General features: G+C 50.5%; 48 protein-coding genes and 2 pseudogenes (1 of these 50 cut by a window edge). 15 read left to right on the top strand and 35 right to left on the bottom strand.

Going from position 1 to position 57,671, the window contains the following annotated elements; all coding sequences use genetic code 11:
- Positions 1-45 precede the first annotated feature (45 nt).
- Positions 46-669 carry a copper amine oxidase N-terminal domain-containing protein gene (locus BJP58_RS28550; protein ID WP_194541561.1) on the bottom strand — a complete coding sequence of 208 codons (624 nt, stop codon included), beginning with the start codon at positions 667-669 and terminating at the stop codon, positions 46-48.
- 214 nt (positions 670-883) lie between these two features.
- On the opposite strand from BJP58_RS28550, the gene BJP58_RS28545 reads away from it, so the two are divergent.
- The 6 genes and pseudogenes from BJP58_RS28545 (at position 884) to BJP58_RS28520 (ending at position 5,847) form a co-directional block, all read left to right on the top strand.
- A complete protein-coding gene (locus tag BJP58_RS28545) occupies positions 884-1,075 on the top strand; it encodes a hypothetical protein (RefSeq protein WP_071222831.1) in 192 nt (63 codons plus the stop codon).
- A 141-nt stretch (positions 1,076-1,216) separates the two neighbouring features.
- The gene (locus BJP58_RS28540) at positions 1,217-1,561 is read left to right on the top strand and encodes a hypothetical protein (protein ID WP_194541560.1); all 345 of its coding nucleotides are present in this window, start codon (positions 1,217-1,219) and stop codon (positions 1,559-1,561) included.
- A gap of 234 nt (positions 1,562-1,795) precedes the next feature.
- The gene (locus tag BJP58_RS28535; RefSeq protein WP_071222829.1) at positions 1,796-2,287 is read left to right on the top strand and encodes a cation:proton antiporter regulatory subunit; all 492 of its coding nucleotides are present in this window, start codon (positions 1,796-1,798) and stop codon (positions 2,285-2,287) included.
- A gap of 3 nt (positions 2,288-2,290) precedes the next feature.
- Positions 2,291-3,535 (top strand): cation:proton antiporter, encoded by a 1,245-nt coding sequence (locus BJP58_RS28530; RefSeq protein WP_194541559.1) that lies wholly within the window; start codon positions 2,291-2,293, stop codon positions 3,533-3,535.
- 17 nt (positions 3,536-3,552) lie between these two features.
- Positions 3,553-4,422 carry a YitT family protein gene (locus BJP58_RS28525; protein ID WP_194545093.1) on the top strand — a complete coding sequence of 290 codons (870 nt, stop codon included), beginning with the start codon at positions 3,553-3,555 and terminating at the stop codon, positions 4,420-4,422.
- A gap of 74 nt (positions 4,423-4,496) precedes the next feature.
- A pseudogene (locus BJP58_RS28520) lies at positions 4,497-5,847 on the top strand (IS3 family transposase).
- A 137-nt stretch (positions 5,848-5,984) separates the two neighbouring features.
- Here the strand turns inward: BJP58_RS28520 and BJP58_RS28515 are convergent.
- The 5 genes from BJP58_RS28515 to arfA all read right to left on the bottom strand — a co-directional run bounded on the left by BJP58_RS28515 (position 5,985) and on the right by arfA (position 11,097).
- Positions 5,985-6,200, bottom strand: a complete 216-nt coding sequence (locus tag BJP58_RS28515; RefSeq protein ID WP_071223055.1) for a DUF2905 domain-containing protein — start codon at positions 6,198-6,200, stop codon at positions 5,985-5,987.
- 113 nt (positions 6,201-6,313) lie between these two features.
- On the bottom strand, positions 6,314-7,147 hold the full coding sequence (locus BJP58_RS28510; protein WP_071222826.1) for a carbohydrate ABC transporter permease: 834 nt from the start codon (positions 7,145-7,147) through the stop codon (positions 6,314-6,316).
- A 2-nt stretch (positions 7,148-7,149) separates the two neighbouring features.
- The gene (locus tag BJP58_RS28505) at positions 7,150-8,043 is read right to left on the bottom strand and encodes a carbohydrate ABC transporter permease (RefSeq protein ID WP_194541558.1); all 894 of its coding nucleotides are present in this window, start codon (positions 8,041-8,043) and stop codon (positions 7,150-7,152) included.
- A gap of 78 nt (positions 8,044-8,121) precedes the next feature.
- The gene (locus BJP58_RS28500; RefSeq protein ID WP_194541557.1) at positions 8,122-9,450 is read right to left on the bottom strand and encodes an ABC transporter substrate-binding protein; all 1,329 of its coding nucleotides are present in this window, start codon (positions 9,448-9,450) and stop codon (positions 8,122-8,124) included.
- A gap of 159 nt (positions 9,451-9,609) precedes the next feature.
- Complete coding sequence (arfA, locus tag BJP58_RS28495; RefSeq protein WP_194545092.1) at positions 9,610-11,097, bottom strand: arabinosylfuranosidase ArfA; 1,488 nt, start codon at positions 11,095-11,097, stop codon at positions 9,610-9,612.
- A 423-nt stretch (positions 11,098-11,520) separates the two neighbouring features.
- Here arfA and BJP58_RS28490 point away from each other — a divergent pair, with 423 nt between their 5' ends.
- Positions 11,521-12,438, top strand: a complete 918-nt coding sequence (locus BJP58_RS28490; protein WP_194541556.1) for an ArsR/SmtB family transcription factor — start codon at positions 11,521-11,523, stop codon at positions 12,436-12,438.
- Positions 12,439-12,648: 210 nt separating this feature from the next.
- Here BJP58_RS28490 and BJP58_RS28485 read toward each other — a convergent pair whose 3' ends face one another.
- The 11 genes from BJP58_RS28485 to BJP58_RS28435 all read right to left on the bottom strand — a co-directional run bounded on the left by BJP58_RS28485 (position 12,649) and on the right by BJP58_RS28435 (position 25,348).
- The gene (locus tag BJP58_RS28485; RefSeq protein WP_194541555.1) at positions 12,649-13,830 is read right to left on the bottom strand and encodes a sn-glycerol-1-phosphate dehydrogenase; all 1,182 of its coding nucleotides are present in this window, start codon (positions 13,828-13,830) and stop codon (positions 12,649-12,651) included.
- Positions 13,831-13,891: 61 nt separating this feature from the next.
- Entirely contained in the window at positions 13,892-15,562 is a 1,671-nt protein-coding gene (locus BJP58_RS28480) for a ribulokinase (RefSeq protein ID WP_194541554.1), read from the bottom strand.
- 43 nt (positions 15,563-15,605) lie between these two features.
- Positions 15,606-16,295 (bottom strand): L-ribulose-5-phosphate 4-epimerase, encoded by a 690-nt coding sequence (gene araD, locus BJP58_RS28475; RefSeq protein WP_071222819.1) that lies wholly within the window; start codon positions 16,293-16,295, stop codon positions 15,606-15,608.
- Positions 16,296-16,388: 93 nt separating this feature from the next.
- Positions 16,389-17,477: a GntR family transcriptional regulator gene (locus BJP58_RS28470; RefSeq protein ID WP_267907914.1), complete on the bottom strand. Its 1,089-nt coding sequence runs from the start codon at positions 17,475-17,477 to the stop codon at positions 16,389-16,391.
- Positions 17,478-17,578: 101 nt separating this feature from the next.
- Positions 17,579-19,066, bottom strand: a complete 1,488-nt coding sequence (gene araA / locus BJP58_RS28465) for an L-arabinose isomerase (protein ID WP_194541552.1) — start codon at positions 19,064-19,066, stop codon at positions 17,579-17,581.
- A 262-nt stretch (positions 19,067-19,328) separates the two neighbouring features.
- Complete coding sequence (urtE, locus tag BJP58_RS28460; protein ID WP_194541551.1) at positions 19,329-20,024, bottom strand: urea ABC transporter ATP-binding subunit UrtE; 696 nt, start codon at positions 20,022-20,024, stop codon at positions 19,329-19,331.
- Positions 20,002-20,841 carry an urea ABC transporter ATP-binding protein UrtD gene (urtD, locus tag BJP58_RS28455; protein WP_233354793.1) on the bottom strand — a complete coding sequence of 280 codons (840 nt, stop codon included), beginning with the start codon at positions 20,839-20,841 and terminating at the stop codon, positions 20,002-20,004. The genes urtE and urtD overlap by 23 nt, the downstream gene beginning before the upstream one ends.
- Positions 20,816-21,904: an urea ABC transporter permease subunit UrtC gene (gene urtC, locus BJP58_RS28450; RefSeq protein WP_194541550.1), complete on the bottom strand. Its 1,089-nt coding sequence runs from the start codon at positions 21,902-21,904 to the stop codon at positions 20,816-20,818. Before urtC ends, urtD begins: the two co-directional genes overlap by 26 nt.
- Positions 21,905-21,919: 15 nt before the next feature.
- Positions 21,920-22,825 carry an urea ABC transporter permease subunit UrtB gene (urtB, locus tag BJP58_RS28445; protein WP_194541549.1) on the bottom strand — a complete coding sequence of 302 codons (906 nt, stop codon included), beginning with the start codon at positions 22,823-22,825 and terminating at the stop codon, positions 21,920-21,922.
- 58 nt (positions 22,826-22,883) lie between these two features.
- Entirely contained in the window at positions 22,884-24,143 is a 1,260-nt protein-coding gene (gene urtA / locus BJP58_RS28440) for an urea ABC transporter substrate-binding protein (protein ID WP_194541548.1), read from the bottom strand.
- 305 nt (positions 24,144-24,448) lie between these two features.
- Positions 24,449-25,348, bottom strand: coding sequence for a glycerophosphodiester phosphodiesterase (locus BJP58_RS28435; protein ID WP_194541547.1), 900 nt, complete (start codon positions 25,346-25,348; stop codon positions 24,449-24,451).
- A gap of 274 nt (positions 25,349-25,622) precedes the next feature.
- Here BJP58_RS28435 and kduI point away from each other — a divergent pair, with 274 nt between their 5' ends.
- The 4 genes from kduI to BJP58_RS28415 all read left to right on the top strand — a co-directional run bounded on the left by kduI (position 25,623) and on the right by BJP58_RS28415 (position 29,219).
- Positions 25,623-26,456 (top strand): 5-dehydro-4-deoxy-D-glucuronate isomerase, encoded by an 834-nt coding sequence (gene kduI / locus BJP58_RS28430; RefSeq protein ID WP_194541546.1) that lies wholly within the window; start codon positions 25,623-25,625, stop codon positions 26,454-26,456.
- Positions 26,457-26,496: 40 nt separating this feature from the next.
- The gene (locus BJP58_RS28425) at positions 26,497-27,246 is read left to right on the top strand and encodes a DeoR/GlpR family DNA-binding transcription regulator (RefSeq protein WP_194541545.1); all 750 of its coding nucleotides are present in this window, start codon (positions 26,497-26,499) and stop codon (positions 27,244-27,246) included.
- Positions 27,247-27,322: 76 nt separating this feature from the next.
- Positions 27,323-28,075, top strand: coding sequence for a 2-dehydro-3-deoxy-D-gluconate 5-dehydrogenase KduD (gene kduD / locus BJP58_RS28420; protein ID WP_194541544.1), 753 nt, complete (start codon positions 27,323-27,325; stop codon positions 28,073-28,075).
- Between the two features lie 259 nt (positions 28,076-28,334).
- Positions 28,335-29,219 (top strand): transporter substrate-binding domain-containing protein, encoded by an 885-nt coding sequence (locus BJP58_RS28415; protein WP_194541543.1) that lies wholly within the window; start codon positions 28,335-28,337, stop codon positions 29,217-29,219.
- 77 nt (positions 29,220-29,296) lie between these two features.
- Here BJP58_RS28415 and BJP58_RS28410 read toward each other — a convergent pair whose 3' ends face one another.
- From BJP58_RS28410 to BJP58_RS28355, 12 genes are all read right to left on the bottom strand, one after another.
- Entirely contained in the window at positions 29,297-29,926 is a 630-nt protein-coding gene (locus tag BJP58_RS28410) for a 50S ribosomal protein L25 (RefSeq protein WP_194541542.1), read from the bottom strand.
- 207 nt (positions 29,927-30,133) lie between these two features.
- Positions 30,134-32,485 (bottom strand): type I pullulanase, encoded by a 2,352-nt coding sequence (pulA, locus tag BJP58_RS28405; protein ID WP_194545090.1) that lies wholly within the window; start codon positions 32,483-32,485, stop codon positions 30,134-30,136.
- Between the two features lie 343 nt (positions 32,486-32,828).
- On the bottom strand, positions 32,829-34,550 hold the full coding sequence (gene ptsP / locus BJP58_RS28400; RefSeq protein WP_194541541.1) for a phosphoenolpyruvate--protein phosphotransferase: 1,722 nt from the start codon (positions 34,548-34,550) through the stop codon (positions 32,829-32,831).
- Complete coding sequence (locus tag BJP58_RS28395) at positions 34,543-34,818, bottom strand: HPr family phosphocarrier protein (RefSeq protein ID WP_071222804.1); 276 nt, start codon at positions 34,816-34,818, stop codon at positions 34,543-34,545. Before BJP58_RS28395 ends, ptsP begins: the two co-directional genes overlap by 8 nt.
- A 60-nt stretch (positions 34,819-34,878) precedes the next feature.
- Positions 34,879-36,960 carry a glucose-specific PTS transporter subunit IIBC gene (ptsG, locus tag BJP58_RS28390; RefSeq protein ID WP_194541540.1) on the bottom strand — a complete coding sequence of 694 codons (2,082 nt, stop codon included), beginning with the start codon at positions 36,958-36,960 and terminating at the stop codon, positions 34,879-34,881.
- A gap of 281 nt (positions 36,961-37,241) precedes the next feature.
- Complete coding sequence (gene glcT / locus BJP58_RS28385) at positions 37,242-38,099, bottom strand: glucose PTS transporter transcription antiterminator GlcT (protein WP_194541539.1); 858 nt, start codon at positions 38,097-38,099, stop codon at positions 37,242-37,244.
- 148 nt (positions 38,100-38,247) lie between these two features.
- Positions 38,248-39,774 carry a flotillin lipid rafts scaffold protein FloT gene (locus BJP58_RS28380; RefSeq protein WP_194541538.1) on the bottom strand — a complete coding sequence of 509 codons (1,527 nt, stop codon included), beginning with the start codon at positions 39,772-39,774 and terminating at the stop codon, positions 38,248-38,250.
- A 4-nt stretch (positions 39,775-39,778) separates the two neighbouring features.
- A complete protein-coding gene (locus tag BJP58_RS28375) occupies positions 39,779-40,312 on the bottom strand; it encodes an NfeD family membrane protein (RefSeq protein ID WP_194541537.1) in 534 nt (177 codons plus the stop codon).
- A gap of 202 nt (positions 40,313-40,514) precedes the next feature.
- Positions 40,515-41,678 (bottom strand): iron-containing alcohol dehydrogenase, encoded by a 1,164-nt coding sequence (locus BJP58_RS28370; protein ID WP_194541536.1) that lies wholly within the window; start codon positions 41,676-41,678, stop codon positions 40,515-40,517.
- Positions 41,679-41,855: 177 nt separating this feature from the next.
- Entirely contained in the window at positions 41,856-43,445 is a 1,590-nt protein-coding gene (locus tag BJP58_RS28365) for a UDP-glucose--hexose-1-phosphate uridylyltransferase (RefSeq protein ID WP_194541535.1), read from the bottom strand.
- A 19-nt stretch (positions 43,446-43,464) separates the two neighbouring features.
- Positions 43,465-44,454: a UDP-glucose 4-epimerase GalE gene (galE, locus tag BJP58_RS28360; RefSeq protein ID WP_194541534.1), complete on the bottom strand. Its 990-nt coding sequence runs from the start codon at positions 44,452-44,454 to the stop codon at positions 43,465-43,467.
- A 1-nt stretch (position 44,455) separates the two neighbouring features.
- Positions 44,456-45,634 (bottom strand): galactokinase, encoded by a 1,179-nt coding sequence (locus BJP58_RS28355; protein ID WP_194541533.1) that lies wholly within the window; start codon positions 45,632-45,634, stop codon positions 44,456-44,458.
- Positions 45,635-45,827: 193 nt separating this feature from the next.
- Here BJP58_RS28355 and BJP58_RS28350 point away from each other — a divergent pair, with 193 nt between their 5' ends.
- The gene (locus tag BJP58_RS28350) at positions 45,828-46,688 is read left to right on the top strand and encodes an AraC family transcriptional regulator (RefSeq protein ID WP_194541532.1); all 861 of its coding nucleotides are present in this window, start codon (positions 45,828-45,830) and stop codon (positions 46,686-46,688) included.
- A gap of 133 nt (positions 46,689-46,821) precedes the next feature.
- On the opposite strand, the gene mgrA is transcribed toward BJP58_RS28350, so the two are convergent.
- From mgrA to BJP58_RS28335, 3 genes are all read right to left on the bottom strand, one after another.
- On the bottom strand, positions 46,822-47,838 hold the full coding sequence (mgrA, locus tag BJP58_RS28345) for an L-glyceraldehyde 3-phosphate reductase (RefSeq protein ID WP_194545089.1): 1,017 nt from the start codon (positions 47,836-47,838) through the stop codon (positions 46,822-46,824).
- Between the two features lie 124 nt (positions 47,839-47,962).
- Positions 47,963-48,715 (bottom strand): NAD-dependent protein deacylase, encoded by a 753-nt coding sequence (locus tag BJP58_RS28340; RefSeq protein WP_194541531.1) that lies wholly within the window; start codon positions 48,713-48,715, stop codon positions 47,963-47,965.
- A gap of 37 nt (positions 48,716-48,752) precedes the next feature.
- Entirely contained in the window at positions 48,753-49,520 is a 768-nt protein-coding gene (locus tag BJP58_RS28335; RefSeq protein WP_194541530.1) for an HAD family hydrolase, read from the bottom strand.
- A 209-nt stretch (positions 49,521-49,729) separates the two neighbouring features.
- On the opposite strand from BJP58_RS28335, the pseudogene BJP58_RS28330 reads away from it, so the two are divergent.
- Positions 49,730-49,969: pseudogene (locus tag BJP58_RS28330) on the top strand (KGG domain-containing protein); the annotation flags it as partial.
- Between the two features lie 237 nt (positions 49,970-50,206).
- A complete protein-coding gene (ilvD, locus tag BJP58_RS28325; RefSeq protein ID WP_194541529.1) occupies positions 50,207-51,895 on the top strand; it encodes a dihydroxy-acid dehydratase in 1,689 nt (562 codons plus the stop codon).
- A 136-nt stretch (positions 51,896-52,031) separates the two neighbouring features.
- Here ilvD and BJP58_RS28320 read toward each other — a convergent pair whose 3' ends face one another.
- A complete protein-coding gene (locus BJP58_RS28320; protein WP_194541528.1) occupies positions 52,032-53,414 on the bottom strand; it encodes a polysaccharide deacetylase family protein in 1,383 nt (460 codons plus the stop codon).
- Between the two features lie 142 nt (positions 53,415-53,556).
- On the opposite strand from BJP58_RS28320, the gene BJP58_RS28315 reads away from it, so the two are divergent.
- Positions 53,557-54,720 carry an AI-2E family transporter gene (locus BJP58_RS28315; RefSeq protein ID WP_194541527.1) on the top strand — a complete coding sequence of 388 codons (1,164 nt, stop codon included), beginning with the start codon at positions 53,557-53,559 and terminating at the stop codon, positions 54,718-54,720.
- On the opposite strand, the gene BJP58_RS28310 is transcribed toward BJP58_RS28315, so the two are convergent.
- A complete protein-coding gene (locus BJP58_RS28310) occupies positions 54,669-56,459 on the bottom strand; it encodes a peptidoglycan D,D-transpeptidase FtsI family protein (protein ID WP_194541526.1) in 1,791 nt (596 codons plus the stop codon). The genes BJP58_RS28315 and BJP58_RS28310 overlap by 52 nt on opposite strands.
- A gap of 292 nt (positions 56,460-56,751) precedes the next feature.
- Positions 56,752-57,671, bottom strand: the 3' portion of a protein-coding gene (locus BJP58_RS28305; protein ID WP_194541525.1) for a Ger(x)C family spore germination protein. It continues 232 nt past the right edge of the window; the window shows 920 of its 1,152 coding nt (coding positions 233-1,152); its start codon lies off the right edge, out of view; its stop codon occupies positions 56,752-56,754.

Raw genomic sequence — 57,671 nt, 5'->3', positions numbered from 1 at the left:
TCTCCCCTCTCTATTCACCCTTTGAAGCAGAATTTATTTTTATTCCTACAAGGAGATTCTCAGAATTTTATCATGATCGGTATAGTTCACGCCAGCACCAAGGCCTCTTGCAAACACCTGAATCGGAACGTACGTCACGCCGTCGATCACTTTTGGAGCGACCGTAACGGATTCCGATTTGCCGTTGTAAAAGACGGTTTTGCTGCCAATCGTAAGTGTTATTTTATGTTTGCCTCTTTGCACGCCAATGCTGGCCGCTTCGCGATTCCAGGTAACCTCAGCTCCCATTCCTTCAGCGATTTCCCGCAGCGGCACCAAATTGACGTTGTTATACACCAACGGCTCACTGCCAAACTTCACCACGCTGCCGTTCACGAAAACTTTAAGACCCGACTTGGCATAAGCAGGCGCTGCCGGCTTCGGCGCAGCGGATTTTGTCGTACTGTTCTTCGATGATTTGGCTTTAGGCGTCGATGAAGGCGATGTGCTGCCTGAAGAGCTCCTTCCGCCGTTATGATAATGATACTCGCCATAAGACAGACCCCAGCGTTCGCAATTGGTACGGCAGGTATGCCCGCCATTGGCATCCGTTCTTCCCGGATGAGCAGAAACAACCGAACCGGACACAAGCAATAAAGCGATGGTGCAGCACAGCATTTTTTTCTTCATAACTAACATTACCCCCTGGTATAATATTCCTCCACTACATTCTAGCATATTTCTTATATAGCAGATGGATATATAGAGGGCTACATAATATAAAAGAAAGACTATTGCATGCTGATGATCGCTTGCCTTGTTTCATTCTCAACCCCCGCGTTTATTCGTTACATATAACAGATCCTTTTGTGCCAAAATATTGCCAGAAAGGAATGAGACCCTGATGAATAAAAAGAAACCTGAATATGATGGACAGTTCCCCGGCGTTGACCCTATTCCCGAGCCCGATCGTCCGGATCAAGCCGCAACCGACAAACTCGACGATCTGGTCCTTGGCGTTTTGGAAGACAAAGATGAATCGAAAATCGATATCGATCCCGATACGGAAAATTACGATAAACTTCGTAAAAAGTAAGACAAGTCCCGTTTCAATATAATGTAAAAAATATAATCAATCTGTTAAAGTGTTCAAAAATAATTTATCGTTCTCGTTTTGAGAACGATTATTTTTATGTTATGATTAACATAGAAGCTTGGGACGAAGGGAGGAGTAACCGTGAACTGTTTCTTAAAAACAGCAAGAATTCTTTGGATGCTGGTACTTGTTCTGGTTACGGCATTTGCCCTTTACATTCCCGTCCAGGAGTACTACAGCAGCGAAGCCCATGATGAGCGGTATGTATACAAGCACGACCATCATCTCAAAGCGGCTGTTCTGAAACACTCTCACATTCTCTCCAAACTTAAGGCAGCCGGCAATGCCTTGCCGCTGTTCTTATTGATGTCGGCCGTTCTCATGCTGCAGGCTCCCAAAACACGTCTGCCTTATCGGCCGATCATTCCGCTTCGACTCCGGCTTTTATTATTATTCCCCATTAAATACACATCGAAGTTCGTTTAGTATCCTCCCCTTTTTCGCTTTCAAACTGACTGCGGTTTCTTAAATTCGCCCAATTTCTCATTTCTCAGGCAACCCTACGATCAACCTGTGATGATTTACGTATGCACATAGGTTTATTAAAGACTGTACAATTTCATCCTGAATGGATTGTTGTATTTGGCTGCGTATATTTTGAGATCCGTGTGACCGGTCTGCAAAAAACTAAAAAGTGTATTTTTAGGAGGATTTTAACCTATGCATGTTCGCGAAACAGATTTGCCCGGAATTGGTAAGAAGTTCGTAATTGATACCCGCGGTGGTGATAAACTGGTCATTATCATCCACGATGACGGCCGCCGTGAAATGTACCATTATGAGCATGACGATCCGGACGAAAGCATCTCCATGATTTCCCTGGATGATGATGAGGCTCGCCAAATTGCCGCCATCGTTGGCGGTCTCACTTATAAACCTAAAGCGCTGGAAACGATCGACATCGCGCTGGACGAATTGATTATCGAATGGTATCGCATCGAGCCCCATTATTACGGGGCAGGCAAATCGATTGGTGATTTGGGCGTACGTCAAGCCTCTGGTGCAACCATCATTGCCACAGTTGATAAAAACAGTAAACAAATCAATCCCGGACCTGACGTTATTATTACGCCGGACTCGACTCTCGTTGTCGTCGGTGAACGTCAACAACAGCGGCTATTTAAACAAATCTTGATGAACGGACGTGGTTGATGAATGGATCATTTGGTTTTAGAAGTTGGACTGGCGATTTTCCTGATCGCCCTGGCGGGGTTGTTATCAGCTAAACTCCGGTTTTCCGTCGTCCCTTTCTACATTCTGGTAGGGATGGCGGTAGGGCCTCATGCTTTTCATTTTGGATCATTCGATTTTCGTTTTATAGAAAGCGCCCCGTTCATCGACTTTATGGGTCGCATCGGCGTACTGTTCCTTCTGTTCTATCTTGGCCTTGAATTCTCGGTCGGCCGGTTAATCAAATCAGGGAAGTCCATCGTTGTCGGCGGCAGCATCTATATTGCCATTAACTTTACGCTTGGACTGATGATCGGGATCTTTTCCGGATTCCCCGTGGCGGAGACACTCATTGTAGCGGGAATAACCACCATCTCCTCAAGCGCGATCGTAGCGAAGGTGCTGGTTGACCTGAAAAGAACGGCGAATCCCGAAACCGAGATGATTCTTGGTATTATCATGTTCGAGGATGTTTTCCTGGCTGTCTATATCTCTATTCTTTCCGGACTCGTATTGAGCGGATCATCATCGCTGGGCGGAGTACTGATATCTGCGGTGATCGCCCTCGGATTTATGCTGCTTGTCCTTATTCTTGGCCGTAAAGCCGTACCACTTCTGAATAAAGCATTAAATATACGGTCGAACGAATTGTTTGCCTTGGTTGTTTTTGGCGCGTTGTTCCTGCTCGCAGGATTCGCCGAGACGATTCATGTCGCCGAGGCCATCGGCGCTCTTCTCGTCGGGCTTGTCCTGGCTGAGACAGAGCATCGTGAACGCATTGAGCATTTGATATTACCATTCCGTGATTTCTTTGGAGCCATATTCTTCTTTAGCTTCGGTTTAACGATTGTACCTTCCGAGCTTGGCGGAGCTGTGTGGTTATCGCTGATCGCCGTGATCATCACGCTCCTTGGAAACTTTATTGCAGGCATGCTTGCAGGACGCAGTGCGGGATTGTCCTCCAAAGCATCCTCCAATATCGGTCTGACCATCGTATCTCGCGGAGAATTCTCCATTATTCTCGCGAATATGGGTAAAGCGGGCGGACTTGCAACCTTCATTCAGCCGTTTGCAGCCCTGTATGTGCTGATACTGGCGATACTCGGACCGCTGCTCACCAAGGAGTCCAAGCATGTGTATAACTTCTTGAACAAAATCATTAAATTTAAAGACTATAAGGAGAAGAAACCGGTTAAACCGAAGCTAAAGGATGAAAGTGCTAGCGGATAAAGGAGGGTACATTGCCTATGGTTCAAGCCCCGGTTCGGGTAACGAACGGTCCGCAAAAGGCCGTAAAAAAGGCAAGTACACGAAGAAGAATGAGCATGGCTGCCATCGGAGGACTGATAGCGGCATTCGGTTTAGATTTATTTCTTGTTCCCAGCGGCATCATCGCGGGCGGCGTAACGGGAATTTCTGCGCTCGCTTCGCATCTGACGGGACTTCATACCGGCATGTTTCTGTTTGCATTAAACCTGCCTCTGCTCCTGCTGGTCTACCATAGGTCCAACCGGGAAAAAGCCGTCATTGCCACCGTCGGGCTGCTTACTTTTTCCGTATGCTCGATCCTGTTTTTTCCGGTTCCCGCTCTCATTGACAGCAAGATCGGGAGCGCAGGCATCGGCGGCATTATCCTTGGGCTGGGCATCGGTCTCGGCCTTCGTTACGGCGTCGTCCTGGACACACTCCAAATGCCCAAGATGCCGCAGCAGATATCACATCTGCTGACCCGTTTAAAGCTGCCGTACGTCCATATCATGGTCAATACACTCGTGCTGTCATTGGCCGGACTGCTGCTCGGCTGGGAACGAGCGATGTACTCTGCGATCGCCTGCCTGATGGCGCTGGAGACCGGACGTATTACGACTTCAAGCCTTCCGCTTAAACGCGAGGTCCGGATTCGAAGCGTGAGCGAAGCGGAAATCAGACACAGCATAAAATCCATCATGGGATATGATTCCCAAGCTGCTAACACGAAAGATGACGCTATGCATGATGGCAACACCATCGGTTCGACGCAGCTGGTCTATCGGGTTCACATTCTGGAGATGCCCAGGTTCAAATCCATTGTGAGAAGCCTGGATCCGAATGCCGAGATTACCATCATCCAGAAGTAAGTTTCTCTCTAACATGTAAATGAACTGCACCCCAATTGTTAGACACATCTAACAGTTGGAGGTGCAGTTTTTTTATGACTAAATTTACGAAGGATAGCAAATTGGCATTAATTCAAGGGTATGACTCCGATCTTCTATCTCAGACCGAATACGCAAATCAAATGGGCGTTACCAAGTCTCAATTCAATATTGGTTGAAGCTCTATGAGATGCATGGTGAGCCTGCCTTTACTAACGGCTATACAAATTATCCGGTAAGCTTTAAACTGGACGTACTCAATCATATGGCTCAATCAGACGCTTCTCTCATGGATACCGCTGCTTTGTTTAAGTTTCCGGACTTCTCCATGGTATTCCTGGCAGAGAAAGATGGAGTCAGGCGGTTTAGAAGCCTTGAGCCAAAAAAGAAAGGGCGTCCATCCATGAAGAAAAATTCCAATTCGTCTACCGAACGATCCGTAGTTCAAGGGTCTGTCGAAGCACTCGAAGAACGTATCAAACAGCTTGAAATGGAAAATGAGTATCTAAAAAAGTTGAATGCCTTAGTTCGAAACAAGGAAAAATCACCAAACAAGACAAAGCACAAACCGTCTGGCAACTAAGGCATAAATATCCGGTGAAGGCACTCGTACAGCTGGCTGGTATCCCGCGCAGCACCTATTACAACCTTATAAAGCGTATGAACCAACCAGATCCGAATGCCGAGTTGGGGGCTGAAATCCAGTCCATTTACGTGGAACATGATGGACGTTACGGATATCGCCGTATTCGTGATGAACTGGCAGTCTGTGGGTGGAAAGTTAACCACAAAAAGGTTCAGAGACTCATGAAGAAGATGGGCCTTCAATGCCTGGTTCGCATGAAAAAGTATAAGTCATATAAAGGGACCGTCGGCAAGATTGCACCGAATCATCTGGACCGCCAGTTCACGGCTGGGGCGCCAAATGAGAAATGGGTGACGGACATTACGGAGTTTAAGTTATTTGGAGAAAAGCTGTATCTATCGCCCATTTTGGACTTATTCAACGGGGAAATTATCACCTATACCCTGGGTTCACGACCAACCTATTCTCTGGTATCCGAGATGCTGGATGCAGGACTGAAGCGTCTGCCAGAAGAACACCAACTTCTCCTTCATTCAGATCAAGGATGGCATTACCAAATGAAGCCGTATCGCCATGCGCTTAAGTCGAGTGGCATTCTCCAAAGCATGTCACGAAAAGAGAATTGTTACGACAATGCCGTCATAGAGAATTTCTTCGGCATTCTCAAGTCGGAATTTCTGTACTACAAAGAGTTTGAAAGTGTGGAACATTTTAAGGAAGAACTGAAAAAGTATGTTGAATACTACAATACCAAACGGTTAAAGGCAAAATTAAAAATGAGTCCGGTACAGTACCGAACTCATTTTGAGAAAGCTGCCTAATGAAATAACCGCGTCTAACTTTTGGGGGTCACTTCAGCCTGTTTTTTTAAGATATCAGGAGTATAAACTCCGAAGCTTAGGCCTTCCTGATATCACAAGAAAAACATCCCTAAGACGTTTTTCTTATGATATCCCTGCTATTTACGAAACTGCTGGATCAGAAACAGAATCAACGAGCCCACCACGCTGATGACGAGGCAGGTTACAATCGGGAAATAAATTTTGACATGGGGTTTATCCACCACGATGTCACCTGGCAGCCGGCCGACAAATCGTCCAATGACAGGCCACAGCAGCCCGATCACAATTAGAGCGCCACCTATCCATAATAGAGCCCGAGTTACAGGATGCAAGGGTACGGTCACCTCATTCATCAAATCAAACACATAAGCACGCAGGTTTCCTTGTATCATAACGGATTTGGGGTGCCGCCTGCAAGGTCGGGTCCTTCCTGTCAATCAAGCGATCATCCTTTCACTGCCCCAGCCGTCATTCCGTCGATAAAATACTTCTGGAAGGCCATGAATAAAATAAAGATCGGGATGATCGAGAAAAAGGAGCCGACAATTAATAAATCATAGTTGTTCCCGTAAGGGGTCAAGAGCGTCTTCAATCCGATCGGAAGGGTATACTTGCTATCGTCGCTGAGCACCATGAACGGCCATAGAAAGTTGTTCCAGCTGTTCATGCCGTTCAGAATCGCCATAGCAGCGAAGGATGGCTTCATCACAGGCAGGATCAGCCGCATATAGATTCCGTATTCGGTCGCGCCGTCCACCCGCCCTGCCGCAATCATTTCTTTTGGAACCCCTCTTAAATACTGCCTGAAGAAGAAAATCGTGGCCGCGCTCGCGATCCCCGGCAGGACTATCGCCGAATATGAATTCATTAGGCCCAGGTTGTACGTCAGGGAGTATAGCGGAAGAAGAAGAATTTCAAAAGGAACCATCATAATCAGAAGCACGCAGATAAACAAGAAGTTCTTGCCGATGAAATCGTAGGCTGCAAACCCGTAGGCAACGGTTGCACTGACCAGCAGGGTTAACGTAACCTGCACCACCGTAAGGAGCAAGGAGTTAAAAAACCACATGAAGTAGGAGTGATCCCCTGTAAACAGGTAGGTGAAATTGTCCAGGCTCATCACCGACAGGTCAAATTTCAGATTCAGTCCATACCGGATCAAATCCTCGCCGGGTTTAAACGAGGCAATGGTGACGGCATAGAAAGGGACCAGGATTAGAAAGCACAGTATGGAGAACAAAATGAAGAGGATTATTTTGACCAGCGTTTCTCTTCTCATCCTCAATCCTCCTTCTTGAACATGCCGGAGAGCTTCAGTTGCGTCAGGTTAATGAGCATGGTGATTGCCAGCAGCACAATCCCTACAGCGGCCGCATAACCCAGATTGTTCTTCTCAATGCCTTGACGGTACAGATAACCGACGATCGTGAGACCGATATTTTTCGGGGAGTTGTTGCCGTTCCAGAGCATCATGCTCTCGATAAACATGGCAAGCCCCGCATAAATGCTGATCGTTAACACATAAATCGTGGTCGGCTTCAACAAAGGCATCGTGATTTTGGTAAACTTCTGAAAGGCCGAAGCCCCATCGATGGATGCCGCCTCGTAATATTCGCCCGGGATGTTTTTGAGCCCAGATAAAAAATAGAGCATATTCACTCCCGTCCACCGCCATGTGGCAAGAGCCACCAGAGCAATAAAACCGGTAACCTGTCCCTTCAGAAACTTCACCGGGTCGATCCCGAACCACCCCAGTATACTGTTAATGAGCGACCCTTCCATCTCGCCGAACATCAGCCGAAAAATGGTGCCTGCTACAACAACCGACGTCAGTGCCGGGAAGAAAAAGGATGACTTAAAAAACTCTCTTCCCCACATAAACTTATTGTTGATCAGCACAGCAAACAGCATGGGGAACGGAATCAGGATAAGGAGCGTCAGGATCATGTATATCGCGCTGTTCGTCACCGCCTTCAGAAAGACGCCGTCCCCCATCAGCTTCCCGTAGTTAGCCAAGCCGATCCAATCCGCCTCCTGCCCGAGCTGCGTCTTCTGAAAGCTCATGCTAAACGAGCTGCCCAGCGGAAACACCCAGAATATGAGGAATACCAGAATAAAGGGCAGGACAAACACGTAAGGAGCAACCTTTTGCGAGTACAGAAATTTTTTAATCATGATTCTACTCCTTTAATGAGAGCCGCTCACCGACGAATCCATGAGCAGCTCTTCGTTTTAGTACCGTATGAGCGAGTGTCATTTCAATTCCTGTTCAATTTGCTTTTGGGCATCATTCAGTGCTTCGGTAATGTCCTTGCCATCCTCAAAAATCTCGTTGAAGGTCGTGGTGCACAGGACGTTGTTGATGGTAGGCGATGCGGAGGTCGATTTGATTAACCGGATTTCATCCCGGATCTCATTCAACACATCAAACGGGTTATTGACAAAATATTTCACGAACTGATTCTCGGCATTGTGCGTAACATCCTTCATGTCCCAAACGTCCATATTAACCGGATCGAATCCAAGCGTGTTCCAGATCTCTTTATTGGCATCCAGGGACAGCTTGGCGAATGCCAGAAAGTCTTTCGCCAGCTGTACGTCTTTTGCGGTCTTGGTAACGACCGTGCCGGTGCCGCCGCCGCCAACCGATCTTGGCATTCCTTCTTCAATGACCGGAATCGGCGCGATGGCTATTTTCCCGGACAAGTCGGACATGTAGTTGGTGTATCTGGACATTTGCCACAGCGGCATAAAGGCCGTAGCGTAATTTCCTGCATTAAACTCCCCATAGGCTTCCTCGGTATCGGGCTGGCCGCCGGCAATGGTCGCTATGACATTGTTATCCTGCAAGTCCTTGAGCAGCGTCATGGCCTTCACCATCGCTTCCGAGTTCACGATCGGATTGCCGGAATCGTCCGTCAGATCCGCGCCTTGCTGCGCCAATAGCATGGAAGCTTGCCAGGCTGCGCTTGTATCGGCTGTTCCCATGTACTTGCCCGTTTTTTCATACACCTGGATACCCGCCTGCTTGAAATCCTCCCAAGTTACGATATCCTCAAAGTTGACCCCGGCCTCCTCCAAAATCTCGGTATTATAGAAGGCTACGGATGCGCCAACATGGGTCGGGATGCCGTAGTTAACATCTTCCTTGCTGTATAAGTCAATTCGGGATTTGACGATGGTATCCCGGTATGGATCAATCACGTCATTGAGCGGTTCCAGCTGCGGCGTACCGGACAGGAAATCTGGAAACTTCCCAAGCTCGATATCCGCAATGTCGGGTGCCCCTGTCCCCGATTGAACCGCAATAGACAATTTGTTATGCATGTCGTCATACGGCATGACCGTCACGTTCAGCTTGATTTGGCGTTCGGGATTCTCAGCGTTCCATTTACCCAGCATTTTCTCGAAATGCTGTCCATGCAGCTCAACAAACGTCCAATAAGACAACTCCGTAGCGCTTTCCCCTGCCCCGCCATCCAGAACCGAGGTTTCGCCGCCGGCATTGTTCGATTTACCGCACCCCCACAGAAACAGCGTCAAACATAACACCATGAATACAACCATCCATTTTTTCATCATCCTACTGGACCTCCCTTAATGTTCGTTCATACAAACCTACACTTCAAAAATCGTACTTCTGCTCTCCTCCAGAAATAAAGCGCTTTCATAATGTGTGTAATTTGATATGAGTAGTTGGGAGATGGGGCAGCCCATGATTCAACTGCCCCGTGAATTTCCTTAAGCTTTTTTCAAGCGAATAACGTTCCATGATGCTTTGCCAAGCCTTGTGGTAACCATGCCATTATCAAGCTTAGCTCCACCCTGGTGATGAGGCTTGACTCTTTCCTCGGATGCGGTATTCACCGCTTTCAGATCCTCATGCTCCATCACGATATGCTCCAACAGCCTGTAGCCTTCAAAGCTGCGCACATCACATTCGAGCTCCAATGCTTCCTCCAGATGACGATTCACGGCAAAGATCGTAATTTCTTCATCCTCTTCGTTATGAACAACCGCGCTGTCCAAATACGGAACATCGGTAAAATCCTTGGAATCATACTTCGGTGACTCAACGATCGGCAGCAGCGATACGCCCCGGCCAAATCTGGAAGCATGCAGATACGGATAAAAAATCGTCTGCTTCCAAGAACGGCCACCGTTCTCGGTCATAATCGGCGCGATTACGTTGACGAGCTGTGCCAGGCAAGCCATCTTCACCCGGTCTGCGTGGCGCAGGAAGGTGATCAGCATGCTGCCGACAAGAATGGCATCTTCGAAATTATACACATCCTCCAGCTGCGGCGGAGCAATGCTCCATGGATCAATCTGCCTGTCGGCGTCATTGGAATGGTACCAGACATTCCACTCGTCGAAGCTGAGATACATTGTCTTTTTGCTGCGTTTCTTAGCCTTGATGTAATCGCAGGTGGATTTGACCGTATGAATAAAGTGATCCATATCCAGGGAAAGGGCCAGATAGTTGGCGGTATCGTTATCGCGGTTACCGTAATATTGATGCAGCGATATGTAATCAACCGCCTCGTACGTATGATCCAGCGTCACGGCTTCCCATTCAGGGAATGTCGGCATCCCCGTGCTCGAGCTTCCGCATGAAACCAGTTCAATGGTCGGGTCGACAAGCCGCATGGCTTTTGCCGTCTCCAGCGCAAGCCGGCCGTATTCCGTCGAGGTCTTATGTCCGATCTGCCAAGGTCCATCCATCTCGTTGCCAAGACACCAGGTCTTGATCTTGTGCGGCTGTTCATAACCATGACTGCGTCTTAGATCACTCCAATATGTGCCTCCGGGATGGTTGGTGTATTCCAGCAGATTTCTGGCGGCATCGATCCCCCGAGTACCCAGGTTCACGGCCATCATGACATCCGAACCCACTTCCTTGGCCCAGGATATAAACTCGTTCGTGCCGACATCGTTCGGCTCCAGCGTTCTCCAGGCCAGCTCCAGCCGCTTTGGCCGTTCGGCAACAGGACCTACGCCATCTTCCCAGTTATAGCCCGATACAAAATTCCCGCCGGGATATCTTATAATCGGGACATCCAGTTCCTTGATCAGTTCCTTTACGTCGTTACGAAAACCTCCTGCATCCGCGGTTTCATGGCCGGGTTCGTAAATCCCACCATATACAGCGCGGCCTAGATGTTCAATGAACGAACCATAAATACGGTTATCAACTTGCGCGATCCGAAACGACTTATCCACGATCATACGTGCTTTCAATTTCTCAGCTGCCAAGTCCTTCACCTTCCGTTAATATAATTATGAAACAATTCAAATAATATTGAATGAATTCGTTTTCAAGTATAAAATATCATATGAGAGGTCGGCTGTAAATATAGAAATATAAAATGATTTATAAAAATTAGAAATGAATTACTTTTATCCCTAAAAGATCGTTTAATCCTGCTCAAAATCACCATTTTCCCGTGTATTTCGAGTTATTATTTTCATAATAATTTCAAACAAAGTGAGTTTTAACTATTCGAATTGTTATTTTTCAATAAAAATCACGCAGAATCAGATGGCATCTTTATTTAGCGCACATATTGATTTATAATTATTTGAAATAAACAACTTTACCTATTTACCATCGTTATATAATCCTTTAATCGGAAGAAGGTTTGAGATAAGATGATCTACATTAAAGATTTAATGAGCGGGCTTGACATCTTTAAAGCGCTCAGCTCGGAAATTCGCATTCAAATTTTGGAACTGCTGGCCAAGAACCAAAGCTTGAACCTGAACGATCTCGCGAACAAGCTGAATCTCAGCAATGGCGCTATTACTATGCATATCAAGAAATTGGAAGATAGCGGCCTGATCGAAATCAATACGACTGGCGGGAAGCATGGCATTCAGAAAATCTGCTACCTGAACAAAGATACCCTCATGGTTGATCTTCGCAGCAAGGACATTGATAACTTGTACGAGGTGGAGATTCAGGTTGGCCATTACAGCGATTATCAAGCTATCCCGACCTGCGGGCTTGCGACCAAGGACAGCATTATCGGAGATTTTGACGATCCGCGTTATTTCGCCGATCCGGAGCGGATCAACTCGGAGATCATCTGGCTTACCGAAGGTTTCCTGGAATACCGGATTCCGAATTATTTGAAGTCCAACCAATCGTTCCGCGAGATCCAATTCTCTCTAGAGCTTGGCTCCGAGGCGCCGGGATATTGCGACAATTATCCGTCGGACATTTTCTTTTACGTTAACGGGATCGAGATTGGCAGCTGGACAAGTCCGGGAGATTTCGGGGACAAACGGGGTACCTTCAACCCTGAATGGTGGCCGCCGCATTTGAACCAATACGGCATGTTGAAGCTGATCCGGATTAACAAGGAAGGCAGCTTTATCGATGGATGCCGCATTTCGGATGTCGGTCTGAACCAGATTCAGCTTGATTACAAGAGCGAGCTCACCTTCAGGATCGCCGTTAACGAGCGATCTGTTAATAAACGCGGTTTAACGATTTACGGCAAGCATTTCGGCAACTACAGCCAGGACCTGTTGGCCCGCGTGCTGTATGATGTGAAGGAAGATTAAGAGGAAATACAGATACTTCGTTATTTGAATGCTTTGAGACACAAAGGATTTCAACAAAAAGGGGCTCTCCATGATCATTCGATCATAAAGAGCCTCTTTTTCATAGATATCATCATAAGCCTGTGTTAAGAACACGAATGATAACTTCACTGTTTTATTGAACGATTACAGTTCATGATTCATCCACTTCCATGGACTGCTCCGTCTTTTCTAACCAACCTTGCCCTCGTTCAATGCCCTCAAAATGGTATGGCGGTCGCGCAGCGTGTGCGCTTCCTGAAGACTCTCCCGGAACAGCTCGTCATCAATGCCAAGCTCCTGCAGGGTTGACGGACCTCCGGCTTGCCGCAGCAGCTCGGCGATCTCCTCCTTCGAAGGGACCTTATGCAGCCACTCCCGAACCTGCTCTCTATATGTCGCCCAGTGTGTAGGCTCGGCATGAGGATACATGCCCTTATCGGCCGCGTCGTGATAAAGGCTCGATATTTCGCTGCAGGCCACCCCCACTTTGGCACCATGCAGCAGGGCCCGGTTGCCGCGGCGCAAGTACTCCATCTCCCAATAATGCGACAGATGATGTTCCGCCCCGGAGGCAGGGTGGGACTGACCGAACAGCAGCATCGCGATACCCGACTCGATCAAAGCCGTCATCAGAATGCGGATCCCTTCCTCCGTGCGCTGGCCAATCGCCTCCACATGCTGAATGCAAGCCTCAAGCGCCTTCTCCGTAATGGCCGCCACCTGTTCATCATAGGGCTCGCCGGCCGTGGTCGAAGAGAATTTCCAATCCAGCAGCGATGTATATTTGCCTAGCATATCGCCAAAGCCTGCCGCTACCAGCGGCTGCGGTGCCTTCACAAGAATGTCCGGATCGGCGAATATCGCGATCGGAGCCGTGGCCGCAAAGGTTTGCTTGACTCCCCGGACCACGATCGGCGCTCCCGCCGAAGTAAAGCCGTCGACCGAAGGTGCCGTAGGCACCGAGATGAAGGGTTTGCCGCTCCGATGACTCACAAAGCGCGTAATGTCATGAATGGTCCCGGACCCCACAGCGATCAGGCATCCTGTCTCTTCAGGCTCCAATTCGATAAACAGCTGCATCAAGGAGCGTTCATCCGCGACAACGTCGCCTTGCTCATCTGGCTGAATCAGACACAGCCGGGGCTTCTGACCATCGGCTTCCAGGCTCTGCACCAGCTTTTTACCCGCCGCTTCATACGTATTCGCATCTGCAACAACGATTGGTGAACTGAGGCCCTGCCGTTTAAGATACGAAGGCACGTCTTGCACAGCGCCGGGCTCAAGCACCATGGTTTCTAGCCCGCGGAACGTCGGCTGCTGCTCCCTAATCCGGTTCATTAAACCTTTTGATTCGTTCAAGTAATCCGTCACGTTCGTTCCTCTCCTTCATCCCATCCTGCCGTATTTATTCAGGCTTCTAGTCTGACAGGGCCTATTCAGCCGTTTGCTTAATTCGTTTCAGCCGCTTCATCACGTCGTTTTCGCCCCGGCCAAAATAGTCATGCAGCTTGCTGTATTCCTGATACAACTGCTCATACACTTCCACATGCTCCGGAATCGGCTTGAAGGTCTCTTCCTTCACCCGTGCCATCTTCTCGGCGGCATCGATAATCGAATCATACCCGCCCTGCGCCTCGCCCGCAGCGACTGCAGCGAACATCGCGGCGCCAAGCGCCGGCGTCTGTTTGGAATCAGCCACCATAATTTCGCGATTCGTCACATCCGCATAAATCTGCATCAAGAGACGGTTCTTTTGAGGCAGTCCGCCGCAAGCATACAGGACGTCCACCGCGACACCGTTCTCGTGAAAAGCGTCCACGATTTTGCGCGTACCGAATGCGGTCGCCTCAAGCAAGGCGCGGTAGATTTCCTGCGGCTTCGTCAACAGGGTCATCCCTAAGATCAGCCCGGTCAGATCCGTATCCACCAGCACGGAACGGTTGCCGTTCCACCAATCCAGTGCAAGCAATCCGGTTTGACCCGGCTTATAGGCAGCCGCTTCTCGCTCAAGCCATTGATGCACGCCGATTCCTTCCTCGGACGCAGCTTCTTTTACATACGCGGGAAGCGCTTCCTCGACGTACCATTCAAAAATATCGCCTACTGCCGATTGCCCGGCTTCATAACCGTATAATCCGGGAATGATGCCATCCTCGACGACACCGCACATCCCTTCAACCTGCTTCTCTTCGGTACCGAGCAGCATATGGCAGATCGATGTGCCCATCGCCATTACCAGCTTGCCCGGTGTGACGACACCGACCGCAGGCACCGCGGCATGAGCGTCAACGTTGCCGACGGCCACGGCAATCCCTGGAGTTAAGCCCATCATCTCCGCCATCTTCTCAGTAAGACCGCCTGCGCTGCTGCCGAGGGGACGGACCTCTCCGCGCAGCTTCGTATCGGTCAGATCCTCCAACCGGGGGTCCAGCGCCTTAAAATATTCCTTGCTTGGATATCCGTCTTGTTTATGCCATATCGCCTTGTAACCAGCCGTACAGCTGTTGCGGACAATCTGGCCGGTCATTTGGGAAATGACCCAATCGGTCGCTTCCAGGAATCGGTCCGCACGTTCATAGATCGCCGGTGCCTCATCAAGAATTTGCCAGACCTTGGCAATCATCCATTCGGAAGAAATCTTCCCGCCATAGCGGGGCAAGAAGGCTTCTCCGCGCTCAGCGGCAATCGCGTTGATCTTGTCTGCTTCAGGCTGGGCGGCATGATGCTTCCACAGCTTAACCCAGCTGTGCGGCTGGTCGGCCAGCTCCGGTTGGAAGCAGAGCGGCTCCCCAAGCTCGTCAACGGGCAGCATGGTGCAAGCCGTAAAATCAATGCCGATGCCGATCACATCCGCCGGATCAATGCCGGATTGCTGAATAACGGCAGGCACGGATACCTTCAGAACCTCCAGATAATCCCCCGGATGCTGCAGCGCCCAATCGTGCTCCAGCTTCTTACCGGAACCTGGCAAAAATTCATCGATGACATGATGCCGGTAAGGCGTAACATGATCCGCTACTTCCTGCCCGTCAGCCAAATTAACCAACACCGCTCGCCCGGACTGTGTTCCGTAATCAACACCAATGGTGTATTTATTCCCCATCTTATTTCCTCCTACAGATGAAATCATGAATGATGAATACAAGTTACTTTTGACCGTAATAGGCATTAACTCCATGCTTCCGCAAAAAATGGCGATCCAGCAGCGTCTGATCCATCGGTTCGGTTTCCGGATTAATTTGCTGCATCCGGGCTGCAATTTTAGCGCATTCCTCTAACACTACCGCGTTATGCACCGCATTATGCGGATCCTTGCCCCACACGAATGGCGCATGCGAATGGACAAGCACCCCGGGCACCATGTTCGGATCCAGGTCCGCGAATCGCTCGACAATAACGTTGCCCGTCTCCAGCTCATAGGCTCCCTCAATTTCTTCGCGGGTCATGGGCCGCGTAACCGGAATCTCTCCGTAAAAATAGTCGGCGTGCGTCGTTCCGTATGCAGGAAGCGCACGTCCGGCTTGAGCCCAACTCGTTCCCCACGGAGAGTGGGTATGCACAATTCCGCCAATCTCTTTAAAGTTCTGATATAGGACCAGATGAGTCGGGGTATCGGAGGAGGGGCGCATATCCCCTTCAACGACATTTCCCTTCAAATCCAGAACGACCATGTCGGCCGCTTTCAAATCCTCATAAGGCACACCGCTTGGCTTAATGACAAACAGTCCACGTTCACGGTCGATGCCGCTGACATTTCCCCATGTAAAGGTAACGAGTCCGTGCTTCGGAAGCTCCAGATTCGCCTCCAGCACCTGCTGCTTTAAATCCTCCAACATGAACAACCGCTCCTCTCTATATTTGAAAAATATAGTTGTACGTACAAGTTGGCAAACAAGAGTCCGAAACTCGGACCTTGCACTCCCTTATCTCTACCGTTTCTTCACCGATTCTCTCTCCACCAGCTCCGGCTGAAACACCGTATCCTCTATAACGGTATGAAACTCAATCATACTAATTAATTGTCTGGCCGCCATGATTCCCATCTCTGTCTTCGGGTGGGTCATCGTCGTCAGCTTCACGCCGGAAGCAACGGCAAGCGTCGAATCATCGAAGCCGACCATGGACACATCCTGCGGAATATGCAGCCCGCATTGCCCGGCAGCCTCCGCTAAAGATACAGCCAGCTCGTCGTTATAACATACAAACCCCGTCGGTCGCTGCTCCTCCGGCTGCTTCAGCAACTGGATGGCCTGATCATACGGAAGACTTCCCTTCTGTTCCGTTGTATACGTAACCACCCGCTCCGGTGAAACGGGAATTCCAGCCTCGCGATGCGCACGTAAGAAGCCTTTCAGCCGGTTCACGCCTTGAAGATCATCCCGCTTGAAGAATCCGGCTATCGCCTGGTGTCCGTTCTCGATCAAATGACGTGCCGCCTTGTAACCGCCAAGCTCATCATCGAGCTTCAGACAAGGACATTCCAGCTCCCGATACTTCTCATTGATCATCAAAAACGGAATTCCCTTCTCCTGCAGGGACAGGAAATACGTCAAATTCGGGTTGCCCTCCGCACTCTTGGTCGGCTCGATAATGAGCCCGCTGAGCGGCTGACTGGTCATGAGCTGAAGACTCTCCATCTCCTTCACCTTGTTGTTATCGGTACTGGAGAGCAGCAGGCGATATCCCTTGCTGCGCAGCTCCGCCTCCGCTCCCCGAACGATATGCGGGAAGATATAATCCGAGATGTAGGTTGTAATGATGCCGATCGTCTTAACCTGCTCACTCTCCCGCCGGTCGGGATTTCTGGCGAACGTCCCTTTTCCCTGAATCCGTTCCAGCCAGCCCTCCTTCTCCAGCTCGCCGAAGGTTTGGCGGACCGTCTGGCGGCTTACGCCGAACTGGTCGGCGATTTCATGCTCCGAAGGAACCTGTTTGCCTGCTTGAAGCCTTCCGGATTCAAACCAGGAGAGCAGTTCGTTTTTTAATACAATATATTTGGGTATCCGTCTATTATTCATCATTCACCTCTAGCCTCACGCACTCATTATGTTAGGATCACCTGCAATCCTAAGTTATCTCGCTATTGTAACACAGGCCAGGGGAATGCCGACAGAACCAGTTACCGCAGACGGTATGCGGCTTCACTCCAACGGAGCTCGTTCTTGAAGCGCGGTATCGTTGTATCCTTATCAATAATGACCGCTTCAATGCCGACCATCTCTGCCCAATCGCTCAAATGCTCTGCCGTCATGGCATAAGATAGAACGGTATGGTGCGCTCCGCCAGCCAAAATCCACGCTTCCGCAGACTCGCGAAGGGATGGCTGCGGTTTCCACAGCACACGGGCAACCGGCAGCTTCGGCATCGGCTGTTCAACCTTGACGCCATCCACCACATTCACCAGCAGTCTGAAACGGTGTCCGAGATCAACCAGGGAAGCATTCACAGCTGGGCCGTCCTGGCCGTTAAACACGAGACGTGCCGGATCTCCCTTGCCCCCGATCCCGAGCGGATGAACCTCCAGCGTCGGTTTATCCAATGCGATGGTCGGACATACCTCCAGCATGTGCGATCCAAGAATCATATGATTCCCCGGCTCGAAGTGATAGGTGTAGTCCTCCATGAAGGAAGTGCTTTTATTGCCGGCAAGCACCTTCAATACACGGGTCAAGGCAGCTGTTTTCCAATCCCCTTCCCCGCCGAAGCCGTAACCCGACTCCATCAGACGCTGTACGGCGAGTCCCGGAAGCTGCTTCATTCCATGCAGATCCTCAAAGGTCGTCGTGAATGCGCCAAAGCCGCCTTCCTCGAGGAAACGACGAAGCGCAATCTCGATCCGGGCTTGGTACGCAATGGAATCGCGTACAGGGCCATCGCTAAGCCCTTCCTTGGTTATCGAATACAAGTCGGCATATTCATTCAAGAGGGCTTTTACCTCATCATCGCCGACTTCATTCATGGACTGCACAAGATCGCCGATGCCATAACCGTTCACGGACCAGCCAAGCTTGATTTGCGCTTCTACTTTATCTCCTTCGGTTACTGCCACCTGGCGCATATTATCGCCGAAGCGGGCCACCTTCAGCCTGCGGCTCTCGGCATAGGCCGCGGCGGTCCGCATCCAGCCGGCAATGCTGTCACGAACCTCCCCGTCTTCCCAATGGCCCACAACCACCTTGCGGGCAATGCCGAGACGGGCACCGATATGACCATACTCGCGATCACCGTGAGCGGATTGGTTCAAATTCATAAAGTCCATATCAATCGTTTCCCAAGGGATATCCCGGTTGAATTGGGTATGGAAATGAAGAAGCGGCTTCTGCAATTGGGCTAGCCCCGCAATCCACATTTTGGCCGGGGAGAAGGTATGCATCCAGGTCATAATCCCTGCGCAGGACTCATCGTTGTTAGCCTCAAGAATCAGGTTGTATATTTCATCGGGTGTCGTTACGATCGGCTTGAACACAATGGGGTAGGAAAATACAGGATCTTTATCAAACTCCGTTGCCACGATGCGGGAATGCTCAGCTACCTGCTCCAGCGTTTCGGGACCATACAAGTGCTGGCTTCCGGTGACGAACCAAAAAGAATGCGGTTTCAATTTCATAATAATAACGCCTCCTGTATGAATGCTTGCTCACTAACTTGTACATACCTATATACAATAATTATCGATCTACTTATAAATGTACGTACAAGTTGAATCACTCACATTCTAACCCCGCATCTCAAAAATAGCAAGATCTAAATAAAAAAAAGAGCTGCCCCTGCAGGTGGAAAAAACGAACCCTTACAGAGACAACCTTCTATTTATTCAGATGATGATAATTTACCTCCAAACGCCAATGAACTCGAATGAGTACTCTTCCTTAGACCGTCAAATAATGCTCGAACTGCTCCATATCGATAGCATCCTGTACCCCTTCGGCAACAATTGTGCCTTTATCCATGACATAGATATAGTCGGCTACGCTCCGGACAAACTCGATGCTCTGCTCCACCAGAATGACCGACGTTTCCCCTTTTGCTTTGATCCCCCGGATCACGTCTTGAATTTCCTCCACGATGGAAGGCTGGATTCCCTCGGTCGGCTCGTCGAGCAGCAGCACCTTGGGTCTGGAGGCGAGCGCCCTCGCAAAGGCTAGCTGCTGCTGCTGACCACCGCTTAAATCACCGCCTTGACGGTGGTACATTTGGGGCAGCACTGGGAACAGGGCTAACACATCCTCCGGGAATGCCTTCCTCCTCGGCACGATTGGCTCAAGTCCGAGCAGCAGATTTTCCTTCACGGTAAGCTGGGGAAAAATCTCGCGCCCTTGCGGAACATACCCGATGCCGCCTCTCGCTCTTTTTACGGAATCCCAGCCGGTAACCTCCTGCTCGCCAAGAGTCATCCGTCCCTGCCGGATTTTCAGCTGCCCGATCAGGGTCCGCATGAGCGTGGTTTTGCCGACGCCGTTGCGCCCTACCAGACACACGACCTTCGCCGGGTCGACAACCATAGATACGCCGCGGAGGACGGGGCTCTCCCCGTAGCCCGATTCAATGCCCTGCAGCTTGAGCATTCGCCTCCCTCCTTTTTCCCAGATAAACCTCGGCTACCAGCGGATCGTGTTGAATCTCCTGCATGGAGCCTTCCTTCAGCAGTTTCCCTTCATGCATCACGGTAACCTTAGCGGCAAAAGAGCGCACAAACTCCATGTCATGCTCAACGACAACGACGGAGCATTCCATGGCGATGCGCTGGAGGAGCGCGCCGGTCTTCATCGTCTCCTCGTCCGTCATCCCCGCTACCGGCTCATCGAGCAGCAGAAGCCGCGGCTTCTGAAGCAGCAGCATGCCGATCTCCAGCCATTGCTTCTCTCCATGCGACAGAGAGCCTGCCCGAACGTGTATCCGATCGGGCAGCCCGATCAACTCCAGAACCTTCTTCATTTCGAACGTGGTGCATCGATTTCTCCTGGCCTTCAGCGCACGGAACACGCTTCGATCGGGATCGACTGTCAGCTCCAGGTTTTCTTTGACGCTCAGGTTAGGAAATACCGACGGCGCTTGAAATTTTCGCCCCACGCCGAGACGGGCGATTTCATACTCCCGCTTTCTGGTGATTTCCAGTCCGTCCCCCAGCAGCACCTTTCCTGCGGCAGGCTTTGTTTTCCCGCAGATCACGTCCAGCATCGTGGTTTTTCCCGCGCCGTTCGGGCCGATCAGAAAATGCAGCTCATGCTGACGCAGTGCCAGATTCATGCCGTTTACCGCCACAAACCCGCCAAAAGTGACCGTAATGTTCTCCGCGGACAACACGATGGGGGAAATACCGATATCCCTGACTTCTCCATGGACAGCTAGCGGCAAATCAACTCTCTTCGCGTACGGCTGCATGCACAGTCCCTCCTCTTCGAGATAATGACGAAGCCACCTTGCTCCACAATCCGGTCAATCCTTTTGGCATCAACACAACAACGATGACAAATAATGCACCCAATACAAGCAGCCATCCTTCCGGATAAGCCTCGCTGATCCCGGTCTTGGCTGCGTTCAGCAGCACGGCGCCAATAATAGCGCCGATCAGCGTTCCCCTGCCGCCGAGAGCGACCCAGAGCACCATTTCAATGGATGGAACGATGCCCATCATTGACGGCGAAATAATGCCGACCTGAAGGACAAACAGCATGCCTGCAAGCCCGGCCAGACCGCCCGATACGGCAAAGGCAAAGGTCTTGTAACGGGAAGGGTCAAAACCCAGAAACCGCACCCGGTTCTCCCCATCTCTTGAGGCTTCCAGTACCTGGCCCACCCTGCTGTTCACAATTCTTCGGCACAGAATATAGGCTCCTGCCAAAGCGGCAAGCGTAATAAAATACAACCCGATTTTCGTTGACGGCGCATTCAGATTAAAACCCAAAATGGAATTGTATCCCGTAAGCCCGTTCGTGCCCCCTGTCCACTCCTGCTTGCCTACAAACAGCGTAACCACAATCATAACCAGAGCCTGCGTCAGAATCGTAAAATATACGCCGACGATCCGGTTGCGAAACGTAAAGAATCCAAGTATCAACGCAAGCAGGGCCGGAAGCAGCATCCCGAGTAGCAAGGCCGCGGGGAACGATCGGAACGGCTCCCAGAACCATGGGAGCGCCGTCACCCCACTCCATCCCATGAAATCAGGCAGGGAAGCGCCGCTGGCGTCCAGCTTCAAATACATGGCCATGGCATAAGCGCCTAATCCAAAGAACACGCCGTGCCCAAGGCTTAAAATGCCGCCATAGCCCCAGATCAGATCAAGCCCGACCGCCAGGATCGCCAAAGCCAGAAATTTCGTTAACAAACCGAGGCGAAAAGGGGTCGTGAACAAAGGTGCCATACACATCAGGAGCAGTACCACGCTCCACATCATCCGTTTCGATCGGCTGCCGGGGTTTCCTGTCAACCATTTCAGCACCATACCATCCCCTCCTCTCTAATCCAGGCTGCGTGTTCGTAGTGCAACGAGCCCGCGTGGCTTCCACTGCATGAATGCCACGATGCAGGCGAATACCAGCACTTTGCCGATGGATGCCGAAGTGTAGGTCTCAAACAGCGTATTGAACACGCCAATGCCCAGCGCCCCGGCAACCGTGCCGATCAATTTCCCAACGCCGCCAAGGACCACCACCATGAAAGCATCGACAATATAGTAGGTTCCGATCGAAGGACCGATCGGGCCAAGCAATGTTAACGCGCAGCCGGCAATGCCGGCAATGCCCGAGCCGATCGCAAACGTCAGGCCGTCCACGCGTCGGGTTGAAATACCGAGACACCCGGCCATGCTTCGATTTTGCATCACCGCCCGCATTCTTCGGCCTTGGACCGTTCTATAAATATAGAGATACATGGCTGTCAGCACGACGGCAACCAATACGATGATGAACAGCCGCTTGTATGGAAGGACGATGCTTGAAGTGATCGCCAGCCCGCCGTTTAGCCAGGACGGGCTGGTAACAGCCACATTCGGCGCGCCGAAGATGAATCTTGCGATTTGCTGGAGCATCATCCCGACGCCCCATGTAGCGAGCAGACTATCCAGCGGCCTGCCGTACAGATGGCGGATGAGCACCATTTCAAGCAGCCATCCGACGGCGGCTGCAACCAAGAACGATACAAGCAAAGCTGCGATGAAATAGGTGTCGAACCAGGATTTCGGCATATACGCGGTAAACAAACCTTGCGTGACGTACGTTGAGTAAGCACCGATCATGATCAGCTCGCCATGGGCCATATTAATGACATTCATCAAGCCGAACGTCACCGCTAAGCCAAGAGCAATCAATAATAGGATCGAGCTGACGCTGAGTCCGTTAAACACTTGCAGGATCGTCATTTCCATCCGGGTGTACCTCCTTTCACGAAATAACCTGTAGGCCATCCATGCATGAGATGAAGCTTTATTCTCCGCTTAATCCCTTCGCCCAATCATAGGTTTTCAGATAGGGATCCGGTTTAACGGGTTCTCCCGAATTCCAGAGCTCCTTAAATTGTCCGTCAGCCTGCACCTCGCCGATGCGCACCGTTTTATGAATGTGCTGATTCTCCCCATCAATGGTTACTTTCCCTTCCGGAGCGGCGAACTCAATGCCTTTTGCCGCTTCCTTCACCTTGGCCACCTCCGTTGTTCCTGCCTTCTCTACCGCGGCCTTCCATAAGTACACCGCCGTGTATCCCGCTTCGATCGGGTCAGCCGTCACGCGGTCAGCGCCGTATTTTGCTTTGTATTTGTCGACAAAAGCCTTGTTCTCCGGAGTATCGGTAGATTGATAATAGTTCCAGGCTGCCAGATGACCCTCCAGTATATCTGCGCCGATGCCTCGGATCTCCTCCTCCGCCACGCTGACGGACAGCGTGGTCATATCCTTGGAGGTAATGCCCGCATCCTTCAGCTGCTTGAAGAAGGCCACATTGCTGTCGCCGTTCAGCGTGTTATAGACGATATCGGGCTTCGCCTCCTTGATCTTGGCTATAATCGTGCTGAAATCGGTATGACCCAGCGGCGTGTATTCCTCCCCAGCCAGTTCGCCGCCCTCTGCCGTCAACTGTGCCTTGATGATCTTGTTGGCCGTTCTCGGAAACACGTAATCGGAGCCGAGGAGGAACATTTTTTTGCCGCGGTTCTCCAGCAGCCAGGACACTGAGGGTACGATCTGCTGATTGGTTGTTGCGCCCGTATAAAAAATGTTAGGTGAGGATTCCAGCCCTTCATATTGGACCGGATAGAATAAAAGGCCGTTGTTCTGTTCGAAAACAGGGAGCATGGCTTTCCGGCTGGCAGAGGTCCAGCCTCCGAATACGGCGGCAACCTTATCCTGCTGCAGCAATTTGCCCGCTTTCTCCGCGAAGGTCGGCCAATCCGAGGCACCGTCCTCGATTACGGGTTCGATCTGCTTGCCAAGCACGCCGCCAGCTGCATTGATTTCTTCGATGGCAAGCATCTCTGCATCCTTAACGGATACCTCGCTTATGGCCATCGTTCCGCTGAGTGAGTGAAGAATGCCAACCTTAATTGAATCGCCAGCGGCTTCTACCGCCGGACTCCCGTTATCCGCTCCGGCGGTTGGAGCGGCTTCCTTTTCCGTCACGCAGCCTGACATCAAGATTGCACATAAAACAAATGAGGCCCAGCCTTTAACGATCACGCTTTGTTTCTTCATTCGCTCCCAACTCCCTTTTTTACGTTTCCGAACATTCTATCTGCAAACTGACTTCTCTGTTCGTTATCCCACATTATAGTTGCCTTATATTTCCTGTGTCAATAATCATGACATTATTTTATTTATTTTTTCGAAAATAACTAAGAATTCTTTTTGTTTTTCGCACTTTAAGTGATGTTATATTACATTAACGATAGATAAACCATGCAATTCACTCTTAATTTTTATTTATATGTTATATTTACTTACGCATTAAAAAAGACAACCCTTGATTTCTCAAAAGGTTGTCAACACCGTTACGCCATTTATCTGATCATTTTCCTGTTCGAAATTGAAATCGGTACCCGATCCGGGTAATCCGTAATAATCCCATCCACGTTAATTTGAAGCACATAAGGAATCTGCAGCATATCCCGAATGGTCCATACCATCGTTTTCAGCCCGGATTGATGTATCTTTTGAACCAGCCCTTTGGATACCAGCCTCATCGATACATTCACATACTCCGCATAGGTCTTCATATCTTCCAGCTGCTGCTTGGATAAGTCGCCCGCACTGGTGATAACAACGCCCAGCGGGATATCGGGCATCAGCTGCCGGAATCGAGGGAGAGAGTCCTTATCTGCTGACTGCACGATGATCAGGTCCTTATACCTCTCACCACCATCAGCGCCGATGATATACCTTTTCAACTCGTCTGCAACCCTTTGCTCGATACCCGGATACCGGGAGGGAGATTTCAATTCGATCAACAGCCCGATACGCCCCGCGAAATGCTCAAGCACCTCCGCCAAAGCGGGAATGACTTCTCCTTTAAACGCCGAATCGTACCATGAACCTGCATCCAGCATACGCAGCTCCTCAAAGGTTAAATCGCCTACTTCTCCCTGCCCATCGGTGGTTCGCTCAACCGTGGAATCATGAATCACAACGACCTGTCCATCCTTGCTCAATTGGACATCCAATTCCAGCATATCCGCTCCCATATCAAATGCTTTAACAAAAGAAGCCATCGTATTTTCCGGGGCATAACCCGACGCCCCCCGATGGGCAATATTAACCCAGGACTGATCGCGCTCATTCTCCGACCTCATCCATACTTCCCGTTCCCCAGTTTGATGATAAGGATAATACGGGACATCAGCGTTATTTTGAGAACCGGCCACTGCGAGCACAGCTGTTAGAATAACAATCATTCTTTTCATCGGGTTATCAATCTCCTAGTCGTACCTTGTTCACTTCATAGCTAGCCTTGCTGAAGAACATTTCAGGGCAGCCTGCCCATCCCCATTGATGCTAGTTCTTCCCTTTCTGCTCCAAGTTCAGTCAGATATATATGAAGTCGGTTCGATGTTCACCAGGTGTTAATTATGGTTCATTTTGTATTTAGCTCTTGTAATATGAACATAAATGGAGTAATTTGTACTTATATGAACATTATGAATTCATTATAATAGAATGATGAGGAGATGAACGAACATGGAAAGACGTTATGCATCACACCCTAATGAAGTGAAACAATATGACACAGAAAGACTCCGCAAGGAATTCCATATCCCCGTCCTGTTTACGCCTGACAAGCTGGAGCTTGTCCTGACGCACGAAGATCGTATGATTATCGGTGGCGCCGCTCCCGTTCAAGAACAAGTCAAATTGGAAACCGACCTTAAAGAGCTGGGTGTTTCCTCTTTCCTGGAACGCCGTGAGCTTGGCATTATCAATATTGGCGGACATGGTACCGTACTGGTGGACGGTGCGGAGCATGAACTGAACAACAAAGAATGCTTGTACGTTGGCATGGGCACGGAAGAGGTTATTTTTAAAAGCACGGATCCATCCAACCCAGCCAAATTCTATTTGAATTCTGCGCCAGCGCACCAAACATTCCCGACAGCCAAGGCCACTCTGGAGGAAGCCGATTCCAGCGCTTTGGGCGATATCAAAAATTCCAATGATCGCGTGATCTATCGTTTCATCCATCAAAAAGGCATTGAGAGCGCCCAGCTTGTCATGGGTATGACCCTGCTGAAAGAAGGAAACATGTGGAACACGATGCCTGCCCATACCCACCCAAGACGGATGGAGGCTTATCTCTATTTTGATTTACCGGAAGAAGCGGTTGTCATCCATCTGATGGGTGAACCCAATGAAACGCGGCACATCGTCATGCGCAATGAGCAGGCCGTGATTTCGCCAAGCTGGTCGATCCACAGCGGGGTAGGCACAAGCAACTATACCTTCATCTGGGGCATGGCCGGAGATAATAAACGTTATGATGATATGGACCCGGTGTCCATAAAAGATTTAAAATAGAGGGGATTATCCATTAACCCACGGAAGAGTTGAGATTCATATGAACCCGTTACGACGCTATGAAAAAATAATGGAGTACCTTCTAACCCATAAAGAAGTGACTGTCGCCGACCTAAGCCAGCAGCTTCAAGTAACCGGAAAAACCATACGCGAGGATCTGACCAAGCTGGAGGAACAGGGTCTAATCGTTCGTGTGCATGGCGGAGCTGTCCTTGCGCACAGCGATCAATTCGGCATCCTGCCGTCCAAAGAACCGCTTGCCAAGCATCCGACTGAAAAGACCGAAATCGCGCTGAAAGCGCTGAAGCATATCAATACCGATGACATCATCGCCTTAGACGGAGGCAGCACCACGCTGGAGATTGCCCGCAGGCTGGAGGATGTGCCTCTGACGGTCATTACGAACGATGTGTATATCATCAGCGAATTGGCGACCAAGAATCATATCCGATTGGTCGTTCCGGGGGGCTACCGGGTCCGAAATATGCTCGCAGGCCCTGAAGGCGTATCGTATGTATCACAGCTGAACATTCAAAAAGCCTTCATATCCGCCACGGGCGTCCATCTTGATCATGGATTGTCCATATATACCGGGGACTTGATCCCTTTCAAACGGGCATTAATCGAAACTTCGCTGGAGGTATATGCCGTTGTCGATCATCACAAATTTGGTCAAACGGCATTAAGGACATTTTCATCCCTGCAGGAGATCAACGGCATCATTACCGATGCGGGACTGCCACCCGAGACGATCAAACAATATGAAGGTGCCGGCGTTACCATGCTGTAAGCGCCGCATCAAAACTCAAAACCGGCCTAACTTCATAATTACTAAATAGAGAGCATATGAGAGGGGATACTGGAGCATGAACAGGTTTGACTTATCAGGCAAAACCGCAATCGTCACCGGCTCCGCCAGAGGACTAGGGCAAGGCATAGCGATAGCTCTAGCCGAAGCCGGAGCGGATATCGTTGCCGTGTCCATGAATACAAGCGCCGAAACGATAGAAGCCATCACTTCACTCGGCAGAAAAGCTTCCGAAATTCAGGTCGATCTAAGCGACCAGAGCAAACTCCAGCAAACTTTTGACCAAGCGCTGGAGCTGACGGGGCATGTGGACATTCTCGTAAACAATGCCGGCATTATCCGCCGGACGCCCGCCAAGGATCATGGTACTCAAGATTGGCTTGACGTGATTGACTTGAATCTGAATACCGTATTTTTGCTGTCCCAACTTGCCGGAAGACATATGATTGAACGCGGCAGCGGCAAAATCATTAACATTTGCTCCATGCTGTCCTACCAAGGCGGAATCAACGTGCCCGGATATACGGCAAGCAAGCATGGTGTTGCCGGCCTTACGAAAGCTTTGGCCAATGAATGGGCAGCCAGCGGCATCCAAGTGAACGGAATTGCTCCCGGTTATATCGAAACCGATAATACGGCAGCCATCCGTCAGGATGAGGAACGACGGACTTCCATTACGGAACGTATTCCTGCCGGACGCTGGGGGAAACCCGAGGATATTGGCGGACCCGCCGTATTCCTCGCTTCCGCCGCTTCGGATTATATGAACGGACATGTGCTTTGTGTTGATGGCGGATGGATGGCCCGTTAAGAAGCATAAAGCGCTGTATCAAGAGCATGTCAACGTTAGCTTCAATTCTATCTAGCAAAAATAGGCTGTGCTTTTCCGCTGCTGCTGCAGGCGGAGATAGCACAGCCTATTTCATTCTCCTCTCCAATCCGATTAGAGACCCTAAGTTCTTACCGTGTACCGACATTTCACGAATATACGAACCATCCTTTGGGACATCCTAACTTTACGAAATGGGCCTCGAAGGACCGTGAATAAAGAAAGGATGGTTTCTGGAATCATGCGCGGAACAAAATCGATACGTTGGATCAGTCTTGCCTGTTTATTCACACTGATCGGTTCAATTGTACTTACCGGATGCACGCCTAACAGCAATGACCGGGTGCCGACCCCCAACATGGGCGTAAATCCTTACCGGGTGAACACGGGCTTCCTGCTTCGGAATGCCGTCGAGCGCGGGACCCTGCGAATTGCAACGGAACGGGATTATCCCCCTTTCAGTTACCATGGAACGGGCGGAAGACTTACAGGTTTTGATGTGGAAATCGCTGAAGAGGTTGCCCGTCATATGGAGCTAAGAGCAGAATTCGTTGAAACCGAGTGGGAGAATCTGCTGCCAGGATTGACGGAAGGCAAATACGACGCCGTCTTCAACCAGATTGAAGACAAGCCGGACCGGCGGGCCCTCTATGATTTTTCCGTCGCTTATCTATCCTCAACCCCGGTTCTACTTGTGCGTTCCTCGGGTGAAGATCAGATTCGCACCTTCTCGGACATCAAGGATAAGCGTGTCGGCCTGAACCCAACCGGAATTTATAAGGATATGGCCAAGAAGCATGGAGCGGAAATTGTCCCGATCAAATATATATCAGACGCAGCTAACAAGCTCGCAAACGGAGAGCTGGATGCCGTCATTTCGGACCAATTATCCGTAACCAACCTGAAGCAGCAGTTCCCGGATCTGCCGGTCGCTGCCGCCGAATCCGCCGATCAGGTGTCCGAGATTTCCGCAGCCTTTGTAAAAGGGAATCCGGATCTCGTGGCCGCCGTTGATAATGCATTGGCTACCATGCAGCAGGACGGAACGTATTTGACCATTTGGAACAAATACTTTGGAGACGCACCGATGAGTTATAAAGGAATCCATGATCGAAAAGTTAAATAAACTTTAAAAACTCGTGACAAAAAGGCGCTTGCTATGCTGGGAATCCAGCGGAGCAGGCGCCTTTTTAAATGTGCATATTATGATTCTTCGGTTGTCTCTCCCGCATCCGCTTCCTCAGCGTCCGCTTCATCCACCGTCTCAGCAGCCTCAACGGCGCGTGGCACGATGACGGTTGCGAGAACCTCCTCATCCGAAGCGTGCAATGTAATACCTTCCGGTACTTTAATATCTGCAACCGTAAGCTTGTCGCCAATCTCCAGAGCGGATACGTCCGCTTCGAGGGTAGTAGGCAGCTCGCCTGGCAATCCTTCTACTTCGACTTCGGTCACCTGGGTTTGCAGAATACCGCCAGATTTCGTTCCGGCAGCAGTACCTTGATAATCCACCGGTATGCTGACACGAACCGGCTTGTTCATGGAGATCCGCAGAAAGTCCACATGGGATACAGTGCCGCGTCTCTTTTGAATGTCCTTAATCAAAACCGGAATTTTACCGGAGCCTGGAATATCAAGCTGGAATACCTCTGAACGTCCGGTGTGGAACAGCTTGGCCGTATCCTTGAAATTAACAGCTACGGGGATGCTTTCCTCGCCCGCGCCGTATACAACGCCGGGGATTCCGCCATTTTCGCGAAGCACTCGGCGAGAAGCCCGGGTAAATTCATCACGAACATCTGCTTGGAGTTGAACTGTGTTTCCTTTTGACATGAGTGACATCCTCCTTTATCGAAAACAAAGTCTATCTCATTATTACCCTATTTACCTGCTAACTAATCATGAGTTTCAGATGTTTTAAATTTCAATCCTGTGGGTAATGAATGGTACCCCTTTTGAAATATAAATAATAGGAGCCCCCTTTTCAGTACAATAGGAGGGCTCCTGATTTTTTAAATATACAATCCTTATATACATTCCTCAACTCGCCATATCCCGCTGCTCTTGGCCCTCAGAGCCGTCGCCTTTGACACTTAGCAGCGAGATCCGTAACTTGGCTTCGTCTGGCGGAATATCGATAAACCAGTCGTTCTCGCCTTCCCGATCCTCCCAATCGTTCAACCTGACGATACAGCCGACCCGCTTGGTTCCGGGAGCTGCATAGAAGACCGCTCGAGCTTTGCCGCCGTCCACTCTTGAGAATGGCACGCTGCCATCCTCCACGCCTGTTCCCCACACCCATACGTTCCAGCCATCATATGCTTGATCACGTCTTTCATATTCAATCTCAACGGTAGTCAAGCCTTGCTTCTTCTGGGTCTGGTCTTCGTGCAACACCATCAGCGAAAGCCCTGGGACCGCTATAGCTCCTTGGTCCAACATCTCGATCGTATCCGTACCTGCCTGACGATCATTCACCACGATGCTCCAGCGGTAAGGTGTAGGCGGCAAATCAACCGTCATTTCATGCTCATTCCCGTTCACGATCACTACAATCTGGCCCCAGCTATCTTGTGGATGATGCGTTAATCGGTAGGCGATAATCCGATCGCTACTGCGCAGCACTTCCATATGTTCCTCGATCTCTTCTCTTGCTGCCATACGAAATGCCGGATGAGCTTTGCGCAAGGCAATAAGGCCTTTGTAATAGTCAAACACGGGTTTGAATCGTTTCTTGTTCGACCAGCGGATCGCATTAACGGCATCGCCGCTGCGGTAGCTGTTATGATCGCCAAATTTCGTGCGAAGCAGCTCATCGCCGGCATGGAGCAGCGGAATCCCTTGAGACAGCAGGACAATCCCGTTAGCCAGCAAGCTGCGGCGCACAGCCGCTGCCGACATTACATCTTCATCAGGAATACCGGCATAGGGTGTGGAAGCAGCCGTTGCCTGCCATACATCGCCGCCGTTAACCAGCTTCCCGTCCGTCATGCGAAGCAGACCCGCCTGTTCTTCCATCCCGCTCGCCACTAAAATTTTGTCCCACAGATTCAAATTATCATGCACAGTGACATAATTGACCGTCTCATCCGGATGAAGGGCAAAATCATGGATCGAGCCCATCATCCCTTCAACGACTGCGCCCTCGTACCACGCTTCGCCCGTAGCAAAGCCTCGGCCGCGCCCGTCATTGTCACCCTTGATGGCATGCCGGAAATGATCATTGAATACAGCGAAACCTTGACCCTTCTGGCTTCCTTTGACGGTTTGCTCCGTCAGCGGACTCATTCCTCCCGTCCAGGGCTCACCGTAGAACAAGAGAGAGCTATCGACCTCACGACGCAGCTCGCTTACAATCTCTTTCATCGTTGTTGTATCAATCAGAGCCATCAGATCAAATCGAAAGCCGTCGATATGATACTCCTCGGCCCAGTACCTTAAGGAATCCTTGATATATTTGCGTACCATCGGCTTCTCCGTAGCCAGCTCGTTGCCTACACCTGAACCGTTCGATAAATGTCCATATTCATCCTTGCGATAGAAATACCCTGGCGCCAATCGTTCAAACGGACCGTCATCCACCGTATACGTATGGTTGTAAACCACGTCCATGACGACACGGATTCCCTTGGCATGCAGAGCCAGAATCAGCTCCTTCAGCTCCCGGATGCGCAGGATCGGATCCATAGGATCTGTCGAGTATGAACCTTCAGGAACATTGTAATTCTGCGGATCATACCCCCAGTTATACTCGCGGCTTAAGCTCCCGGCATTATATCCGTCCAGCTCATTGACCGTTCGAAAATCAAATATCGGCAGCAGATGCACATGGGTCACACCTAATTCTTCGAGATGATCCAGTCCAATGGTATTCCCTTCGGAATCCCGCAGGCCACCTTCTGTGAATGCCTTATATTTACCTCTATATTTCATTCCCGAATCGGTATGAATCGAGAAATCGCGTACATGAAGCTCATAGAGCACCGCATCCGTAGGCTTCAGCAGCTTGGGTCTAACATCCTGCTCCCACCCCGGCGGATTGCTCTTCGCCAGATCGACAACCACTCCGCGGCAGCCGTTGGCTGACACCGCTGTTGCATAGGGGTCTACGGCATAATGCACGTCACCGTCCGCTGACTCGATTTGGTACATATAATAGGTTCCGTGAAGATCCCTGTTTACGACAGCCGACCATATGCCGTCGCCATTACGTTCCATCAAATATAATGTGCCACACTCGTGATCCGTTACGACACCTTGCTCGTTATACTCTCCCGGGCTTTCATACAAAGCCAGTTTCACATGAACCGCATCCGGAGCCCACACCTGAAAGGTCGTTCCCTCTCTTCGGCAGGTTGCCCCCAGCTTAACACTTGTGCAGCTCTTGATCATGTCCATAGTCATCATCACCGTCACTTATAAGTAGATTTACTTCCTAGTATGGGCGCCTGAATCATAAGACAGACCTCTAGCACATGAATGTAGAACGCTTTCATATATCATGATATGCCAAAAGCCCTGATTTGGTTTGGGTTTGATGCCAAATAACTATATATTTAGGCTATTATACTAGCAATTATGCCAGCTGTCTTTCTTTTGACAAAAAAAACATCTGCCCGAATGGACAGATGTTGTCAATGTAAAGCTATCGTGGAAAAAGATTGGTAGAGTCCCCAAAAAACAAACGAAATACGAGACTACATGGATCGATCAAGTTGTTAAGTTGTCTTCCTTCTTACTCAGCTGCAGTTTCTATGGATTCCACCAGAGCCACAACTTCCTCTGCAGTACCCATTTCAAGCGCCTTGGCAGCGAGTGCCTGCATATCACTGCGGGACAGCTTCCCGATCTGACTGCGCGCCGGAAGAATGGATGTAGCGCTCATGCTAAACTCATCCAGCCCCAGACCGAGGAGAATTGGAATCGCCGTGGCGTCACCCGCCATTTCACCGCACATGCCAACCCAGCGGCCTTCGCGATGAGCGGCATCGATGACCATTTTAACCAGTCGCAGAATCGCCGGATTATAAGGTTGATACAAATAAGCAACCCGTTCATTCATGCGGTCAGCGGCCATCGTATACTGGATAAGGTCATTCGTTCCAATACTGAAGAAATCAACCTCTTTGGCAAACTGATCCGCCAGGACCGCGGTAGATGGAATCTCCACCATGATCCCGAGTTGGATGTCCTCGGATACCGGAATGCCTTCGCTTACAAGCTTGGATTTCTCTTCCTCCAGAAGAGCTTTGGCTTCACGGAATTCACCGAGCGTCGCGATCATGGGAAACATGATTCGCAGATTGCCATGGACGCTTGCGCGCAGCAGTGCCCGAAGCTGGGTTCTGAAAATATCCTGACGATCCAGGCACAGCCTAACGGCCCGGAAGCCCAGGAACGGATTCATTTCCTTTGGCAGATCCAGATAAGGCAGCTCCTTGTCCCCGCCGATATCGAGCGTGCGGACAACAACCGGCTTGCCTTCCATTTTCTCCAGTACCGATTTATAGGCGACATACTGGATCTCTTCGGAAGGAAGTTTATCTCTGCCCATGTACAGGAATTCCGTACGATACAGTCCTACCGCTTCTCCGCCATTCTCCAGCACGCCGGTTACATCGTTCGGTGTCCCGATATTGGCGGCCAGCTCCACATGGATCCCGTCCTTGGATACCGTTGGTTCGGAGCGGAGTTTCTTCCATTCCTCGACCTGTTTGGCGTAGGCATCCTGCTTCGCACGGTATTGTGCCACGATGGCTTCCGTAGGATTAATGATGACATCCCCTTCCAGTCCGTCAACGATGATCAAATCCCCGTCTTGGACCGAAGAGAGCACGTTTTTCGTTCCGACGACAGCCGGAATTTCAAGCGAACGGGCCATGATGGCAGAATGCGAGGTGCGCCCGCCAATATTCGTCGTGAATCCTTTAACGTAGTTGCGGTTCAACTGCGCTGTATCCGAAGGAGTCAAGTCCTCTGCAACCACGATTACTTCTTCGCTGATTTCTGAAGGACTGACATAATTCAGGCCGAGCAGATGCTTGAGAATACGTTTGGTGACGTCGCGCATATCCGCTGCCCGCTCCTGCAAGTAAGCACTCTTCATGTTCTCGAACATTTGAATGAATTGGGTTGCCGTTTCATTTAAGGCATACTCCGCATTAACCGAATCCGAAACGATTTTCGCTTTGACTGGTTCAATCAATTCCGGATCATTCAGGATGAGAAGGTGAGATTCGAAAATCTCAGCCTTCTTCTCCCCGAGTTCCTGAAGCGTGCGGGCTTTGATCGCTTCAAGCTCAGCCTGGGACTGAGCCAGCGCCGCATCCAGCTTCGAAAGCTCGGCATCCGTGTCTGCCACTTGCTTTTCCGTAACAGAATAATCAGGATGCTCCAGTGTAAAAGCACGTGCAATCGCGATGCCCGCGGAAGCCGCGATTCCTTTCAAATTATTCATGAAGCTCGCCTAACCCTTCGTTCACCATCACTTCTTGCAGTGCTGTCAGCGCTTCGCTCTCATTGCCGCCTTCCGTGATCAGTGTCAATGTATCACCTTGCTCCAATCCGAGGGACAGAACGCCCAGGATCGATTTCAGCGTTACTTTTTTGCCGTTAGCTTCGGCAAATGAATTGGTGTCCTGGAATTTGTTAGCCGTATTGACCAATGCTGTTGCCGGACGTGCGTGAATTCCATCTTCGTCAATAATTTTGAATGTTTGTTGCATGTTCATCATCCTACTTTCGTATATTTTAATTTTTATTGAATCCTTGAGATCATCGTGAGTTTAAGGCTTTGATATCGTGATGATCCCTTTTTCACCGCTTTTTACTTCCCCGGTCTTGTTCAGCTTCACGGAAGCTCCCTCCGGCAAATTCGAGAAGATCACAGGAGAAATAATCGATTTGGCATTCTCCTTCACATAATCCAGATCCACCTGCATGATCGGTTGGCCGGTGGATACCAGATCCCCCTCTTGTACAAGAACTTCAAAACCCTGCCCCTTCAGCTTAACGGTATTGACGCCGATATGGACAAGCACTTCCTTACCGCCATCGGACATAATGCCGACCGCATGCTTGCTGGGGAATACGTTAAATACGGTTCCGTTAACAGGAGAAGCGATCGTTCCGTTATGAGGTAATACCGCAAATCCATCTCCCGTCATTCGTTCTGCAAACACAGGATCAGGCACATGGGAAATATCCATTAGCTCTCCATCGACTGGAGATACGATTTCCTCCATGACAAGCGTTTCCCCGTCCTGACCAGCTTGCTGCTCCTCTTGAGCAGTCGGCATCATCTTCGGATCCGCTGTTTCAGGCGCAGTTGTCTGCGTTATTCCCGACATAATGTCCTGGATTTGCGATTTGATGGTATCGGAACGTGTTCCGAATATCGCCTGGATATTATTCCCCACCTCCAGCACACCTGACGCACCCAGCTGTTTCAGCCTTGCCTTATCGACATGACCCTTGTCTTTCACCTCTACCCGAAGCCGAGTAATGCAGGCATCCAGATGCGCAATGTTAGGCTGGCCGCCAAGCGCAGTCAGAATGTTAAGCGGCAGATCATTTTTACTGTTACCGCCTGATCCCTGGGAAACTGATTCCGGCTCCGTTGCGGAAGCTTCTTCCCGGCCCGGCGTCTTCAGATTGAATTTCCGAATGACAAACCGGAATCCGAAATAATAGATTACTGCCATGATAGCACCAACAATGAGTACATTCCACCATGGCGTCCGGTTCGGAATGACACCGAATATCATGTAATCGATCAGACCGCCCGAGAAGGTCATGCCAATCTTGGTACCCAGAATATGCATGATCATGAAAGACAGACCTGCGAACAGTGCATGTACGGCGAACAAGATCGGCGCGACGAACAGGAAGGAGAACTCAAGCGGTTCCGTAATCCCTGTCAAGAAGGAGGTCAGCGCAGCCGAACCCATAATACCGGCGACAAACTTTTTGTTCTCCGGTCTCGCTTCATGATAGATGGCAAGCGCAGCCGCAGGAAGACCAAACATCATAAACGGATACTTACCCGTCATGAAGGTGCCTGCCGTGAACTCGACACCATCCCGAAGCTGAGCCATGAATATATTTTGATCACCGCGCACCATTTGACCTGCATGATTCAAATATTCCCCGAACTCAAACCAGAAGGGAGAATAGAAAATGTGGTGCAGACCGAACGGAATCAATCCGCGTTCCACAACGCCGAACACAAAAGCGGACAACGTCAGGTTTTGTTCCAGCATGAAATGGGATGCAGTGTTAAGCGCAGACTGGATCGGAGGCCATATAAAGACCATCAACAGACCAAGCAAAACGGAAGTTGCAGCCGTCATAATCGGAACAAACCGTTTTCCTGCAAAAAAGCCCAGATAGGACGGAAGCTCTATTTTGAAAAATCTTCGGTACATGCTTGCCGCTAATATACCTACAATAATCCCGCCGAATACCCCAGTGGCTAAGGTCGGAATGCCTAGCACGCTGGCATATTCGTAATTCGTGCCAATCATTGATGGCGTCACGCCGATCACGCTGCCCATGGTAACGTTCATGACGAGGTAACCGATGATAGCCGCAAGCCCGGCAACACCTTCGCCTCCGGCCAAGCCGACGGCAACCCCTACTGCAAACAGCAAGGATAAATTCGTGAACACGATTTGTCCCGCATTCATCATGACGGTGGCAGCTGACTGAACCCAAGCCGCATCGAGCCACGGTGCGTACTGCAGGAAATCGGGGTTGACCAGCATATTGCCAAGGCCGAGCAAAAGTCCGGCCGCCGGCAATATGGCCACGGGCAGCATCAGAGCTTTACCGACCCTTTGCAGTACGCCAAAAAGCCGCTTAAACATGAAAATTTTCACCCTCTATCTAGTTGTGGTCACAAGCTGAATGTGGAGCATCATAAAACAACCAAATCAAAAAAAGGCATGAGTAACCACGGGAAAATGGATGGCTAATCTCATGGATTAGATTACCCAGAAATGGGTAATAACAACCAAATTCCTGCAATACTCATGCCTGATCGAATCAGTTACACGTTTGATTTGAAGTTTTATGCTTCATAACTGTTCGTATTGTAACACCGTTCATTTTTCGTTGCAACCACATGGTAAGGGACTTAATAAAATCTTCACATTTGCTCGCCCTGCTCTTTGCGCTGGACCAGCCGCTCCAGATGAATGGTCAAATAACCGGCCTCGGCGGGATATACAGGCTTTTTCAGCCGCTGCTCCATCATCTTCGTCAGTTTCCATGCCAAGGAATACGTTTCGGGATATTCGCGCTTCAGCAGACCATCCAATGAACTCGTCTCGTTCACCGCTTCTCCCCGCCGAATCCGCTCCAGGGCAAACCGGAGATGAGTCAGCAGACGGGAATAATCCAAGGTATCCCTCGGGATGGCATAATCCAGCTGCTGTTCAACGGTACGTACTAAATCCGCAATCAGTTCCGAATGCTTGCGAACCTCCGAAATGTGCTGGTTTGTGAGGGCACCGTGAAAATGAAGGGCAATGAATCCGATTTCTTCTTGGCCCAAGTCGACCCCAAGCTTCTCCCGGATGGTACGGACGGCGTATTCCGCCATCTCGTACTCTTCAGGATACATCTCTTTGGTTTCGTATAAAAAAGGATTATGGATATAGAGACCTTGGGCATGACGTTTAATGGCAAATGCAATATGATCAGTCAACGCTATGTGGATATGCTCATTCAGAGGAGCGTCGCTGGATTTGGCAGCATTCAAAATAATGTCATTCATCGCCTCAATCAGCTTCTCATCGATATGAGGCACCAGCTGCTTATACTGCTCCTGCTCCTCCGGTTTGGTCAAAATGAACATCTTCTCGGCAGCGGAGGCCGGGATAAGGTCTTTATTCTTCCGGTTAAAGCCTATTCCCTTGCCAATAACAACAACCTCGCCATGTTGAGGATGCTTCGCTATGATTACATTATTGTTCAACACTTTAGCCACTTGTAAGCTGCTCACGTTTGCACCTCTTTTTGATTCATACGCGTATACTCGGATATCTTATCAGAAATATAAGTGCGCGGCAAAATCATATGTGGTTGCCAAAGTCACCAAAGTGCCGTACCGCTGCCTGTGACCGCTATCCCAAACCTACTTGCCGCTCGCTCTACTCTTCCTTAGCAGCACTTGTCTCAACAGGTACCGGTACAAGTTCCTGTTCCACAGCTACTGGCTTTTGAGCCGAGGCAGGCTTCTTGGTCAATCCCTTTATCAGTTCTTCCACATCAATCCCGGACACACTCTTCAGCATTTCAGGCGCCGTAGACATCAGCTCAGTCACATAATTGCTCACGCGAGCCGCACCTTCGCCTTTGCCTGTATCTACAACCGTCAGCTTGTCGATGGACGAAATTGGCTGAGCAATTTTGCCGGCAAGCTCAGGCAGCATTTTTACGATGATATCGAGCACAGCAGCTTCTCCGAACTTCTGGAACGCTTCGGCAAGTTTCTCCTTAGCATCGGCTTCGGCAATACCGCGCAGGCGGATGACTTCGGCTTCAGCCGTACCTTTGGCACGCTCGGCATCCGCAACGGCCAGACCATCCAGGCGCTTCTGTTCGGCAGACGCTTTGGCCTGGGTTTCGATGGAGTACTGCACGGCATCTGCTTCGCGCATCTTCCGGGCTTTATCCGCTTCCGCGGCCTGCTCAACGGCATAACGATCCGCTTCGGCTTTCTTCTTCACGTCCGCGTCATACTGCTTCTCGCGAACCATGATTTCTTTCTCCTGCAGGTCGATTTCGCGTTCCTTTCGAACGAGCTCAACCTTCATCTGCTCCTCGACCACCGTTTGTCTAGCACGGGCTTCCTGGATATGATAAGCTTGGTCCGCTTCAGCTTTCGCCGTATCCTGCTCCTTCTTAAAGGAGGCAACCTTCAGCTCCCGTTCCTTCTCGGCTTCCGCGATATTGGTATCGCGTACGACCTCGGCCTTCTGTCCTTCTTCTTCCGCACGCGCTTTTTGAATCCGCGCGTCGCGCATCGCTTCGGCTTCGGCAATCTCCGCATCCCGCTTTACCGTAGCGATCCGCGGTTTACCCAGCGCTTCCAGATATCCATGCTTGTCGCGAACGTCCTTAATGGTAAAGGATACGATCTGCAGACCCATCTTCTTGAGGTCTCTTGCAGCGACACCTTGAACTTCCTGCGCGAACTTGTCGCGGTTACGGTATACTTCCTCTACCGTCATGGAACCGAGAATGGCACGAAGATGGCCTTCCAGCACTTCCTGGGCTTCGCCCTTCAGCGCTTCAATCGGCTTGCCCATGAATTGCTCGGCTGCCGTTGCCACGTCTTCGATCGAGCTTCCCACTTTTATGATGGCTACCCCATCAGCCATAACCGGAACGCCTTGCTCCGTGTACACTTCAGGCGTCATAACATCCAGTTTATGAGATAAAAGCGATACAAATTCGGAGCGCTGAAATACGGGGAGTATAAAAGCGCCGCCGCCGCGAACGATTTTGATTTTGCGGCCGGATTCATCCTCCGATAAATTTTTGCTTCCCAAAAAAGAACCGGTTACGATCATCGCTTCATCCGGACTCACCGTTTTGTAACGGGCCCAGAACGCAAGTCCTAACACAACAATGACACCTACAACAATTGACGGAATTACTAAGTATTCTGGCATTGAATCAATCCTCTCCTTTTCGTTCTTCCAGTTCGGAGACTCTCAGGACACCCTCAACAACGTCAACAACCACCACGCGGACTCCTGCGGGAAGATTTTGGCGATCAAAGCTTGACGCGATGTGCGTTGTGTTGCCTGCGCCAATCTTGACCATCACTTCACCGAATCCTTCTGCAGGAAGCGGTACGGTGACAACGCCGATCATCCCAGCCAGCTCCTTGATGGAGAAGCCCGTCGAGTTCTCGCTGTTCTCCATCGGTTTCACGTACCCGAAATAGACGAGAATCGAAATGACGATAGCCGCTAAGATAGACAGCGTTACATGGGCACCTGCCGCCAACTCCGTGTATTTCGTCAGCATGATTCCGGTACCGCCAAATACGGTGATTCCTCCAGCGATCACAACCGGATTGAAAAAATCCACTGACAAAAAATCCAACAATCCGTCAAGCGCCGAGCTAAGTATGTCGCCAAGCACCACGGTTACGATGGCAAATATCACGCCTCCGATCAGACAGCCCCAATATAACGCTTCCATGTTGATTGCCCCCTCTGAAATCCCTTACTGTGTATAACAAGTAATACGGCAAAATGTTTGCTAAAGTTTCAATTATTTCCCTCAAACGTATGGAAATCTCTTCATATCTATATTCGACACACCCACAAAAAAGCCTGCACGGCATGAACCGGCAGGCTATAAAACCATTTCAATTCCTTGTCATATAACGACAGGACAACCCTTATAGCGACATCCGATAAATCTCCACGACGTCTTCACGCTGCAGCTTGCGGAAGTTGCCAAAAGGACCAAATCGCATCGCCTTATCGGCCATGGCCTCGATCTGGCTGTCGTCAATATCGTACGCCCCCAACGTGCTTGGCGCACCGATGGAAGTCCAGAATCTGCGAAGCGCTTCGATCCCTTCCAATCCGATGGCTTCATCGGTTTTTCCTGCCGGGTCAACTCCGAATACGTTCACGGCAAGAGACTTGAAGCGCTGAGGATCCGCACTCCGATTATATTTCATCCAATTCGGGAACAGGATCGCCAAGCCGCCGCCGTGCGGAATGTCGTATACGGCAGATACCGCATGCTCGATATTATGGGTTCCCCAGTCGCCGGCCATCCCCATATTGATCATGCCGTTCAGCGCCATCGTACCGCAGTACATGATCGTCTCGCGGAGCTCATAGTTCTCCAGGTCCTCAACCAGCTTCGGCGCCGTATCGATAACGGTCCGAAGAATCGTTTCGCAGAAGCCGTCCTGCACTGGCGTATTGGTATCCTGGTGGAAATAGTGCTCCAGTACGTGAGACATGATATCCACGATACCGTACACCGTTTGATCCCGCGGAAGGGAGAACGTATGTACAGGGTCAAGAATGGAAAATGCAGGGTAAGCATAAGGGCTACCCCAGCCCATCTTCTCTTGGGTTACTTCATTGGTGATAACGGATCCGCCGTTCATCTCGGATCCGGTTGCAGCCATCGTAAGCACGGTTCCAAGTGGGAGACCCGCTTGCGGAACGGCTTTGCGTTCGACGAAATCCCACATATCTCCGTCATATTTAGCACCAACGGCGATGGCCTTGGAGCAGTCAAGGACGCTTCCGCCGCCAACGGCCAGTATAAGATCAATGTTATGCTCCCGGCACAATGCCACGCCTTTGTGGACCGTCGACAGGCGCGGATTGGGTTCCACACCGGCAAGCTCCGTTACCACCGCATTCGCTTCCTTCAGTAAGGCGATAACCTGATCGTACAGCCCGCTGCGCTTGATGCTGCCGCCACCATATACAAGCAATACGTTCCGGCCGTATTTAGCCACTTCACCACTTAAAGCGCTCAGCTTGCCCTTACCAAAAATCAACTGAGTCGGATTATGAAAGACAAAAGGTCTCATGTACATTACCTCCATCGCATCTGGTTCGCATCTATATTTTATCTTGCATGCTTTTTCATTCTATACCATTCCCCTTATGCAAAACAAACAGCCGTCCTTCTCCAGAAAGATCGGCTGTTTGCATAATGATCAGAGATATCGTTAACTTCAATACACCGTTTATCCATAAATGAATGTCTATTTGCTGCCTGGGACGTATCCCATATGGCTCAGGAATCGCTGAAATGCCTGTTGTCCTTCTGCCGTCTGTTTATATACCCCGGCATGCTCCAAAATCGTCGTGAATTTGAGGCCGACCTCCCGGCGAATCAGCTCGATCGCCCCGGCTTTATCCAGCGCTGCTGTTTCCTGTCCACGCAGCTCCTCGATCCAGTCCCCGTGGACGGCAAGCGGATGGTCCGCAGCCTTGCTGTCCGCGTACAGCTCCTCGTTCCCTGCAAGGATGTCGGCGATTTGATCGAGCTCTTCCTTAAGCCTGCCCGGCAGGATCGCCAGCCCCATCACTTCGATCAAGCCGATGTTTTCCTTCTTGATGTGGAACATCTTCCGATGAGGATGGAAAATCCCTTCCGGATATTGCTCATTCGTGCGATTGTTCCGCAGAACCAGGTCCATCTCGTAGATGCCCTCGTCATTTCGGCGGGCAATCGGAGTAACCGTATTGTGGCGGACGCGCTCTCCGTCCACTTCGCTGAACGCTTCAATGTCCGCTGAAGGATCACTGTAGATTTTCCATGCCTCGTAAATGCCGTTTGCGCATTCAAGAAGCGAATTCCGATCGCTTGAGGATAGCCGAATCACCGACATCGGCCACTTCACGATGGCCACGGATACGTCTGGATAATCCGCGTGCGTAAACCCGGCCACCTTCGGTGCTTTCTGGATCGGGAAGGTATGCCGTCCTCCCTGGAAATGATCATGCGTGAGAATCGAGCCCCCGACAATGGGGAGATCCGCGTTCGATCCGAGAAAATAATGCGGATAAGCATCAACAAAACTCAAAAGGCGGGCAAGCGTCGCTTTGGTCAGCTTCATCGGCACATGGTCATGATGGAATACAATGCAGTGCTCATTATAGTAAACATACGGCGAGTATTGGAAGAACCACGGCTCCCCGTTTAGCTCCAACGGAATAATGCGCAGGTTTTGCCGTGCCGGGTGGTTGACTCTTCCTGCATAACCGACATTCTCGCGGCAGAGCTGGCATTTCGGATAAACCGGCGGAGGCAGCAGTTTAGCCATGGCGATTTCCTTCGGGCTTTTCTCCGGCTTGGAGAGATTGATGGTGATCTCAATATCGCCATACGGGCTGGCGTGCCGCCAGTATTCATTTTTGGCTACGCGATCCATGCGAATGTAGTTGGAGTCGATGCAGAGATTGTAAAATTGGCGGGTTGCCGCAATGATCCCCTGCTCCTGCTGGACCGTCCGGAACTGAGCCGTTACGTCCGAAGGTCTCGCCATGAGCCGACCCATGATTTTAGCGTCCAGCAAATCCCGATACGTATCGGTATTCTCGGGAATCATTCCATGCGCTGCACCGTAATCGATCATTACGTCGAGCATGGCCTGCGGCCCATCCGGTACAGGGCCGTTCACTTCGTCTCCGTACGGCTCGCTGAACCCGAAATCCTCCAGCAGCAGATTGCGGCTGTAATCCGCGTCCGCTGCCTGGATAAGACCTTTATGAAGTGCAAAACGCACGAGCATTTCAATTGCATGAAGAACCTGCTTGGATTCGGGAGTTCCTGATGTTGCTGCATTCATGGTCATCGTCCCCCTTGGATTAATTGTCACCGTAACCGTCCGGGTGACTGCTGTGCCATTTCCATGCGCTCTCGATAATCTCTTCCAGCGTCGTTCTGGATGGGGTCCATCCGAGAACGGTACGTGCTTTATCCGAAGATGCTACCAACACGGCAGGGTCACCGGCACGCCGTGCCTCCATGACAACCGGAATGTCAGCACCCGTCACCTGCTTTGAGGTCTCGATAACCTCCTTAACCGAGAACCCGAGTCCATTGCCGAGGTTAAACACATTGCTGGCCTCTCCGCGGCGGAGGTAATCAACCGCGCGCAGATGAGCGTTCGCAAGATCGCTGACGTGAATGTAGTCACGGACACAAGTGCCGTCAGGTGTTGAATAATCGTCGCCAAACACCGAGATGCTTTGGCGCTGTTTCAAAGCGGTTTGCAGGACAAGCGGGATCAGATGGCTCTCCGGACGGTGATCCTCGCCGATTTTTCCGCTGGCATGCGATCCGGCTGCATTGAAGTAACGAAGGGACACATACTTCACGCCAAGCACGGTATCAAACCAGGACATCATCCGTTCCATCATCAGCTTGGTTTCTCCGTACACGTTCGTCGGCTGCGTACGGTCCGTTTCCTCGATCGGCACCTTCTCAGGCTCGCCGTAGGTTGCTGCCGTTGACGAGAAGACGATCTTCCGGACACCCGCTTCATTCATGGCTTCCAGCAGGCACAGCGTTCCGTATACGTTGTTATCGTAATATTTCACCGGATCCTTCATGCTCTCGCCAACCAGTGAATTCGCGGCAAAGTGGATAACGGCATCAATATCGTTTTCCGAGAACAACTGCTTCAGCAGCGCCTTGTCGCGCAGATCGCCGACATACAGCTTTCCACCCAGCAGCGCTTCGCGATGTCCCGTCTCCAGGCTGTCGATCACAACAACTTCTTCCCCTTGCTCCAACAGCTCCGCTACGGTATGAGAACCGATATAACCCGCACCGCCAGTCACTAAAATAGCCATATTATTCGCCCTCCTTCAATTCATGCACACCTTGACCTACGCCGCATACATAGAAGTCCGGCTTCAGTCCCGTTCTGGCTTCGTACTGCTGCCTCACCTCCGCAATGAAACGCTCCACCGCATCCTCGTGTACGAGAGATACCGTACAGCCTCCAAAGCCGGCTCCTGTCATTCTGGAACCCAGCGTTCCCGGAATCCGCTGTGCTTCTTCCACCAGCGCATCCAGCTCGTCGCCCGTTACTTCGTACAGATAACGCAAGGAGTCGTGGGACTGATTCATAAATTGTCCGAATGCTTCCAGATCTCCGTTCCTCAAGGCCTTCACGGAATCATGCACACGTTGGTTTTCCTCAACGACATGCTGGGCACGTCTACGGACGGTTTCATCCCGGATGCTGTCCTGTAGGCTGGCGAATTGATCCGGATTCAGCTGAGCGAGATACGATAACGCCGGCAGCTCCTTCTGCAAAATTTCCAATGCGCGGTCACACTCGCTGCGGCGTTCATTGTATTTGGAATCCACGAGTCCGCGCCGTTTGTTGGTATTTGAAATCACGATTTTGTAAGCTCCGGTCCGGAACGGCACCAGTTCATATTCGAGCGTATCGCACATCAACAGAATGGCATGATCCTGCTTGCCGTTGGCTACGGCGAATTGATCCATAATGCCGGAGTTGACGCCGACGAACAGGTTCTCCACCCGCTGCGAGAGCTTCGCAATCTCCACCGTATCCGTCTCCTTGCCTTCCATCTTCAAGAAGGCGTAAGCCGTGACCACTTCGATGGAAGCCGAGGAAGAGAGACCCGCGCCGTTCGGGATATCCCCATGGTAGAGCAGGTCGTAACCGCTGCTAAGGTTACAGCCGATTTTATTCAGCTCCGTTATGACGCCAACCGGATAATCTGTCCATTGATCGCTTTTGTAGCCATAATCCTCATCCAGGCTGATCGTTAACTCATAAGGGATATTGGTGGATGAAAAGCTCACCTTGTTATCGTCGCGAGGCCTTATAATCAAGGTCGTGCCAAACTCCAAGGCAGCCGGGAGCACGTAGCCTCCGTTATAATCCAAATGCTCCCCGATCAGATTCACGCGGCCGGGCGCGTTAAATATGCGAACCTTATGCTGGCTCTCACCGTGCTTGTCCATAAATCTTTCCATAAGCTGTTCCGTCGTCACTGCCCATCACTCCATCCTGTACATATGGTAGTTTTACTGTCTTCAGTATAATGGAAATCTCGTTAACCGATAATGAAATCTTGTGCGTTACATATGGATTTATGTGACTTCTGGAGGTACAATTAATTCATGAAATCAACGATGTCTTCACAGTTCCTCTTTTTCCCAAACTTATTGTAAAGGAAAATGAATAATGAAACCAACCTATTCTGTTGCTTCCAATCCTGCGCAGCAAGGCAGCGATTCGCTTCACGTCCGATTCGCCGGCGAGAGCCAGACCCTGCCGGAGCATGCATTGGGTCCGAAAATATACGATCATTACTTATTGCATATTATCGAGTCGGGACATGGCATATTTCGAACCGAAACCGACAGTTATCAGCTCGGCCCCGGCGACTGTTTCCTGATCCATCCCGGTCAAATTGTCAGTTATGTATCTGATGCGAGCCATCCCTGGCGTTACCGATGGGTCGCCTTTGATGGAGAACACGCCGGCGAAGGTGTACACCGTTCGGGACTCACCCCCGAAAAGCCTGTCCTCCATCTCATGGAGAACAACCCGATTCCGGGCTACGTGTCCCTCATTCAGAGCCATTTTCAATCCAGGGAGGAGAGCTCCCATATCGCCGCTATCGGTTATCTGCATTTAATCTGGGCCGAGATCATGAATCGGAGTGACCGACCGTCCCGTTTAACGCTGGCTGAGCCGCAGGTTCAGCGCACGGTGAAGCAGATGATCAGTTATATGGCTTCTCAATACGCCCATCCCGTATCGATTGAACAAATGTGCGCAAGCCTGGGCTACAACCGCGCGTACCTGTCGCGCATCTTCAAGCAGGAAACGGGCATGACTCCGATTACGTATCTGCTTAAATTAAGAATCGACCAATCCAAGCGGCTGCTGCGCGAACGTCCCGATTTGTCCATCGAGCAGGTTTCCGCATCCGTTGGACTCACCGATCCGCTCTATTTCTCGCGTCAGTTCAAGCGTCTCGTCGGTCGATCCCCTACAAGGTACCGCAAGGATATCCTCTCATCATCGACACTCTCTTAACGATATCGTTTGCCCGATATATCTGAACGAAAAAAGGAGCGCCTGTCAGGTCTGTCATCCATCCTGAGGCGCTCCATTCATGTAGGTTGGTATCTATGTTATGTGTTCAGCATGCAATCCTTAGTGGTAATCATTATCCCTCTGCAGAAGAGGCGTTCTCCGTTTTCAGAATCGCTTCAATGCGATCCAGTTCTTCCTTCGAGAACTCCAGGTTGTTCAAGGCAGCCACATTGTCTTCGATCTGACTTACCTTGCTTGCCCCAATCAGGGCAGATGTCACCCGGCCGCCGCGGAGGACCCAAGCGAGAGCGAATTGGGCAAGAGTCTGGTTCCGCGCTTGAGCGATTTGGTTCAAAGCTCTGATCTTGCGCAGCACTTCTGGCGTGATATTGCTTTCGTTCAAGAATACGGATGCGCTTGCGGCGCGTGAATCGCCGGGCACGCCATTCAAATATTTGTTGGTCAATAGTCCTTGAGCCAGCGGAGTGAAGGCGATGCTTCCGACCCCGTTCTCTTCCAGGACATCGAGCAGCCCGTTCTCCACCCAGCGGTCCAGCATGGAGTAGCTTGGTTGATGGATGAGCAGCGGAGTTCCCAGGCTTTTCAGAATCGAGATCGCTTCCCGCGTCTTCTCCGGCGAATAATTGGAGACTCCGACATATTGCGCCTTGCCTGAACGAACAAGATGGTCCAGCGCTACCATGGTTTCCTCAAGCGGCGTTTCCGGATCCATCCGATGATGATAGAAAATATCGACATAGTCCAGGCCCATACGTTTCAAGCTCTGATCGAGACTTGCAACCAAATATTTACGCGAACCGAAGTCGCCGTAAGGTCCCGGCCACATATGATAGCCCGCTTTGGACGAAATGACGAGCTCATCACGGTATGCCTTAAGATCCCTTGAGAGAACCTTACCGAACGTCTCTTCGGCAGAGCCTGCAGGCGGTCCGTAATTGTTCGCCAGATCGAAGTGGGTAATGCCCAAATCGAAGGAGCGCGTTATCATATTACGCCCGTTTTCATACGTGTCGACACCACCGAAATTATGCCATAATCCAAGGGAGATCGCCGGAAGTTTCAATCCGGATCGCCCCACGCGGTTATACTTCATTCCTTCATAGCGGTCTTCGCTAGCCACATAGGTCACTTGCAATCCCTGCCTCTCTAGTGATAGGTCCATTGCTAAATTCCATCTTATCGTGTTTGGTCGTCCTTTGACAAGAAAACGATTACAGTCATAGGTGCAGCAGCGCGCCAGCCGCCGTCGCCGCCTACGTGCTGATCAGCTTATCCACCTGCGTCATGACCTGACCGATCCGATCCGCAATCAAAAGGCCTGCACGGTGATCGTAAGGGGTTGGATCCGCATTCAACAAAGCTACCTTGCTCCCATGAAAATAGGATATCAAACTCGCAGCGGGATGTACCGTCAGGGAAGTCCCGCCAATAATCAACAAATCTGCCGTCGATATTTCCTGGATCGAGCGCATGATGATGTTCTGATCCAATTCCTCTTCATACAGCACGACATCCGGACGCACCAGTCCACCGCAATCCTTGCAGCGCGGGACGGTTTCCTTGATGTCCAGAATATCCTGGAGGCTGTAGAACCGGGAGCAATCCATGCAATAATTGCGGTGCACAGAGCCATGAAGCTCCAGCACCTCGGAGCATCCGGCGGTCTGATGCAAACCGTCAATATTTTGCGTGATTACCGCCTTCAGCTTACCGTCATGCTCCAGTCTCGACAACAACCGGTGACAGCCGTTCGGCTGCGCTTGCGGGTGAAGCATCTTGCTTCGGTAAAAGTCGTAAAACACTTCCGGATGCTTCATGAAAAAAGTGTGGCTGAGCATGACCTCCGGCGGATACGGAGATTGGTGCTCGCTCTGGTATAATCCGGCTGCCGAACGGAAGTCAGGAATCCCGCTCTCCGTGGAGGTACCGGCTCCCCCGAAAAAAACAATGTAGTCGCTCGCTTCGATCCATGTTGCCAACTGCTCGATCTTTTCCCTGTTCTCCACTCTTTTACACCTCCGTACAGCCCTTAAAATAACACGTCTACCTGTACACGTCTAATTCATTATAATCGGATATGACGACATCGGCATCTGTCAGATGTACAGGTTCCCCTTCATCTGTCATTAAACCCACAGCCAGAGCGGCGCCTGCTTGCTTCGCCATTTGCATATCCGCGTTGCTGTCACCGATCACCACCGCTTCCTCGGGCATAATCCCAAGCAGGCGGCAAGCGGTCTCCGTCATTTCCGGGTGCGGCTTGCCGTTTCGAACCTGATCTCTTCCCAAAATGGCTGTAAAGGAAGTGTGTAGCCCCATCCACTCCAGCTGTTCCTTGGCATTAGAGGTGTCGTCCGAAGTCACCACGGCCGTCTTCACGGACGCCAAGCTGCATTTCTTCAGAAAATTCTCCAGCCCGGGCATCGGGAATGCCGGCTTCTGCTGACGAACCTCATACATGGCGTTTTTCGTAATCTGATGGACCTGCATAATCGCTTCGTTCCAGGGCATTCCTGCAGCGTACAGCTGCCAAGCCAGCAGCCCGTTCGTCTCCTCCACGGTACCCATGGCGAGAGGCCCCTGAACGTCGTACCCCGTCACACGACTGTTGGCATCATGCTTAGTGCCCAGCACGTGCTCTTTCGGCACCGTGAAGCCGGCTCCCATTAATCCCAGCCGTTCCTCCATGAACTTGAGCACATAATCGGCCCATCCTCCCCACAGCGCCATGAAATGGAGCAGCGTTCCGTCTTTATCAAACAAAATCCCTTTGCAGGGAACGGTTCGTCCCTTCACTTGAACAAACGGCAATGTTAAAAAACCTCCCTATCCTATTCTTGATCATACTCTTATTAAACCATGAAATAAACTCTGATTTAAGCGGAAATAACGCCGGACTCTGAAATCGATCCAAAATGGAAATTTACCAATCTTTAGTCGAATGTTGTGATTCATGACAAATAAGCCGTGGTAAGTAACATATACGCATAGCAAATACGACGGTAAAGGAGTGATTTGTGATGGCAACAAGCAGCAATCGAAAGATGACCCGCGAAGAAGCAGGACGTCTTGGCGGCGAAGCGACCGCGAAAAAGCACAGCCGAGAATTCTACCAGGAAATCGGTAAAAAAGGCGGCAAAGCGACGTCCAAGAACCATAGCCGCGAGTTTTACCAGGAAATCGGTCAAAAGGGCGGCGAAGCCACCTCGCGGAATCATAATCGTGAATTCTATCAGGAAATTGGCCGCAAAGGCGGCAAGAAATAGCATCACCACTCAAAAAGGAGCCTGATCCCACCCTAGGGAAACAGGCTCTTTGCATGCCATCACAGCTGGCGTCTTTCCATCGCTTCCTATTAATATCATGTAGAAAAACCTACCTTTTTGTGATAGACTCATTTAAAACCTATTCGCTGATTACAGGTACCCGGCTGCTTTGCCGGAAGACCGCGCTAAAGCGTAACAATTTTATAATAGATCTGGGGGGAAATCGACATCATGACAACCAAAAAAATGCGTTCAGACATGATCAAAAAAGGCTTTGACCGCGCGCCGCACCGCAGCCTTCTGCGTGCAGCAGGCGTTAAGGAAGAGGATTTCGGCAAACCGTTCATCGCCGTATGTAACTCTTACATCGACATCGTTCCGGGTCATGTGCATCTTCAGGAATTCGGTAAAATCGTGAAGGAAGCGATCCGTGAAGCTGGCGGCGTTCCGTTCGAGTTCAACACCATCGGCGTGGATGACGGAATTGCCATGGGTCATATCGGCATGCGCTACTCGCTGCCAAGCCGCGAGATCATAGCGGATTCCCTAGAAACCGTCGTATCGGCTCACTGGTTCGATGGCATGGTGTGTATCCCGAACTGTGACAAAATCACGCCCGGCATGCTGATGGGTGCCCTGCGCGTCAATATCCCTACGGTGTTTGTCAGCGGCGGGCCGATGAAAGCCGGCGTGGACAGCAAAGGCCGCAAATTGTCCCTGACCTCCGTATTTGAAGGCGTCGGCGCTCACCAGGTCGGCAAAATCAATGATGATGAGCTCCTGGAACTGGAACAATTCGGTTGTCCAACCTGCGGTTCCTGCTCCGGCATGTTCACCGCTAACTCCATGAACTGTCTAGCCGAAGCGCTGGGTCTTGCTCTCCCGGGTAATGGTACCATTCTTGCCATCGCCGAAGAGCGTAAAGAATTCGTCAAGCAATCCGCCAAACAATTGATGGAACTCGTCAAAATGGACCTCAAGCCGCGTGATATCGTAACCGTTGAAGCAATCGACAACGCGTTTGCGCTGGATATGGCGATGGGCGGGTCTACCAACACCGTGCTCCATACGCTGGCTCTCGCACAAGAAGCCGGTCTCGATTACCCGCTGGAGCGGATCAACGAAGTTGCTGACCGCGTTCCTCACATCTCCAAGCTGGCTCCAGCTTCGGATTACTTTATTGAAGATGTACACTTGGCAGGCGGTGTGAGCGCGGTTCTGCATGAGCTTCTCAAGAAGCCGGGCGCACTACACGGGGATTGCATCACCGTAACGGGCAAGACGCTGGCCGAGAATGTAGCGGGCTGTGAAATCCAGGATGAGAACGTCATCCATCCGATCGATTCCCCGTATTCCGAACGCGGCGGTCTCGCGGTACTGTATGGCAATCTGGCTCCTGAAGGTTCTATCATCAAAGTCGGTGCCGTTGATCCATCGGTTGGCGGATACCATAAAGGGCCTGCTATCTGCTTTAACTCTCAGGACGAGGCGCTTAGCGGAATTGCCAACGGCAAGGTCAAGGAAGGTCATGTGGTTGTCATTCGTTATGAAGGGCCTAAGGGCGGACCGGGTATGCCGGAAATGCTGGCGCCGACCTCACAGATCGCAGGTATGGGGCTCGGAGCCAAAGTCGGTCTGATCACAGACGGACGCTTCTCCGGTGCTTCCCGTGGTATCAGCATCGGTCATATCTCGCCGGAAGCGGCGGAAGGCGGACCTATCGCTTTCGTTGAAGACGGTGATATCATCGAGCTTGACCTGAATAACCGGACCATTCAATTGCTGGACGTTTCCGATGAGGAAATGGCTGTACGCCGCAGCAAATGGGTTGACTTCGAACCGAAGGTGAAGACCGGTTATCTTGCTCGCTACTCGAAGCTTGTTACGAACGCCAGCTCAGGCGGCGTATTGAAAATCTAATTCATCATTCGTACAAAGCAAAGGGGTTATCCCTCGCAGGCATTGAAGCCTGCGGGGATAACCCCTTTTTTTTATATCCACATCACATCTATGAGATAATCCATACATAATGACAGTAAACCATCGATTCGATGAACTACATGCCCTGCGATGCACCGGCAACCGCCAGGTCAGCCACATGTTCCTGCTCTATTTCCTGCTGCTCCTCGGATGGAGGCTGAACCTGACCCCTCTTCTCAGCATAACGCCCGATCAGAACATCCACCGGCATCATCAGCATTTTTGGCTCCATGATCTGACTGCCCTCTTTAAGACGGGCCTGCCCTTTCGGATGAATAACGCTAAGCAGCAGCTTCAGATACAGTCTGGACGAGCTTGCAAACAGTCCCCGCGGTAAATCCATAACATGAAATCCGAATTGCTCCGGTCCCCGTGAAATCATGGTTACAGCATACAATCCCCTGATATCCTTGTACTCAGGCCGTTCCAATACCATATTAGCCAGAGAAGGCAGATCTTTCTGCACGGCACGAATCATTTTGATGGCGAGCTGCACTTCCGAACGGGAGCGGCTGCCGATCTCAAACAATTTTTTGTTATCAAAATGGAGCTCCAGCACCTGGTCTCCCTTTTCAAGCTGGCTGCCATCTTCCATCACGACCGTTTTGCCGGTAAAAGCGCGCTTTCGGAAATGCAGCATCGGATCTGCCGGCGAGACCGTTTTGAGCGCAAATACCGCATGAAATCCTTTTTCCCACAGAAGCCACAACGAGACGATCATACGCTTCAGAGGAGACAGCTTCTTCGCTTTCGCTTTGCTTTCCTTCGCCATCATATCGTCGATTCGGATGCTTCTCATTCCCTTCTGCTCTGCGACTTTCAGAACACGTTCCAGCGCGATCAGCATTTGCTCCGGTGCATCGGGATTCGCCCCCATCGTCGTACCGCAGTCATGTAAGAGCATAACCTCACCACCGTTAAGCTTGGAAAGCATTCGCTGGGTCAGCTTGTCGGCGCCGATCTTGCTCCGCCAATCATTAAACATTGAGGACCATAGGATGATCCGGCAGCCGGTATTCTTGGCAAAATCGAATAAATTCACGATTCCCCAGGGCGGTCTGTAATAACTCGATCGCTCACCGGTGATAGAGTAAATAATATCATCCGTGCGCTTGACTTGTTTACGGACGGTGACCGGCCGCATGAACCAATTGCTCTTGTGAACATAGTTGTGAATCCCGATCAGATGACCTTCACTATGAATGCGTTTTACAACTTCTGGATGCTTCTCGGCATGGGAACCCACCAGGAAAAACGTCGCCTTCATATTATACTGCTTCAAAAGATCCAGAAGTCTTGGTGTATAGATCGGATCAGGACCATCATCAAAGGTTAAGGCAAAGTCGTTCGAGCCTGTTCCCCTGCGAAATACTCGGAAACCAAATATCCGGGTCAAGATGCCGGGAATAAATGCATAAAAAGATGAAAGGTAAAACAACCATAGCAGTAATGTTTGCATGCTAACTCCCCGCTTTTTATTTCTTTTTCTAATGAACCCACTATTATTATTTTAGCATAGCACTTAAAGAAATAGGCTTTTTTTTCACAAATCGTGTACAATGATATCAATTAATAAAGTATAAAGGAGCCGATATCCCACTATGCTTCCCTTGTATAAAAAATATTGGAGAACCGCCTTTGATATAGGTTTAATCGTGCTTACGGTTTACCTCATCATGTTCATATTCAGCAAGCTGTACCAAATTGCGGCTCCGGTGTTTTTATCTTTCCTCGTTTTCCTGATTATCGAGCCTTTCTCCAAATTTTTGCACCGCAGGGGGCTCCCGAAACCATTTGCCGCGGCTATATCCGTTCTGCTCTTCCTGCTCGTCATCCTGGGCGTCCTGTTCGGAGCAGGGGCTCTCATCGTGTCGCAGTTCATGAACCTGCAGGATAATTTGCCGGCTTACACCCAAACGATCCAAAAACATTTCTCGGAAACCCTCATATTCCTGCAGACCAGGCTCGACGCCCTGCCACCGGATCTGACAGAACGTCTGAACGGTTATTTCCAGGACATCACTACCTTTGCCCAAGGTGCTGCAGAATCATTTTTCCATTATGTCGTCGGATTTATGGGGTCATTCTCCTCGTTCATCGCGAATTTCGGGGTTGCGATTATCCTTGCCTTCTTCCTGAGCACTGAGATCGGCAGCTGGCGGAGAATCGCCAAAGACAAGACGCCGAGAACCCTCAAGACGGCTTTTGTTTTCCTCAAAGATAATGTATTCAAGGCAATTGGCTCCTATTTAAAAGCTCAGATGAAGCTGGTCAGCATTACCTTTGTTATTGTATATATAGGACTTCTGATATTAGGTACGGGGAATTCGCTGTCCGTTGCGCTCATCTGCGCCGTGTTCGATGTATTGCCGCTGCTGGGTGTTCCCGTTATTCTTATTCCGTGGATTACCTATTTGTTCATCGTCGGGAACACGGGACTCGCCATTGGCTTGATCGTGCTGCTTGCCGTGGTTGTCATTTCCAGACAGCTGCTCGAGCCTAAAATTACAGGAAACTCGATCGGCGTATCCTCTGCATTTCTGATGTTGTCCTTTATGATGATCTCGCTGTCCATTTTTGGAGTTGCCGGTTTGATCCTGGCGCCCATCCTGCTGATTCTCATCAAGGAACTGCTTACGCAGGGATATCTGAAGCAGTGGATCCGGCTGCCGAGTGAAGAATTCGATGTGTCTCCATGGGACATGTCCCGCTCTTACGCAGAGCCGGAGGCCGATTCAACCGAAGCCAAGAAATCGGAAACCTGACCGAATATGTCGGTTGCCTGATTGCTGCTGTTCGGGTTCCGATTCTCAACCAATACAGCCACGGCATAACGTGGCTTCTCCACTGGGCCGTACCCGACAAACCACTGGTTGTTTCGGGCACGGCCTTTCATTGTTACCTGGGCCGTACCGGATTTACCTGCAAGAGTCCATATGCGATTTTTTAATGAGCTGCCTGTTCCCTCTTCGACAACATTCTCCATCCACTCGAGCAGAATGGAAGAGGTTTCCCGGGAAATACCTTTTCCAGATGTTCGTTCCTTTAAAGGATCCGTATCTTGCAGCAATTGCCCGTTAGCATACCGGATCTGCTGTAAAATACGGGGCTGGGTCTTCACCCCGCCATGTAGCAGCGTTACCATCGCATTGGCGGCTTGCAGCGGGGATACGGCAGTGTCCCTTTGACCTATGCCAGTCTGGACTCTAACACCCGCATCAGAGGCGTCCGCCAAGCTGGAAAATACCGTACCCTTCTCTTCATGATCCAATGGCGCAAAAGAACGAAGCCCTAGAAACTGCTGGGATTTCCAGCCTACCGTTTGCCCGAATCCCAGTGCAGAGGCCGCCTCTGCCATTTGCTGAGCGGACAGTCTCTCTGCAAGTGTAGCAAATACGACGTTGCATGATTCCGCGAAGCCTTCACGAAGATCAATCGTTCCATGCCCCCCTTTTTTCCAGCAGGACATTCCGAACTTACCGTATTCGCCATCACAATGGAAATGTTCTCCTTCAGAGCTTAAACCATGCTCAAGTACGGCTGCAGCCGTGACCAGCTTGAAGATGGACCCTGGTGTGGCTGCCTTCAACCCGCGATTCTCCCACTGACCATCCTTCGGGTGAATCTGCTCCGGATTGTAGAATGGTCTTGAAACCATGGCCACGATATCCGCATTGCGGGCATCCAGCACAACAACCGCCCCTTCTTTCATGCCCGCTTTCTCCGTTATAGCCTCAATCCCTTGTTGAATATCGATATCAATCGTGGTGGATATCCGTAATGGATAGTACCGATTGTCAGGCGCCTTCACCATGGGCTTGATATCCTGAATGACTTCATTAGTACTGTTAACCGGAAAATAGACAATGGTCGGCCCTTCCCCCCGTATCAACGAATCCATCGTTTTCTCCAATCCACTGGTTCCGGTAACCACTGGATAATCGTCAAAGAACAGGCTTTCCTTACGCTGACCGGACACAAAACCAAGCCACTGCATTCCCGATTGGCGATTGCCGTATCGCTGCTCATAGGGAAGAACCTTGAGTTTCGGTAGTTCAAGCTCTTGAATCTGCGCAATCTCATCTTTGGTTAAGGAACGAGGAATGAGGGATTTGTCCCCATGCCACAATTCTGGTTCCTTTAACTTACCCCAGGTCTGTATCAAATGATCCTTATTTGTTCCCAGTATACGGGCCAGCTTCACTAACTGATGATGGGAGTTCTTTAGTTCCTGCTCGCCAGCAGGAAACATCACGGCTGCCCAGATAAGTTTGCCCGTGAGCGGTTTTCCGTTCCGATCCGTAAAATGACCGCGACCCGAATCCAGCACAAGGCCCCGCTCCCTCTGGATCAGCGATGCCTCTACCATCGTATGCCGGCTGCCGGGAACGCGCTGATGCTTCATCACAAGCTGCACCCATGCAAGGCGCAGCGTCAATACGGCGATTAAAAGCGTGAGTATTAGCCATCCGTATGTAATTCGCTTATTGCGGATAAGCCTCATGTCTTGCTCCTCCAATATGGTCGATGTCTCATCATTATTTCCACATGGAAGCTGCCTCAATCACCCTCGCTTCTATACCAAAATGAGCTCTCCAGAAAAGACACCTCCTGATTAAAACGTTGACTCTTAATCCGGTTTCTTTGGCTGCTTCCAGGGCGGGTCACCATATTTGTGCAAATACTGATTTATTTTGAATAGGGTGAACGGAACAATGATGAGCAGGAGTGTGCATATCACAACAAGCGGATTTAACAAAAGGTCATAGCGAAGGTCCATCATTTCCCCTCTTCTCTTATTCGGTACCGGTAACGGTTCCAATGGTTCTGACTTTTGCGTCAACGTTCACATGAATCTTGCATTGCGAAAATATAGATTGGCCACGGTCCCAGTCATTCTCGTAACGCACCCATGTGCGATATTCCCTTTCTTGGCATTTTTTCCAAAACCCCAGGAAGTCGGTTTTATATTCGTTCTGCGCCTTAAGAATAACGTCCATGGCAATTTGCTTGATCCGTTGCTCGGCTTTGCGTTTGATCTCTCCGTTTAATTCACGAACGTTTTCGCCTTGATCCAGCTCCGATTCTCCAATATTTCCTCTGACCGAAATCTCAACATCAAATTCAGGAAGTCCCCGATCGTCCAGATGGACGCGAATGATCCGGTTGAACTCCTTGACTTCATAAACAAGCTGTTTGCCGTGAACAACCAGTTCCAATGATGCTGTTTTGACCGTTCCCTGGATCATATTACGGCCCGTGGTTTCATCCTGGTCCAGAAAGCCCTTGAACTCGTAGTTCTCACCGTTAAACACTGCGGCGCCACTGGTGGATATTCTGTCATCCTCCGTGATGGAAATCTTAGGTAGGGCATAACTGGACTTGGATAGCAGAAAATGATGCAGTTCACCAATATTTGTAGGAGGCGTGATGGATTCGCTCTTATCCTTATTCTCTTGCGTTGAACGAATATATTGCGCAGGCAAGGTTTCAATCTTCGAATGGGTTTCCAGTATCTTGCTCGCCTCTCCATGAGAGACCATAATATTAGATGCTCTTCGGTTCTCCGGATCCCTGACGAATAAATCCAGTACATCCCCAACGTGCTCCGTTTCAACCAGTTTCTCCGAGATGATGATCACTTGGTTATGGGCAAGATAAGGAGAGCGGCTGATCTCATTCGACATCTTCCGTGCAGCCTTGAATACGCTGTCCG

It is taken from the genome of Paenibacillus sp. JZ16, assembly GCF_015326965.1.
GTDB lineage: Bacteria > Bacillota > Bacilli > Paenibacillales > Paenibacillaceae > Paenibacillus_AQ.
Note: the sequence above shows the minus strand (reverse complement) of the source record. Positions and strands in the feature narration are given on the sequence as shown.

Bases quoted from the DNA above. Each gene is read 5' to 3' on its own strand.
- BJP58_RS28470 (WP_267907914.1), bottom strand. From the start codon at position 17,477: ATGAATAATAGACGGATACCCAAATATATTGTATTAAAAAACGAACTG.
- BJP58_RS28500 (WP_194541557.1), bottom strand. From the start codon at position 9,450: ATGATGAAAAAATGGATGGTTGTATTCATGGTGTTATGTTTGACGCTG.
- kduI (WP_194541546.1), top strand. From the start codon at position 25,623: ATGGAAAGACGTTATGCATCACACCCTAATGAAGTGAAACAATATGAC.
- ptsP (WP_194541541.1), bottom strand. From the start codon at position 34,550: ATGAATAATTTGAAAGGAATCGCGGCTTCCGCGGGCATCGCGATTGCA.
- BJP58_RS28370 (WP_194541536.1), bottom strand. From the start codon at position 41,678: ATGAGACCTTTTGTCTTTCATAATCCGACTCAGTTGATTTTTGGTAAG.
- BJP58_RS28510 (WP_071222826.1), bottom strand. From the start codon at position 7,147: ATGAGAAGAGAAACGCTGGTCAAAATAATCCTCTTCATTTTGTTCTCC.
- ptsG (WP_194541540.1), bottom strand. From the start codon at position 36,960: ATGTTTAAGCGGCTTTTTGGCGTACTGCAAAGGGTCGGTAAAGCTCTG.
- galE (WP_194541534.1), bottom strand. From the start codon at position 44,454: ATGGCTATTTTAGTGACTGGCGGTGCGGGTTATATCGGTTCTCATACC.
- BJP58_RS28315 (WP_194541527.1), top strand. From the start codon at position 53,557: ATGCTTCCCTTGTATAAAAAATATTGGAGAACCGCCTTTGATATAGGT.
- BJP58_RS28365 (WP_194541535.1), bottom strand. From the start codon at position 43,445: ATGAATGCAGCAACATCAGGAACTCCCGAATCCAAGCAGGTTCTTCAT.
- ilvD (WP_194541529.1), top strand. From the start codon at position 50,207: ATGACAACCAAAAAAATGCGTTCAGACATGATCAAAAAAGGCTTTGAC.
- BJP58_RS28480 (WP_194541554.1), bottom strand. From the start codon at position 15,562: ATGGGGAATAAATACACCATTGGTGTTGATTACGGAACACAGTCCGGG.
- kduD (WP_194541544.1), top strand. From the start codon at position 27,323: ATGAACAGGTTTGACTTATCAGGCAAAACCGCAATCGTCACCGGCTCC.
- BJP58_RS28320 (WP_194541528.1), bottom strand. From the start codon at position 53,414: ATGCAAACATTACTGCTATGGTTGTTTTACCTTTCATCTTTTTATGCA.
- araD (WP_071222819.1), bottom strand. From the start codon at position 16,295: ATGTTGGAGGATTTAAAGCAGCAGGTGCTGGAGGCGAATCTGGAGCTT.
- BJP58_RS28525 (WP_194545093.1), top strand. From the start codon at position 3,553: ATGGTTCAAGCCCCGGTTCGGGTAACGAACGGTCCGCAAAAGGCCGTA.
- urtC (WP_194541550.1), bottom strand. From the start codon at position 21,904: ATGGTGCTGAAATGGTTGACAGGAAACCCCGGCAGCCGATCGAAACGG.
- urtD (WP_233354793.1), bottom strand. From the start codon at position 20,841: ATGCAGCCGTACGCGAAGAGAGTTGATTTGCCGCTAGCTGTCCATGGA.
- BJP58_RS28380 (WP_194541538.1), bottom strand. From the start codon at position 39,774: ATGCCAGAATACTTAGTAATTCCGTCAATTGTTGTAGGTGTCATTGTT.
- BJP58_RS28505 (WP_194541558.1), bottom strand. From the start codon at position 8,043: ATGATTAAAAAATTTCTGTACTCGCAAAAGGTTGCTCCTTACGTGTTT.
- pulA (WP_194545090.1), bottom strand. From the start codon at position 32,485: ATGATCAAGAGCTGCACAAGTGTTAAGCTGGGGGCAACCTGCCGAAGA.
- BJP58_RS28425 (WP_194541545.1), top strand. From the start codon at position 26,497: ATGAACCCGTTACGACGCTATGAAAAAATAATGGAGTACCTTCTAACC.
- urtB (WP_194541549.1), bottom strand. From the start codon at position 22,825: ATGGAAATGACGATCCTGCAAGTGTTTAACGGACTCAGCGTCAGCTCG.
- BJP58_RS28410 (WP_194541542.1), bottom strand. From the start codon at position 29,926: ATGTCAAAAGGAAACACAGTTCAACTCCAAGCAGATGTTCGTGATGAA.
- BJP58_RS28545 (WP_071222831.1), top strand. From the start codon at position 884: ATGAATAAAAAGAAACCTGAATATGATGGACAGTTCCCCGGCGTTGAC.
- BJP58_RS28375 (WP_194541537.1), bottom strand. From the start codon at position 40,312: ATGGAAGCGTTATATTGGGGCTGTCTGATCGGAGGCGTGATATTTGCC.
- BJP58_RS28395 (WP_071222804.1), bottom strand. From the start codon at position 34,818: ATGCAACAAACATTCAAAATTATTGACGAAGATGGAATTCACGCACGT.
- BJP58_RS28535 (WP_071222829.1), top strand. From the start codon at position 1,796: ATGCATGTTCGCGAAACAGATTTGCCCGGAATTGGTAAGAAGTTCGTA.
- urtE (WP_194541551.1), bottom strand. From the start codon at position 20,024: ATGCTCAAGCTGCAGGGCATTGAATCGGGCTACGGGGAGAGCCCCGTC.
- arfA (WP_194545092.1), bottom strand. From the start codon at position 11,097: ATGATCGTGGATAAGTCGTTTCGGATCGCGCAAGTTGATAACCGTATT.
- BJP58_RS28530 (WP_194541559.1), top strand. From the start codon at position 2,291: ATGGATCATTTGGTTTTAGAAGTTGGACTGGCGATTTTCCTGATCGCC.
- BJP58_RS28350 (WP_194541532.1), top strand. From the start codon at position 45,828: ATGAAACCAACCTATTCTGTTGCTTCCAATCCTGCGCAGCAAGGCAGC.
- urtA (WP_194541548.1), bottom strand. From the start codon at position 24,143: ATGAAGAAACAAAGCGTGATCGTTAAAGGCTGGGCCTCATTTGTTTTA.
- BJP58_RS28490 (WP_194541556.1), top strand. From the start codon at position 11,521: ATGATCTACATTAAAGATTTAATGAGCGGGCTTGACATCTTTAAAGCG.
- araA (WP_194541552.1), bottom strand. From the start codon at position 19,066: ATGAAATTGAAACCGCATTCTTTTTGGTTCGTCACCGGAAGCCAGCAC.
- BJP58_RS28310 (WP_194541526.1), bottom strand. From the start codon at position 56,459: ATGAGGCTTATCCGCAATAAGCGAATTACATACGGATGGCTAATACTC.
- BJP58_RS28415 (WP_194541543.1), top strand. From the start codon at position 28,335: ATGCGCGGAACAAAATCGATACGTTGGATCAGTCTTGCCTGTTTATTC.
- BJP58_RS28550 (WP_194541561.1), bottom strand. From the start codon at position 669: ATGAAGAAAAAAATGCTGTGCTGCACCATCGCTTTATTGCTTGTGTCC.
- BJP58_RS28435 (WP_194541547.1), bottom strand. From the start codon at position 25,348: ATGAAAAGAATGATTGTTATTCTAACAGCTGTGCTCGCAGTGGCCGGT.